Annotated in this window: 41 protein-coding genes, 1 tRNA gene and 1 rRNA gene; 18 read left to right on the plus strand and 25 right to left on the minus strand. The window is 67.6% G+C overall.

Annotated features, from left to right (window positions below; all coding sequences use genetic code 11):
- The first annotated feature begins 148 nt into the window (after positions 1 to 148).
- Together C5B85_RS19300 and C5B85_RS17615 are read left to right on the plus strand one after the other, a co-directional pair.
- Positions 149 to 2,140: an HNH endonuclease signature motif containing protein gene (locus C5B85_RS19300; protein WP_181064493.1), complete on the plus strand. Its 1,992-nt coding sequence runs from the start codon at positions 149 to 151 to the stop codon at positions 2,138 to 2,140.
- 334 nt (positions 2,141 to 2,474) lie between these two features.
- On the plus strand, positions 2,475 to 3,110 hold the full coding sequence (locus C5B85_RS17615; RefSeq protein ID WP_104287316.1) for a dihydrofolate reductase family protein: 636 nt from the start codon (positions 2,475 to 2,477) through the stop codon (positions 3,108 to 3,110).
- A 189-nt stretch (positions 3,111 to 3,299) separates the two neighbouring features.
- Here the strand turns inward: C5B85_RS17615 and C5B85_RS17620 are convergent, their stop codons facing one another.
- On the minus strand, positions 3,300 to 5,852 hold the full coding sequence (locus tag C5B85_RS17620; protein WP_104287317.1) for an MMPL family transporter: 2,553 nt from the start codon (positions 5,850 to 5,852) through the stop codon (positions 3,300 to 3,302).
- Between the two features lie 255 nt (positions 5,853 to 6,107).
- Here C5B85_RS17620 and C5B85_RS17625 point away from each other — a divergent pair, with 255 nt between their 5' ends.
- Positions 6,108 to 6,767 (plus strand): TetR/AcrR family transcriptional regulator, encoded by a 660-nt coding sequence (locus tag C5B85_RS17625; RefSeq protein WP_104287352.1) that lies wholly within the window; start codon positions 6,108 to 6,110, stop codon positions 6,765 to 6,767.
- A 26-nt stretch (positions 6,768 to 6,793) separates the two neighbouring features.
- Here C5B85_RS17625 and C5B85_RS17630 read toward each other — a convergent pair whose 3' ends face one another.
- The 8 genes from C5B85_RS17630 to C5B85_RS17670 form a co-directional block, all read right to left on the minus strand.
- The gene (locus C5B85_RS17630; protein WP_104287318.1) at positions 6,794 to 7,327 is read right to left on the minus strand and encodes a histidine phosphatase family protein; all 534 of its coding nucleotides are present in this window, start codon (positions 7,325 to 7,327) and stop codon (positions 6,794 to 6,796) included.
- Positions 7,327 to 8,805 (minus strand): ABC transporter ATP-binding protein, encoded by a 1,479-nt coding sequence (locus tag C5B85_RS17635; protein ID WP_104287319.1) that lies wholly within the window; start codon positions 8,803 to 8,805, stop codon positions 7,327 to 7,329. Before C5B85_RS17635 ends, C5B85_RS17630 begins: the two co-directional genes overlap by 1 nt.
- A gap of 258 nt (positions 8,806 to 9,063) precedes the next feature.
- Positions 9,064 to 10,755, minus strand: a complete 1,692-nt coding sequence (locus C5B85_RS17645) for an iron ABC transporter permease (RefSeq protein WP_104287321.1) — start codon at positions 10,753 to 10,755, stop codon at positions 9,064 to 9,066.
- A gap of 39 nt (positions 10,756 to 10,794) precedes the next feature.
- Complete coding sequence (locus tag C5B85_RS17650) at positions 10,795 to 11,838, minus strand: ABC transporter substrate-binding protein (RefSeq protein ID WP_104287322.1); 1,044 nt, start codon at positions 11,836 to 11,838, stop codon at positions 10,795 to 10,797.
- Positions 11,839 to 11,844: 6 nt separating this feature from the next.
- Entirely contained in the window at positions 11,845 to 12,042 is a 198-nt protein-coding gene (locus C5B85_RS19305) for a hypothetical protein (RefSeq protein ID WP_181064494.1), read from the minus strand.
- Between the two features lie 33 nt (positions 12,043 to 12,075).
- Positions 12,076 to 12,918, minus strand: a complete 843-nt coding sequence (locus tag C5B85_RS17660; protein WP_258070895.1) for a metallophosphoesterase — start codon at positions 12,916 to 12,918, stop codon at positions 12,076 to 12,078.
- Positions 12,915 to 13,691 (minus strand): tyrosine-protein phosphatase, encoded by a 777-nt coding sequence (locus tag C5B85_RS17665; RefSeq protein WP_181064495.1) that lies wholly within the window; start codon positions 13,689 to 13,691, stop codon positions 12,915 to 12,917. The genes C5B85_RS17660 and C5B85_RS17665 overlap by 4 nt, the downstream gene beginning before the upstream one ends.
- A gap of 428 nt (positions 13,692 to 14,119) precedes the next feature.
- Positions 14,120 to 15,001, minus strand: coding sequence for a MurR/RpiR family transcriptional regulator (locus tag C5B85_RS17670; protein ID WP_104287324.1), 882 nt, complete (start codon positions 14,999 to 15,001; stop codon positions 14,120 to 14,122).
- A 39-nt stretch (positions 15,002 to 15,040) separates the two neighbouring features.
- Between C5B85_RS17670 and C5B85_RS17675 the strand changes: the two genes are divergently transcribed.
- From C5B85_RS17675 to C5B85_RS17690, 4 genes are all read left to right on the plus strand, one after another.
- The gene (locus C5B85_RS17675; RefSeq protein WP_104287325.1) at positions 15,041 to 16,021 is read left to right on the plus strand and encodes an NAD(P)H-quinone oxidoreductase; all 981 of its coding nucleotides are present in this window, start codon (positions 15,041 to 15,043) and stop codon (positions 16,019 to 16,021) included.
- A gap of 333 nt (positions 16,022 to 16,354) precedes the next feature.
- Complete coding sequence (locus C5B85_RS17680) at positions 16,355 to 16,828, plus strand: hypothetical protein (RefSeq protein ID WP_104287326.1); 474 nt, start codon at positions 16,355 to 16,357, stop codon at positions 16,826 to 16,828.
- A gap of 36 nt (positions 16,829 to 16,864) precedes the next feature.
- Positions 16,865 to 17,485: a DJ-1/PfpI family protein gene (locus tag C5B85_RS17685; RefSeq protein WP_104287327.1), complete on the plus strand. Its 621-nt coding sequence runs from the start codon at positions 16,865 to 16,867 to the stop codon at positions 17,483 to 17,485.
- On the plus strand, positions 17,485 to 17,715 hold the full coding sequence (locus C5B85_RS17690) for a DUF1272 domain-containing protein (RefSeq protein WP_104287328.1): 231 nt from the start codon (positions 17,485 to 17,487) through the stop codon (positions 17,713 to 17,715). The genes C5B85_RS17685 and C5B85_RS17690 overlap by 1 nt, the downstream gene beginning before the upstream one ends.
- Before the next feature lie 81 nt (positions 17,716 to 17,796).
- On the opposite strand, the gene C5B85_RS17695 is transcribed toward C5B85_RS17690, so the two are convergent.
- Entirely contained in the window at positions 17,797 to 18,846 is a 1,050-nt protein-coding gene (locus C5B85_RS17695; protein WP_104287329.1) for a 2,3-butanediol dehydrogenase, read from the minus strand.
- A complete protein-coding gene (locus tag C5B85_RS17700) occupies positions 18,843 to 19,721 on the minus strand; it encodes an SDR family NAD(P)-dependent oxidoreductase (protein WP_104287330.1) in 879 nt (292 codons plus the stop codon). The genes C5B85_RS17695 and C5B85_RS17700 overlap by 4 nt, the downstream gene beginning before the upstream one ends.
- Before the next feature lie 114 nt (positions 19,722 to 19,835).
- Between C5B85_RS17700 and C5B85_RS17705 the strand changes: the two genes are divergently transcribed.
- Both C5B85_RS17705 and C5B85_RS17710 read left to right on the plus strand, forming a co-directional pair.
- Entirely contained in the window at positions 19,836 to 20,426 is a 591-nt protein-coding gene (locus C5B85_RS17705) for a TetR/AcrR family transcriptional regulator (RefSeq protein WP_104287331.1), read from the plus strand.
- A 250-nt stretch (positions 20,427 to 20,676) separates the two neighbouring features.
- Complete coding sequence (locus C5B85_RS17710) at positions 20,677 to 22,077, plus strand: NAD(P)/FAD-dependent oxidoreductase (protein WP_104287332.1); 1,401 nt, start codon at positions 20,677 to 20,679, stop codon at positions 22,075 to 22,077.
- Positions 22,078 to 22,198: 121 nt separating this feature from the next.
- Here C5B85_RS17710 and C5B85_RS17715 read toward each other — a convergent pair whose 3' ends face one another.
- Both C5B85_RS17715 and C5B85_RS17720 read right to left on the minus strand, forming a co-directional pair.
- A complete protein-coding gene (locus C5B85_RS17715; RefSeq protein WP_219819447.1) occupies positions 22,199 to 22,783 on the minus strand; it encodes a hypothetical protein in 585 nt (194 codons plus the stop codon).
- Between the two features lie 231 nt (positions 22,784 to 23,014).
- Positions 23,015 to 23,087 (minus strand) — tRNA-Arg (locus C5B85_RS17720).
- Positions 23,088 to 23,252: 165 nt separating this feature from the next.
- Here C5B85_RS17720 and C5B85_RS17725 point away from each other — a divergent pair.
- Together C5B85_RS17725 and C5B85_RS17730 are read left to right on the plus strand one after the other, a co-directional pair.
- Entirely contained in the window at positions 23,253 to 24,542 is a 1,290-nt protein-coding gene (locus C5B85_RS17725; RefSeq protein ID WP_258070896.1) for an MFS transporter, read from the plus strand.
- 318 nt (positions 24,543 to 24,860) lie between these two features.
- Positions 24,861 to 25,529 carry an SRPBCC domain-containing protein gene (locus C5B85_RS17730; protein WP_104287335.1) on the plus strand — a complete coding sequence of 223 codons (669 nt, stop codon included), beginning with the start codon at positions 24,861 to 24,863 and terminating at the stop codon, positions 25,527 to 25,529.
- Between the two features lie 60 nt (positions 25,530 to 25,589).
- Here C5B85_RS17730 and C5B85_RS19310 read toward each other — a convergent pair whose 3' ends face one another.
- Together C5B85_RS19310 and soxR are read right to left on the minus strand one after the other, a co-directional pair.
- Positions 25,590 to 25,760 carry a hypothetical protein gene (locus tag C5B85_RS19310; protein WP_181064496.1) on the minus strand — a complete coding sequence of 57 codons (171 nt, stop codon included), beginning with the start codon at positions 25,758 to 25,760 and terminating at the stop codon, positions 25,590 to 25,592.
- A 162-nt stretch (positions 25,761 to 25,922) separates the two neighbouring features.
- Positions 25,923 to 26,345: a redox-sensitive transcriptional activator SoxR gene (gene soxR, locus C5B85_RS17735; protein WP_258070897.1), complete on the minus strand. Its 423-nt coding sequence runs from the start codon at positions 26,343 to 26,345 to the stop codon at positions 25,923 to 25,925.
- A gap of 196 nt (positions 26,346 to 26,541) precedes the next feature.
- On the opposite strand from soxR, the gene C5B85_RS17740 reads away from it, so the two are divergent.
- The 7 genes from C5B85_RS17740 (at position 26,542) to C5B85_RS17770 (ending at position 34,136) form a co-directional block, all read left to right on the plus strand.
- On the plus strand, positions 26,542 to 27,081 hold the full coding sequence (locus tag C5B85_RS17740; protein ID WP_104287336.1) for a flavin reductase family protein: 540 nt from the start codon (positions 26,542 to 26,544) through the stop codon (positions 27,079 to 27,081).
- Positions 27,082 to 27,203: 122 nt separating this feature from the next.
- Positions 27,204 to 27,827, plus strand: a complete 624-nt coding sequence (locus C5B85_RS17745; protein ID WP_104287337.1) for a superoxide dismutase — start codon at positions 27,204 to 27,206, stop codon at positions 27,825 to 27,827.
- 229 nt (positions 27,828 to 28,056) lie between these two features.
- The gene (locus C5B85_RS17750; RefSeq protein ID WP_104287338.1) at positions 28,057 to 28,446 is read left to right on the plus strand and encodes an SHOCT domain-containing protein; all 390 of its coding nucleotides are present in this window, start codon (positions 28,057 to 28,059) and stop codon (positions 28,444 to 28,446) included.
- Positions 28,447 to 28,541: 95 nt separating this feature from the next.
- Positions 28,542 to 29,345 (plus strand): EI24 domain-containing protein, encoded by an 804-nt coding sequence (locus tag C5B85_RS17755; RefSeq protein WP_104287339.1) that lies wholly within the window; start codon positions 28,542 to 28,544, stop codon positions 29,343 to 29,345.
- A gap of 266 nt (positions 29,346 to 29,611) precedes the next feature.
- A complete protein-coding gene (locus tag C5B85_RS17760; protein ID WP_104287340.1) occupies positions 29,612 to 31,579 on the plus strand; it encodes a beta-glucoside-specific PTS transporter subunit IIABC in 1,968 nt (655 codons plus the stop codon).
- 81 nt (positions 31,580 to 31,660) lie between these two features.
- Positions 31,661 to 33,094: a 6-phospho-beta-glucosidase gene (locus tag C5B85_RS17765; RefSeq protein WP_104287341.1), complete on the plus strand. Its 1,434-nt coding sequence runs from the start codon at positions 31,661 to 31,663 to the stop codon at positions 33,092 to 33,094.
- Positions 33,095 to 33,239: 145 nt separating this feature from the next.
- A complete protein-coding gene (locus tag C5B85_RS17770; protein WP_104287342.1) occupies positions 33,240 to 34,136 on the plus strand; it encodes a PRD domain-containing protein in 897 nt (298 codons plus the stop codon).
- A 207-nt stretch (positions 34,137 to 34,343) separates the two neighbouring features.
- Here C5B85_RS17770 and C5B85_RS17775 read toward each other — a convergent pair whose 3' ends face one another.
- The 10 genes from C5B85_RS17775 to rrf form a co-directional block, all read right to left on the minus strand.
- Positions 34,344 to 35,582, minus strand: coding sequence for a PLP-dependent aminotransferase family protein (locus C5B85_RS17775; RefSeq protein ID WP_104287343.1), 1,239 nt, complete (start codon positions 35,580 to 35,582; stop codon positions 34,344 to 34,346).
- Between the two features lie 93 nt (positions 35,583 to 35,675).
- Positions 35,676 to 37,376 carry an ABC transporter ATP-binding protein gene (locus C5B85_RS17780; RefSeq protein ID WP_104287344.1) on the minus strand — a complete coding sequence of 567 codons (1,701 nt, stop codon included), beginning with the start codon at positions 37,374 to 37,376 and terminating at the stop codon, positions 35,676 to 35,678.
- A gap of 44 nt (positions 37,377 to 37,420) precedes the next feature.
- Complete coding sequence (locus tag C5B85_RS17785; protein WP_104287345.1) at positions 37,421 to 38,290, minus strand: ABC transporter permease; 870 nt, start codon at positions 38,288 to 38,290, stop codon at positions 37,421 to 37,423.
- Positions 38,287 to 39,429 carry an ABC transporter permease gene (locus C5B85_RS17790; protein WP_104287346.1) on the minus strand — a complete coding sequence of 381 codons (1,143 nt, stop codon included), beginning with the start codon at positions 39,427 to 39,429 and terminating at the stop codon, positions 38,287 to 38,289. Before C5B85_RS17790 ends, C5B85_RS17785 begins: the two co-directional genes overlap by 4 nt.
- Position 39,430: 1 nt before the next feature.
- The gene (locus C5B85_RS17795) at positions 39,431 to 41,083 is read right to left on the minus strand and encodes an ABC transporter substrate-binding protein (protein WP_104287347.1); all 1,653 of its coding nucleotides are present in this window, start codon (positions 41,081 to 41,083) and stop codon (positions 39,431 to 39,433) included.
- Positions 41,084 to 41,240: 157 nt separating this feature from the next.
- The gene (locus C5B85_RS17800) at positions 41,241 to 42,740 is read right to left on the minus strand and encodes an FAD-binding oxidoreductase (protein WP_104287348.1); all 1,500 of its coding nucleotides are present in this window, start codon (positions 42,738 to 42,740) and stop codon (positions 41,241 to 41,243) included.
- 499 nt (positions 42,741 to 43,239) lie between these two features.
- Positions 43,240 to 44,652, minus strand: coding sequence for a glycoside hydrolase family 1 protein (locus C5B85_RS17805; protein WP_104287349.1), 1,413 nt, complete (start codon positions 44,650 to 44,652; stop codon positions 43,240 to 43,242).
- An 88-nt stretch (positions 44,653 to 44,740) separates the two neighbouring features.
- Positions 44,741 to 46,600: a beta-glucoside-specific PTS transporter subunit IIABC gene (locus tag C5B85_RS17810; RefSeq protein ID WP_104287350.1), complete on the minus strand. Its 1,860-nt coding sequence runs from the start codon at positions 46,598 to 46,600 to the stop codon at positions 44,741 to 44,743.
- A gap of 205 nt (positions 46,601 to 46,805) precedes the next feature.
- Positions 46,806 to 47,723 carry a PRD domain-containing protein gene (locus C5B85_RS17815; RefSeq protein WP_104287351.1) on the minus strand — a complete coding sequence of 306 codons (918 nt, stop codon included), beginning with the start codon at positions 47,721 to 47,723 and terminating at the stop codon, positions 46,806 to 46,808.
- A 175-nt stretch (positions 47,724 to 47,898) separates the two neighbouring features.
- Positions 47,899 to 47,988: ribosomal RNA gene (rrf, locus tag C5B85_RS17820) — 5S ribosomal RNA — on the minus strand; the annotation flags it as partial.

A 47,988-nucleotide genomic window follows, 5' to 3' on the forward strand; every position in this document is an offset into this window, starting at 1 on the left:
GGCGGGGTGGCTGGGTACAGCAAGACGAGAGAGGGCCGGGTCGTCGCGAGCCAGCCGGCAAGCGGCGACGTGGCGCGATCAGTCAGATTTTCCACGCGAAGTGACTCGCCATGCACAGAATGTCGGTGGTCCACGAGACGATGAAGGCATGCAAAACGAACCGGTGGACATCGAGGCGCCGCAGCCTGCGGTGCCCGGCCGTTCCGCTCGCATCCGGGAGGTACGCGACCGCCTTGCGGCCTGCCTTGGTGTCGATCCCGCCGTCGTCGACAGTGCTTGCCAGGAGGCCGAAGACCGCACGGTCGGCCACCGCCGCACTCTGCTGATCTACGCGCTCGCCGACAACCAGCGGCAGCTCAACCACTTGCACGGCGAGCAAGCCGAGCTGCACGCTCGGGCACTGGAGATGGGGCTCCGCAGCGACGAAGTTGCCGGCACTTCGAGCCCTGCGGTCGAAGTACGGTCGCTTGCGGCTGAGATCGGAGCCGTGTCTGGCAGGTCGCAGCGGTCGGTGCAGATCGAGTTGGGTCGGTCGGATGCGATGGCCAACCTGTTCGAGCCAGTCCAGGTGTCGATGAAGTCCGGGGCGATCAGTCGTGCGCACGCGCTCGTGATCGTCGACGCCGGCCTGCGCATCGTGCATCCCGACCCTGCCGAGCTCGCGCGTCGTCGGGAGGAGTTCTGCCGGGTGGTGCTCGAGAAGGCGGTCTCCACGACTCCCGGGCGCATCAAGGCGATTGCGGAGCGCGCCGCGGAGGAGCTCACGGAGGAGTCGCTCGACGAGCGGTTCGAGCGGGCACGACGTACGCGCAGGGTGATGCTGTCCCAGCTCGACGATGGGCTCGGCGAGCTCACGATCATCGACTCCTACGCGAAGCTCCGGTTGGTCTTTGACCGAACGACGAGACAGGCACGAGTCATCAGCGACGCCGAGCGAAGGGCAGCGAGGGAAGCCAACGCAGCCCAGTCGGCTCACCAGACCGACGTTCCTCTCCCCGAGCCGCGGTCACTCGATGAGGTGCGAGCCGATGTGCTGGGCGACAGCTTCCTCAGGGCGACGCCCGAGGAGTTGAAGGGCCGAGACCCGATCAAGGCGAGGGTCGCATTCGTGGTGCCCACCGAAGGGTTCCTTGCACCGGCAGCACCTCCGCGCCGCGGAACCCGGCCAGGCCAACCACCGGGTCCGCCTGGGACAGCCGCAACACTGCCACCGCGAGTGATCTCGACGCCGGCGCTCCTCGACGGCTACATCCCCGTGCCTACCGCGGAGGTCCGTCGTCTGATCGACGCGGCTCCAGAGTTCGAGCGCATCTTCACCGACCCGATCAAGGGCACGCTGGTCGAGGTCGACACCTACCGTCCGACGAGTGCGATGCGACGACGTCTCTCCGTTCGCGACGGGCGATGCCGGTTTGTGGGCTGCATGATGCCGGCGAACCGTTGCGAGATCGACCACACGGAAGCTTGGGAGGAAGGCGGCTCCACGAGCCTCCCCAACCTCGGCCACCTCTGCAAGGGCGACCACACGGGCAAGCACCACGGAGATTGGGCCGTCGAGCAGCTGCCCGACGGCGTCTACGAATGGAAATCGCCCACCGGTCTCCTCTTCAGCGATGAACCAGTCAAGTTCGGACGACTCACCTCACTGCCCCAGCCGCACCCCTCGCCCCTGACGCAGCCTGCCGCGGACGCCCAATCCCCAGACCCGCCAGCTCTTCGAGAACCAGGTGAGCCGTACAATCCCGCGAACCCAGGCGACGCTGGCGACGCTGGCGACGCTGGCGACGCTGGCGACGCTGGCGACGCTGGCGACGAGGATCATCGCAAACGCTTCCCGAACCCTGGCGACGAGGATCATCGCAAACGCTTCCCGAAGATTGGGTATCTAGAGGAGTTCCGGCGTGAGCGCGCGGCGAAGAAGGCGGCCATCGAGGCTGAGGCCTTGCGGACGCGTCAACCGGAGTTCCGCCCCACAGCGCAACAGGGCACGGCTGATGCAGCGCAACAAGGCACGGCTGATGCAGCGCAACAAGGCGCGGCTGATGCGCTTGAGCGGAATATGCCGGAGGGCGGGACGAGAACCGGAGGACGAGCGGTCGAGGAGACCTCGGGCTCCGCACAAGATCCACCGCCCTTCTAGCCCTTCGGATTCCCACCCCGCTCACCGTTGGCAGGGCGTCGAGCAGTCGTACATTGAGGCAAGGGGCGCAGGAAATCGGTGCCACTCGCCAACACGACGAGGGCGACACGTAGTAGGGACACATCCCAGGGACACGTAGCAGCTGCCGTCGCAACAGCGCCAGTCGCGGCAACAGCGCCCGCCGCGGGAGCAGCAAGCGCTCGAACAGCAAGCAGCAACGCGCAACAAGTAACAAGTAACAAGTAACAAGCCAAAAGCAACAAGCCACAAGCAACAAGCAACAAGCTCACGAGTGCGAATAGGCAAGCTCACGAGTGCGATCAAAGGAGACGCCATGGCTGGTCAGATCATCATCGATCTTTTCACGACGCTGGACGGGGTGCAGCAGGCTCCGGGCGGTCCGGAGGAGGATCCGGAGGGCGGCTTCCGGTACGGGGGTTGGCAGGCGCCGCTGATGGATGAGGCCGAGGGCGACGCGGTCAACGAGGGTGTGCAGAGCATGGATGCACTGTTGCTGGGAAGGAAAACGTACGACATCTTCGCGGCCTACTGGCCTCAGTACGCGGGTGGCCCCTCCGACAGCATCGCGTCGGTTTTCAACAGGATCCCGAAGTACGTGGCGTCGCGGGGACGCCCCGATCTCTCGTGGGAGACCTCGCACCTGGTGGGGACCGATCTTGCTGCCGAGGTGGCGGAGATTCGGGATCGGCACAACAGCATTCATGTCGTGGGGAGCGTCAACTTCGCTCAGGCGCTTGTGCGCGAGGGGCTCTTCGATGTCCTGAATCTGTGGGTGTATCCGGTGGTGCTGGGGTCAGGGAAGCGCCTCTTCCCCGACGACGGGCCACCCCTCGGGCTCACGCTCCTTGAGCCGCCCGTCGCTTCTCCAGGAGGATGCGTGCTCCTTAAGTACGGCCCAGGAGGACCCGTCGAAACCGCCGACATGGACGAGGCCCTCCGCGAGCGCTGACTGGCGCAGGTCAGTGGCACTCACACAGGCGATGGCCGCCGCGCAGGTCCATAGCTTTCGGCAGGTCGGTAGCACCAGTACAGGTCAGGGAAATCTGCGAATCGAGTCTTGGAAAGCGGGAGAGCAGTTACGGCGAACTGCCGCTCCGAAATCCCGGAGCGGCAGTTCGTCGCAGGCCACACGCGAGCCTTAGTGCACCGGGTGCTTGCGCTCCAGCGCGGCCCCTTCGACGTCGACGTTCGGCATGATCTTGTCGAGCCACTTCGGGAGCCACCAGGCGGACTTCCCGAGGAGGTGCATGAGCGACGGCATGATGAGCATGCGCACGATGAACGCGTCGAGGAGCACACCGAACGCGAGACCGAACCCGATCGAGCGGATCATGGTCGACTCGGCGAACACGAACCCGCCGAACACCGACACCATGATGAGCGCCGCAGCGATGACCACGGCCCGCCCGGCCCGGAAGCCCTGCACGACAGCAACCCTCGCCTCAGCCCCGTGCACGTACGCTTCGCGCATCCCGGACGCGAGGAACAGCTGGTAGTCCATGGCGAGCCCGAACAGAATGCCCACGAGGATGACGGGCAGGAAGCTCAGGATGGGCCCCGTCGCGTGCAGCCCGATGAGGTCGGCGAACCATCCCCACTGGAAGACGGCCACCACGGCCCCGTACGTCGCGAAGAGCGACAGGATGAACCCGCCCGTCGCGATGAGCGGCACGAGGATCGACCGGAACACGAGGATCATGATGAGCAGCGACAGCCCCACAACCAGCGCGATGTAGAGCGGCAGCACCGAGTTGAGGCCCTCGGAGATGTCGATGTTGATTGCCGCCTGACCTGCAACGCCGAGCGTGATGCCATCCTCGATCTCAGGCAGAGCACGGAGCTCGCCGACGAGCTGCTCCGTGGAGATGCTGTTCGGCCCCTCCGCCGGCACGACCTGGAAAGCCGTCAGGCTCTTGTTGTCGGAAACCCCGATCGGGGCGACCGCCGTGACGTCGTCGAGCGAAGCGAGCTTCTCCGCGACAAGCACCTGCTTGTCGAGCACACCCGCATCGTCGAGCCCCTCCGGCAGCGTCGCAGTGACGAGCAGGGGACCCGTCGTGCCCGCCCCGAACTGCTCCTCCGTGATCGTGAACGCCTGGTAGGACGCCGACTCCTCAGGCTCCGACGACCCATCGGGCAGGCCGACCCGCATGGAAAGCGCGGGGATGGCGACCGTGAGCAGCACGGCAACACCAGCGAACACGGTAACAATGGCCCGCCACGTCGGCATTGCCTTCAGCGGTGCCGCATGCGCGGCCCGCACCTGACCCGTCACGACCCCGACACCGCCGGTCGCGGCCCCCTCGGGGCCCGTGCCGTGCAGCTTGCGGATGTGCGCCCGCCTCCGCCTGTTGAGCACACGCATCCCGAGCTTGCCGAGCAGCGCCGGCGTCAGAGTGACCGCGATGAGCACAGCGATGAGCACGCAGACCGCGCCAGCCGTGCCCATAAGCCCAAGGAACGGGATGCCCGTCACGTTGAGAGCCAGCAGGGCGACGATGACCGTCGCACCGGCGAATACGACCGCGTTGCCGGCGGTGCCGTTCGCGAGGCCGATCGACTCTCGCACGTCCATGCCCTGCATGAGCTGCTTACGGTGCCGGTTCACGATGAACAGCGAATAGTCGATGCCAACCGCCAGGCCCAGCATGATGCCGAGGACAGGGGTGACCGACGCCATCTGCACAACACCGGAGAAGGCGAGCACGCTGACAACACCGATCGCAACACCCACGAGGGCCGTAAGAATAGGGAGGGATGCGGCCAGCGCCGACCCCAGCAGCACCAGCAGCACGATGGCCGCGAACACCAGACCGATGGCCTCGCCGATGCCGAAGATCTGCGGGACGCTCTGCGCGATGTCCGTCGAGAACGCCACGTTGACGCCCTCCACGGGGTGCGCCTCGAAGTACTCGATGACCCCCTGCTTGGCCTCTTCGCTCAGCTCAAGGCGAGGCTCCGTGAACGACACGTTGACGATGGCCGTCGACCCGTCCTCAGAGACGAGGCTGATGCCATCCGAAAGTTCGACGAGGGTCGCGCCGTTCTCCAGCTGCTGCAGCTGCGTGTCGATCTCGTCCTGCGAGGCGTCCAGCGCGGCCTGCTGCTCGGCGAGCGCCTGCACCTGAGCGTCGAGCTGCGCCTGCTGCCCCGCGATCGCCTCAACCTGGGCGGCCGGATTGCCTGCAGCTACGAGCTGCTGCTTCGCCGCGTCGAGCTGCGCCTGCGCTGCATCGAGCTGCGCCTTGCCACCGTCGAGCTGGGCCTGGCCCGCATCAAGCTGCGCCTGCCCCGCCTCAATCTGAGTGCGCCCGCTCTCGACCTGCGCCGCCTGACCCTCGAGCTCGGCAGTCGCCGAGAACGGGTCGATGACGTCCGCAACGTCGGCGAGGTCGCCGCGATCCGCGATGACAGCGCTGATCTCGGCGCGCTGCGCATCCGTGAGCGCCGAACCGTCCGCAGTCGAGTACACGACGGTGCCGGATGCGCCAGCGAAGTCCGGCAGCTGCTCCTCGAGGTCCGAGATGACCTCACCGGATGCGGTGCCGGGCACATCGAAGCTCGACGAGAGGCCCTTGAAGCCAATCAGGAACCCGCCGACGGCGAGCCCGAGGATGACCAGCCAGGCCCCCACGACAACCCACACTCGGCGGGTCGCGAAGTTCCCCAGACGGTACAGCAGTTCGGCCATCAGCATCCTCTCGGCGCACGCATCGTGCGCGCTCGTTCGTAGTGGCGCGCCGCCCGAAACCGATCACAGAGACCGAAACCGATCACAGGGACCGCAAACGACCACAGGGACCGCAAACGACCTCAGGGACCGCAATCGAACACAGGGACCGAAACGATCGCAGGATCGAGGCCGATCGCAGGGACCGACGTGGGAGCGCCGCCCTAGATCATACGCAACGTCTCGTCTACGCAGTTTGTGAATATGATGGCGGGCATGCCAGAGCAAGCCGCAGACGTCTCAAAGCAAGCGCCAGATGTCTCAGAGCAAGCCGCAGGCGTCGACGAGCGCACCGCTTCCGGCCACCGCCAGGGCCCCGTCCGCAGCGAAGCGGCGCGAGTCGCGGTGCTCCAGGCGACCTCGAAGCTGTTCGCCGAGCGCGGCTACGAGCGCCTCACCATGGAGGGCGTCGCCTCCGAAGCGGGCGTCTCCAAGCAGACCATCTACCGCTGGTGGCCCTCGAAGGGCGCACTCGTCTCCGACTGCCTCCTCCAGGGACAGCTCTTCCCGGACCGCTTCACGGTGCCGAACTCGGGCGAGCTGCGCCGAGACCTCACGGCTTGGCTCGACACCATCCTCGCGCTGCTCGGCCAGCCACAGGGCGAGCTGCTTGTCCGCTCCCTCATCGCCGCCTCGGTCGAGAACGCCGACATCGGCAGGCGACTCCACGAGAGCCTCGGAGCCAGCCAGTCCCTCACCGAGAGGTTCCAGATCGCCATCGCCGACGGCCAGCTCGCGCCGGATGCACGCCTCGAGGAGATCGGCGAGGCGATCATCGGCGCGCTCCTCCTCCGCGCTCTCAGCCGAAGCGAGTCGAACGCGGGGAGCATCCAACGCCTCCTCGACGCGTTGCTCGGGCCGGCGCTCCCCGCTTAACGTCCGCGCAACTCAGCCCCAGGACCTCATTCCCCCAGGAAGCGGGCTGTCGGCCATCCCGAGGTGGGCTCGAGAAGCACGACCTGCCCGTTCAGGATGCGCGGGCACGCAACCCCGGTGACAGCTTCGATTCCCGCGCGAAGGAAGACGCCGTGACTCACGACGACCGCCGTGCCCGGCGCAGCCAGGAGAGCAGTGAGCGTGGACCCTGCCCGCTCGCCGAGCTCGGCCGCAGTCTCCGAGCCCGGGTAGGCGCCGGCCGGCCAGCGCTCGGCGGCCTCGGCCACCTGCATCCCCTCGGCCTCCCCGAAATCGCGCTCGATCAGCCCAGGTTCAACAACCGGGGCGGCCATCTCGAAGTGGGAGCCGATGATCGCCGCCGTCTGCGCCGCTCGGGTCAACGGAGATGTGACCACGCGCCCCCACTGTGCACGGGCGAGCAGCCTGCCCGCGGCGTGCGCCTGCAGTTCGCCGTGCGCATCGAGGGCGATGTCGCTGCGCCCCTGCAGCCGCCGCTCCAGGTTCCAGGCGGTCCGGCCGTGCCGCACGAGAGCCAGCATCACGCGGCAAACACAGACGCCGCACCTGTGACCCCGAGCGCACTGGAAGCGTCGGCTGCGCTGGGCGCGTCGGATGCACTGGAAGCATCGGATGCGCTGGACGCGATGGCTGCGCTGGACGTGGTGGGCGCGATGGCTACGGCGGAAGCGTCGGATGCGCTGGGCGCGATGGCTGCGCTGGGCGTGGTGGGCGCGGTGGCTACGGCGGAAGCGTCGGATGCGCTGGGCGCGATGGCTGCGCTGGGCGTGGCGGATGCGGCTCCGGCTCCGGCTCCGGCTCCGGCTCCGGCTCCACCGTAGATACGCGCCTTCGTGATATTCACCGCGACCTGGTCGCCGACCTTCGGGCGGACTCCGTGGGTCCGCGCTCGCAGCCGCAGGCCGGCCCAGTCGAGGACCAGGTCGCTCCCTTCCGGAGCGAAGAGTGCCGACCTGACCGTGGCGACACTGGCGACACTGGCGACACTGGCGACACTGGCGACAGCAGTAGCACACCGGTCGTCGGTGACAGCGGTGACAGCAGTGGCAGCAGTCGCAGCAGTCGCAGCAGTCGCAGCGGTCGCAGCGGTCGCAGCGGTGGCGGCAGTCGCATCAGACCCCAGGATTTGCACCACGACGTCGCCCGGGAGGATGGCAGCCTGCACCGCCTCGTACCCATCCGACGGATGTATCTCGAGCCTGTCCGTGTCTACGTAAAGCGGGTGTGCATCCGCTGCGAAACCCGCTTCCCCGACAGTCCCGTCGACGATCGTGGCGTCGGACAGGAACTTCGCGATGAACGGCGATGCGGGACGCGTCACGAGCTCCTCCGGGGTGCCGAGCTGCTGGATGCGCCCACCGTCGAGCACCGCCACGCGGTCGGCGAGGGCAAGCGCCTCCGAGCGGTCGTGGGTGACGTGCACCACCGTCAGCCCGAGTTCCCGCGTGAGTGTGTGCAGCTCGAGCCGCAGGCTGTCGCGCAGCGGCTCGTCCAGCGCGGAGAGCGCCTCGTCGAGCAGCAGCACGCGAGGCCTCGCGATGAGTGCGCGGGCGATCGCGACCCGTTGCCGTTGCCCGCCGGAGAGTGTCGCCGGGTTGCGTTTCGCGTACCCGGCCAGCCCGACCATCTCGAGCGCGTCCTCGACACGGCGGACGCGCTCCGCCTTCGCGACCTTGGCCCGACGCAGCGGGTAGTCGACGTTTCGGCCGACGTTCCAGTGCGGCCACACGGCGTGCTGCTGGAACACCATCCCGAGCTCCCGCGCCTCGGGCGGCACGGTGGTTCCTGCACCGGCGACAACCCGCTCGCCGATGCTCAGCTGCCCGGAACTCGGCGCTTGGAAGCCCGCGATCGTGCGCAGGAGCGTCGTCTTGCCCGAGCCCGACGGGCCGACAAGCGCGAGGAACTCACCGTCGCGCAACGCGAGGTCGATGTTGTCGAGGCCGACCGTGCCGGTCGGGAAGCGGACGGAAACAGAGTCGAGAGTGACGGATGCCACGGTGTGCCCTTCGAGAAGGTCGAACGGATGGGGGACGCGGGAATGGAGGGACACGGGAATGGGGGACGCAGGAATGGAGGGACGCGGGAATGGAGGGACGCGGGAATACGGGAATACGGGAATGCGGGAATGCGGGAATACGGGAATGGAGGGAGGACCGAGCAGGCGCTGGGCCCCCGCTTCAGCGCCCTCGTCACTTGGGCTCTCGTCACTTGGGCCCCGCGTCACTTGGACGCCCGCGTCACGTAGGCGCCCGCGTCACTTGGGCGCCCTCGTCGCGATGCCGATGACGGCGACGCCGAGGAGCGCGACGATGAGCGAGAGCGCGGCCGCCGTGTTGAACGCGCCGGCCTGCTGGAGGTTGAAGATCGCGACGCCGAGGGTCTGCGATCCGGGCGAGAGGAGCAGCACCGACAGTGTCAGCTCACGCACCGCGGTGACGGCAACAAGCACGGCCCCGGAGATGGCGGCGGGCGCGGCCATGCGGCTGGAGATATCGACAAGCGCGCGCATCCGCCCCGCTCCCCCGATCCTGGCGGCTTCCTCGGCGCTCGAAGGGATGCTCGCGAGTGGTGCCGCCACGGCCTGCACAACGAGCGCAGTGAACGAGGTGACGTAGGCGCAGAGGATCAGCCATGGCGTGTTGAAGAGCCCGATGTGGGGCGCGAGCACGAGCCACGCGACGGCGATGACGATGCCGGGAACCGCCTGCGGCAGCATGGCGAGCGCGCGCAGGGGGCCGCTGCCGCGCATCCGCGTTCGGGTGACGAGCACGGCGATGCCGAGCCCGAGGAGCCCGCAGATGACGGCCGCGAGCACGGCGAGCATCACCGAGTTCGTGGCACCCTGGATGGAGTTCGCCGAGGTCACGGCCTTCACGACGTTGTCGAGCGTCAGGTTCTTCGGCGCCAGCGCAAGCCCGGGCGCGCGGAGCAGCGACTGCTGCAGCAACGCGAGCAGCGGCAGCACCGTGACGGTGACCACCAGCGCCCAGGTCACGACGGAGGCCGGGATGCGCCCCTTTCCAAGCGGCAGGAGCTGCGGGGCAGACGACGACGAGTCGAGCTCCCAGCGGCTCTTGCCGATCAGGAAGTCAACGATCAGCGCCGCCAGCGCGAGCACCAGGAGGACAACTCCGATGGTCGCGACGACCGCGAGCGGCTCATCCACGGTCCCCGACTGCAGGTAGCGGTAGACGAGCGTCGCGAGGGTTGTGTACTGCTCGGGCAGGCCGATGATCGACGGAATGCCGAAGTCAGCGAGATTACCCACCGCGATGAGCACAAACGACGACAGCAGCGCTGGACGAAGCAAGGGGACGGTGATCGTGAAGATGCTGCGCGCCGGGCTGGCCCCCGCGATGCGCGCCGCCTGCTCGAGGTCGGACGGCACCCGACGCAGGGCGGCCGAGACGATGAGCATCGCGATCGGGTAGCTGTGCACGGTGAGGAGCAGGATGACGCCGTCCACGCCGTAGATCGACCACAGCGGACCGCCGAAGGCCTGCGCCCACCAGAGGTTCACGGGGCTCGTGGGCCCTGCGATGCCGAGCCAGGCGATCGCGCCGACGAACGGCGGCACCAGTAGCGGCGTGAGCGCGAGCAGGCGCAGCCCGCGACGCCCAGCGAGGTCGGTGCGGTCGAGCAGCACCGCGAGCGCCGTGCCGACTACAACAGCGCCGAGCGCGGATGCGCCGGCCGAGACGAGGCTGTTCGTCGCGGCCTCAACGACGTCGCTCTGCCAGAGGACGTGCAGCTGGGATCCGCTGGCCGCGAGCACGAGGATCGCGCCGATCGGAACGAGCACCAGTGCGGCGACGGCGACCCAGAGAGTGAGCGAGAGGCCGTGCACCCCGTCGAGATTGGGACGCGAAGCCGCCGGAACCGCCGCGGAGGCGGTGCCGCTGCGAACAGCGGCACCGCTCCCGGGTGTTGTGGCCGATGTGATCATGAAAGGAACTGTGCGCTCATGAGGGGAACAGGGTGCTTCTTAGAGGAACAGCGTGCGGAACTTCTCGACGGCCGCATCCTGGCTGGCGCGGATGGTCTCGAGCTCCGGCGAGAGGATCGTGATCTCGTCCATGGACGGGGCACCCTCCGGCGTTCCCACGTCCTCCCGCACCGGCAGGTACGACTGGCTGACGGCGAGCTCCTGACCTTCGGAGCTCACGAGGAAATCGACGAACGCTTTCGAGGCCTCTGCTTCCTCGGTGCTCGCGAAGATACCGACTGGCTGCGACACGTACGGCACGCCCTCCGTCGGGTAGGAGACCGCGATGGGCGAACCCTGGGCTGCGAGTTCCCGCGCCAGGTAGTCGACGACGATGCCGACGGGCTGCGCGCCCGTCGCGATGGCCTGCGAGACGGGGCCGTTGCTGTCGGCGATCACAGGCTTGTTGGCGGCGAGCTTCGTCAGCCACTCTTCCCCGAGCGCGGGCTCGTCGAGCCACACGGCGGCGTTGTACGCGGCAGCACCCGACACGTCGGGGTTCGGCATGACGAGCTTGTTCGCGTACTCGGCGCCGGTGAGCTCAGTCCACGACGTCGGCGGCTCGCTGACAAGCCCTGTGTTGTAGGCGATGACGGTCGGGATGATGCGCGTGCCCGTGTAGTACCCCTCAGGGTCGACGATGTCCTGATTGAGCGACTCGACGTCGGTCGGCGAGTACTGCAGCAGCAGCTCGTCGGCCGCGTAGTCCTCGAACGTGCCGGCGTCCGCCGCGAGGAAGACGTCGGCCTGCACGCCGCCAGAGGCCTGCTCGGTCGCGACCCGCGTCGTGAGGTCGCCGGTGCCCGCACGGAACACCTCGACCGTCACCTCCGGGTGGACCTCGTTGAAGGCCGTGACAAGCGCATCCGCCTTCTCTTGCGGCTCTGACGTGTAGAGCGTGATCGTGGCGGCTTCAAGCTCGGAGGTTGCGGAGGGGCTGGCGTCGCCGCTGGCGGCGGTGCTCGGGGTGCTGGCGCAGCCCGCGAGGAGGACGCCGGCGAGGCCGAAGGCCGCGAGCGCGGCCGGAGTGCGGAGGGAGTTCATGATGACCTAACTGTTCGAGGGGAGAGCGGGTCTGGGGTGCTGCGAGGGGAAAGCGTTCGGGCGACAGGAGGAGGGGGAAGAGAAGAAGAAGAAGAAGAAGAAGAAGAAGAAGAAGAAGAAGAAGAAGAAGAAGAAGAAGAAGAAGAAGAAGAAGAAGAAGAAGGAGAAGAAGGGAGAAGAAGGGAGAAAGAGGGAGACCAGCAACGCACGCAGCATGCGCTCGCGGAACAGGGCCGCTCAGGGCGCCGGGGTGAGGGTGAACAGCGGGGCGGGATGCTCGACGCCGACGCTGGATGCGCTGACGCCGTCCGCGGCGAGGTGCACCAGTGAGTACATCGAGCGGTCGAAGCCGCTCACAGTGCCCGGTGCCGCATCCATGACCTGGTGGTAGGCGAGCGCCGGACCGACGGAGACGTGCACGCCGCGGATGGTGGCGGAGAGCGGATGGTGGAAGTGCCCGGACAGGATGGTCCGGACGTCGGTTCCCTCGACGATGTCGAGAAAGTCAGCGGTGTCCCGGAGCCCGGCACGCGCCAGCATCGGCAACGGGGATCCGAGCGGCGGGTGGTGCATGACCACGACGGTGCCGGCGGGCGCCGCGCTTGCAAGCTCAGCTTCAAGCCACGCGAGCTGTTGTGGGCCAAGCGACCCCGCTGACGAGTCGAGCAGCAGGAAGCGCCACTCACCGACTCGCACAGCGCGAGGAGCCGCCGCGACGTCGGGCTGGCCGACGTCGGGCTGGCCCTCTGGCGCCTCGTGACCCGGCAGGATGCGCGCTGCGGTGCGGTCGTCGTGATTGCCGAGCACCGTCAACACGGGAACATCCCACGACGCCGCCAGCTCGAGCAGCGCCTCGCGAAGCGCAGGGTAAGCGGCCTCGTTCCCCCGCTCGATAAGGTCACCGCTGATCACGATCGCCTCCGGGGTGACGCCCGCGGCCCGCGCATAGCGACTTGCCGCGCGCATCCGCTCGATGCCGTCGATCGACCCATAAAGGGGTGCACCCGCAGTCGCGTGCACGTCGCTCAGGTGCAGCACCGTGGTGCGCGGCGGCGCGACGCATTCCGAGACGGTGCTCACGAGGCGACCGCCGGAGCCGCTGACCCTGCCGGCACCTGCGCCGGCACCTGCTCCTGCTCCTGCTCCTGCTCGTGTGCGTACGCCTGCGCTTGCACTTGCGCTTGCACTTGCACCTTCGCCTTCCCGCGAAGGGCGCCCACCTGTTCGTCGGTGAGGCCGTGCCCACGCAAGTAGGCTTCGGCACCGCCGAGTTCGCGCAGCACGTCAAGCGCGTACTCGATTGCCGCCGGCGGGCTGTCGAGGTGGAGGCGCAGGATCTCGTCCCGCTGCTCCGACGGGTACGCGGCCGCGACCGCGAGCGCGAACGGCTCACGCACGGCTCGGACCTCAGCGCCGGAGCGGGCGTAATCGGCAACCACTTCACTTTCACTCGCGCCGCCGACAAGCTGGGCGAGGGCCACGACAAGCCCCGTGCGGTCCTTGCCAGCCGTGCAGTGCACGAGCACCCCGTGCTCCGCGTTGGCGAGCACCGCGACGGCCTCGGCGAGCGCGCCGCCTCGGACGCGGAGGAGCGTCTCGTAGATGTCCTCGAGGCGCCCGGCGACAGGCGGCTCGCTCCCGTACAGCGGCACCTGGCGCACCGGGATGCCGTGGTCGCGGATTCCGGATTCGGCACGCTCGCGGAGGTCGAGGATGAGCGAGACGCCGAGGTCACGCAGGGCGGTCTCACCGCCGACTGTGAGCGCGTCCGGCGAGCCGGCGCGGACGATCCAGGGGGTCGTGGCGTCCGCGGCTCGGGCGTTGAACAGCCCGTCGATCTCAATTGCCCTCACGAGCACCTCCTGTTGCATGGGTTAGACAGACCCACTCGCTGAGTTCCGAGCCGTTACAGGGTTTCCGACTGTTACATCGATTCCGCACGGCTTGGAACGTCGTTACATCGGGAGTGTGACGAGCCAGGGTGAACGCCCGGTGACGAGCGTCGAGCGCGCGGATGAACTCAGGGCGACGAGTCCGCACGGGAGCCGACCGAGGGCGATAAGTGGTGCGCTCAGGTGCTGCGCGCCCCGCCCATCGACATCGACCCTGATGACTTTTCGCGACCGGTGATGGGTAAAAACCCATCACCAGTCGGCGAAACCCAGCACGAGCATCCGCAAAAACCCATCACCGCTGCGGAAACCCGGCAAGAGCCGGCGCCGCTCATTGCGGTCGCCCCGGGAGGGAGCAGCACGTCGCGAGCGGGCGAGGGCCTCTGAGCTCAGTCCTCGGAGAGCGCGTCGGCCACGACGTGGCGCATGCCGACCACCTCGTCGTCGCCGAGCTGCTGAGAGAGCGCGGAGTGGAACGCATGGAGCACGATCGTGTGCCCGAGGCGTGCGAGGAACGGGTCGATGTCGTGCGCCGTGCCCGCCGGCCCGGTCGTCACGGCGACGTCGGCGACGCGTCCGAGCGGCGAGCGGGCGTAGCTGGTGACCAGGATCACGGTCGCGTCCTGCGCGCCCGCGGCTTCCGCCGCCCGCAGCGATTGCACGTTCGCGCCCGAGTAGCTGAGCACGAGGCATACGTCGCCGGCCGAGAGCGAGCGCACGGCGAACTGCTGGGCGAGCGCATCCACCGGAGCCTCCACGGAGTGGCCGAGTGTGCTCAGTCGCATCGCGAAGTCCTGCAGGGGTGGCCCCGAGAAGCCGCTGCCGACGAGCACGATGCGGCGGGCTCGTCGCAGGGCCGCCACGGCAGCGACGATGCGCTCAGGGTCGACGTTCTCCTGAGCGAGGCGCACAGCGTCGATCGCGTCGTCGAAGGTGCTCGCCTCCCGCGCCGGTGCCTGCTCACGAGGGGCGAGCGGGGCCGACCGGGCGAGGTCGAGGCGCAGGTGCTGGAAGCCGCGGAAGCCGAGGCTCTGGCAGGCGCGGATGACGGTGGCCGTCGAAGTCCCCGCGGCGTCCGCGAGCTCGGCCGTCGACCACTCTACGACCTCATCCGGTCGCGCAAGCACCATCTGCGCGACCTTGCGCTCGCTCGGGCCGAGGGCGGCGGATGCGGCACGAACGCGCGCGAGCACGCTCAGCTCTGGCCGGGTCACACCGGCCTCTCGCCCCGCAACGCCCACCTGCCCTGACGTGTGCGGGAGGCCTGACATGTGAGGGAGTATAGGCGGCCGCGTGAAACACTGGCCCCCATGCGCGCAATCACGGTTCCAACGCCAGGCGGGCCAGACGCCCTCACGCTCTCCGAGGTCGACGACCCCACCCCCGGTCCGGTCGAGGTGGTCATCGACGTGGCGGCCGCGGGCGTGAACCGAGCCGACGTCGCGCAGCGCGAGGGCAACTACCCGTCACCCGACGGCGCACCCGAGTGGCCCGGCCTGGAAGTGAGCGGCACGGTGGTCGCGCTCGGCGCATCCGTCACCGCGTGGAAAGTCGGCGACTACGTCGTCGCCCTCCTGCCCGGAGGTGGCTACGCGGACAGGGTCGCCGTCGACGAAGGCCTCGTGCTCCCCATGCCGAGGCGCGTCGACCTCGTCGAGGCGGCCGGCCTCCCCGAAGCCGTCGCGACCGTCTGGTCGAACCTCTTCATGAACGCCGGCCTCAAGGCTGGGGAAACGCTGCTCGTGCACGGTGGCACCAGCGGAGTCGGCACCATCGCCATCCAACTCGCCACCGCCCTCGGCGTCACCGTCTACGCGACCGCCGGCTCACCCCAGAAGGTGGCCGTGACCGAGCATCTCGGCGCCACCCGCGGCATCAACTACCGCGAAGAGGACTTCGTGGACGTCATCGCCGAGGCCACGGACGGCCGCGGCGTCGACGTCATCCTGGACATGGTGGGTGGCGACTACCTCGCCCGCGATGTCACGGCGCTCGCCCCCGGCGGGCGCATCATGGTCATCGCCGCCCAGGGCGGCAATGACGCCACCATCAACGTGGGTCGCCTCATGCAGAAGCGCGGCCGAATCTGGGGCACCACGCTGCGGGCGCGGCCACTGGATGAGCGGCGCGAGATCATCGCGCAGGTCCGCGAGCACGTGTGGCCGCTCGTCGAAGCCGGCAAGGTGCGGCCCCTGCTCGACACGGTTGAGACCCTCGACTTCGCGCACCGCGCCCACCGCCGCATGGAGTCGGGCGACCACGTCGGGAAGATCCTCCTCGCCGTGCGCTGAGCACCCACCTCGTCGCCCGCTGAGCAACATCGGTTGGCGCGCGGATTCAGGGCCGGTTCCACGACTGGACTCACAACCCGACTCAGGACTGGGCCCATGACGGGGCCCACGACTGGAATCAGCATCGCGCGCTGCGCGCTGCGCGCTGCGCGCCGCGCGCCGCGCGCCGCGCGCCGAAAACCGCATTCCTGCAGACGGATCCTGGGTGATTTCGCTGACTTGCATCACCGATCAGGAACGGCAGTTCCGCGTCACCACCTGGCGCCGCGTGAGGGGTTAGAGTCCCGGCATCAGCAAGCGTTCCGGGGGGAGCGCGCCGTTCCGGGGGGAATCATGTGTCGAGTTGATGGCGACCAGTTCGGGTCGAAGAGCGGGGCGAAGACGCCCCCAGGGGCCCAGTCGAGCACAGGTGCCGCGTCGGGCAGAGCGTGTAAGTCGAACGCCGACTACGACCACATCGTCGAGCGAGACACCCTCCCGCGCCCGCGGGCAGGCGACTCGTGGACCCGCGAGCGCGGCTACGCCGTCAAGTTGAGCGGCGACGACTGGCTCTTCTTCACAGCCCTCGAACCCGCCTACGCGTACGGACGCGCGGGCCGCATGTCCACCCGGGCCACCAGCTGGTCGGTGCGAGAAGCGGTCATCGAGGTGAAGCTCGACCAGAGCACAGGCCATGAGGAACGCACACTCCACCTCCTCTTCGGGGCGGACCACGCGTACCGCAGCAAGGCGAGCGATCGGAAGCTGCTCAGCGACTTCGTCGCGGGCGTCACCGGCCGCATCGCGCACTGGCCGATCTCCGCCTGAGCCGGCCTCCGGGTTCGCGCCTGCGAGAATGACGGCATGTCCGAAGCGAAGCGTCGCGTCACCGTTGTCCTGTTCGAGGGGTTCGAACTTCTCGACGTGTTCGGCCCGGTCGAGCTCTTCCGACTCGACCCGTCGCTCTTCGACGTCGAGCTGATCGCCCCGGAAGCGGGACCCGTCCGCAGCTCTCAGGGTGCGGAGGTCGTCGCGACGAGCGGATTCGCCGAGGCCGCGAGCCCCGACATCGTGCTGGTCCCTGGCGGCCAGGGCACGAGACCGCTCGCCGTCGACGCCGACTTCCTGGACTGGCTTGCGACCTGGGCGGCGGATGCGCGGCTCGTGACATCCGTCTGCACCGGTTCCGCGCTCCTCGCGGCCGCCGGCCTCCTCGATGGGTTCCGCGCGACCTCGAACAAACGCGCCTTCGCGTGGGCGTCATCGCACGGCACCACCGTCGACTGGGTGGCGCAGGCGCGCTGGGTGGAGGACGGGAACCGGTGGACCTCATCCGGAATCGCCGCAGGCATGGACATGACGGCGGCGATCATCGCCGCGATCCACGGGCCGGAGGTCGCCGCGCAACTGAGCGACGCCGCAGAACTGGAAGTGCACACCGACGCGAGCTGGGACCCGTACGCCGCGAAGAACGGACTCATCTGATGGCCCTCGAACTCCGCCCGAACTGCGAACGCTGCGACCTAGACCTGCCGCCTCACGCCGAGGCATACATCTGCACCTTCGAGTGCACGTGGTGCCGAGACTGCGTCGCCACGTTCCCGGGACGGGCCTGCCCGAACTGCGGTGGCAACCTCGAACGGAGACCCGTTCGTCCCGCGTCGAAGCTCGCCGCGAACCCCCCGAGCACGGTGCGTGTGCACGCAGGCTCCTAGCGGAAAGTTTCCCCTCGAAGCGGAGCGCGCTGGGCCGGCGCATCTGCCCAGCGCACTCGCTTCCTGCACCATGTCACTCGGCTATGCGCGTACGAGGACCTTCATGCCCTTGCCCGCGCGCAGGCTCTCGATCGCCCCGACCACGTCGTCGACCGCGACGTCGTCAACCCAGCCGTCCGCCGTGTATCCGCCAGCCGCCATCGCCGCGATGACCGCGTCGAAGTCGCTCTGCAGGTAGGCGAGCGTGCCCACGATCGCGGTCTCCCCCATGACAAGCTGCGTCGGCAGGAAGTCCATGGGCCGCTCGTGGATGGCGACGACAACAACTCGGCCGCCTGGCGTGAGGTTCGCGAGCGAGGCCGCCACGGCGGGCCCGACTCCGGCAGCGTCGAACGCCACGTCCACGCCGTCACCGCCCGTGAGCTCAGCGACGCGAGCCGACAGGTCATCCTTCGTGGGGTCGACGAGATTCGAGGCGCCGACGCCGGCGATCGCCGCCCGGCGCCCTTCGCTCGGCTCTGAGACGATGACCGTCTCGATGCCCTTGGCGCGCAGCGCGAACCACACGCCGATGCCGATGGGGCCGGCGCCAGAGATGAGCGCCGTCTGCCCCGCCTGCACACCGCTCTGCTCGACCGCATGCCAGGCCACGGCCATCGGCTCGACAAGCGCCCCCAGGCGCAGGTCGACGTTCTCGGGCAGCACGTGCAGCTTGGTTGCATCCACCGTCGTGAACTCGGCCATGCCGCCGCCGTGCGACGAGAGGCCGTGGAAGCCGATCTTCGTGCACACGTTCGGCTTGCCACGACGGCAGGCGGCGCACTCGCCGCACGCGTAGATCGGCCAGACCGCGACCCTGTCGCCGAGCTGCACCGAGTCGACACCCTCCCCGAGCTCGACCACGGTGCCCGAGAACTCGTGGCCGAGGATCTGCGGCGGCAGCGAACCCGTCACGGGGTGCGGATGCTCGAAGTCGAGGCCGGAGCTCTCCGGCGCGTAGTACACGTGCAGGTCGGAGCCGCAGATGCCCGCATACGCGTTGCGCAGCTTCACCTGGCCGGGACCAGGCGTCGGCTCGGCGACTTCCTCGACGCGCACATCCTCCTTGCCGTGGAACACCGCCGCCTTCATGCGAGGAACTTCCGCAGGTCGGGGTAGCCGGTCGTCGACCAGGCGCCGTCGACGACGAGGTTGTCGCCCGAGATGTAGGAGGCGTCGTCGCTCGCGAGGAACAGCGCGGCGGACGCGATCTCCTCCGGCTGGGCTGCGCGGCGGAACGGGATGCGCTCGTCGTAGGCCTCCTGCACGCCAGGAATGTCGGTGAGCCCCTTTGTGAGCGGGGTCGCGACGAGGCCGGGCGAGACGGCGTTGACGCGGATTCCGTGCTCACCGAGCTCAAGCGCCGCCTGCTTCGTGAGCATGACCGTGGCCGCCTTCGACGCCGTGTAGCCGACACCGAAGTGCATGGGCACAAGCGAGTTGAGGGATGCGACGTTGACGATCACGCCTGGCTTCCCCTCGGCGAGGAACTGGCGGGCGGCGAGGCGCGTGCCGTTGAAGGCGCTGTAGAGGTTGAGGCGGACTGTGAAGTCCCAATCGGCGAACGAGATTTCGGTGAGTGTCCCCGCGCGGGACCCGCCCGCGACGTTGAAGAGCGCATCCAGCGTGCCGAACTTCTCGACGGTCTCGGCGACGAGGCCCGCGAAGTCGTCCTCGTCGGTCACGTCGGTGCGACGACCGGTGACGTTCTCGCCGAACGTTGCGCTCGCGGCCGCGACGAGCTCCGCGTTGATGTCGGCGACGACCACCGAGGCGCCTTCCGCGACGAGGCGCTCCGTGATCTTCGCTCCGATGCCCGAGACACCTCCCGTAACGATCGCGACCTTGCCGGCGAACCGGCCTGGGCTTGGGCTTGGGCTTGGGCCAGCGCTCGGGACAGCGCTTGTGCCAGCGCTCGTGCCCGGTCCGACTGTGGCAGCTCCGCTCGAGCCTGCTTCTTGCGACATTGCTCACTCCGTTCTGCCCGCCGTCGTTGGCGGACGAACCCAGACTACGCCGCCTATCAGTCACCTGTCAGATAGTTTGCCGAGTGGATGCGCAGCACCCCATAGGGTGGGCGGATGGATCCGCGTCAGGCACGAACCCGCACGGCCCTGCGCGCGGCGATCTACGAGCTCGCGGCCGCGCAGCCCATCACCGAGGTGACCGTCGCACAGGTCGCCAGGGCGGCCGGCATCACACGCGACACCTTCTACCGGCATGCCACAGCCCCGGAGGGCCTCCTCGCGGCGTTCCTGGGAGAAGAGATCGACGCGCTCATGGCACCGATGGAGTCGCTGCCCGCCAGCAGCGGCACCGAACTGAGCGTCTTCGACGAGCCAGAACGTCAACTCCTGCGGCACGTCGCACGCCACGCAGAGATCTACCGCAACGCCATGACCCCTCGGTTGACCGGGCCAGTTCGCGACACCCTCGTCGACCGCATCGAGGCCGGCCTCCTCGCCCACCTCGAGCGGCACGCGGAGATCGCGCCGGCCGCCCAGCCTGGCATCGCCCGCGAGCGCCACTTCCGCCTCCTCGTCGCCTACGCGGGCGGCGGAACCGTGAGCGCCATCGAAGCGTGGCTCCGCGAGGGAGACCTCAGCGATGTGGATGCGGCAGCCCGCACGATCATCGCCGCATCGCCGGACTGGTGGCTCGGCCGCGCCTGACACGGCCGTGAGCCCCTCCCTGCGCCTTGTGCCACGTGCCGTGTGCCATGTGCCATGTGCCTTTTGCCCCGAGTCCCGTGCTCTGTGCTCTGTGCCCTTGTGCTCTGTGCCCTGTGCTCTGTGCTCTTGTGCCCTGTGCTCTTGTGCCCTGTGCCCTCTGCGTTTCTCGTTCGTGGCAGAGGGCTGGGAGTTGCATGACCATGCCCCTGGGACTCCTCGCCCACGAATCCCGGCGGCTAGCGTCGCTCTGATGACCCCCACCTCGAATGGCGACGCTTCGTCAACAGGCCAGGCTGCGCAGCCCACCCGCCCGAAGCAGAAGAAGGAGCAGGAGCCGCGGCACGAGCCCAAGCAAGCGCCGACGCTCACCACGTACCGCGTGCTCGTGATCGGCGGCGGCAACGCGGGCCTGTCCGTCGCGGGGCGCCTCCAGCGAGCCGGCATCGAGGGCGTGACCGTCGTCGAGCCGCGTGAGCACCATGTCTACCAGCCGCTCCTCTCTCACGTGGCGGGCGGCACTGCGAAGGCAAGCCAGGCCACGCGGCCGCAGGCGGACGTCATGCCGGGCGGTGTGGCGCTCCTCCGCGACGCTGTCGCGTCCGTCGAACCTGAGACGTCGTCCGTTGTGCTCTCCTCCGGGAGGCGCGTCGGCTACGAGCACCTCATCGTCTGCCCCGGCATCCAGCAGGACTGGGACTCGACTCCCGGTCTCCGTGCCGCCCTCGCCGCCCCGAGCACCGCATCCAGTTACGAGATCGGGCTCGCCGACAAGACCTCCCGCATCCTCCGGGACCTGCGCGGTGGCACGGCCGTGTTCGTGCAAGCGCCGGAGCCCGCGTCGTTCGCCGGGGCCATTCAGAAACCGATGTACCTCGCCTGCGACTACTGGCGGTCGCGTGGCCTGCTCGACCGCATCCGGGTTGTGCTCGTGCTGCCCGACGCGTCCCCACTTGGCGTCCCGGAGATCGACGAAGAACTTGAGCGACGGATCGCTGACTACGGCATCGAAGTACGCCGCGAGACTCGACTGCGTGAGGTGCTCGGCGACGCGAAAATCGCGGTGCTCGCAACGCCTGCTGACTCAGGGACAGGGACAGGGACAGGGACAGGGACAGGGACAAACGCACCCACAGGGACAGCCACAAAAACAGGCGCAGGCGCAGAACCCGAGCGCATCCCCTACGACGCGCTCATCGTCGAGCCACCGCAGCGCGCCCCCGAGTGGGTCACCGACTCGGGCCTCGCCGGTGCGGTCACCGGGGAGGAAAGCGAGCGCGGGTTCGTGGACGTGGACCCGCGCACGCTCCAACACCGCCGGTTCGCGAACGTCTGGGCGCTCGGCGACGCGGCCGTCTCGCGCAGCCAACGCTCCGGCGGCGCGCTCCGGAAGCAGACAAAAGCGCTCGCCGAGAACCTCGTGAGCGTGCTCCGCGAGGAGGCGCCGCAGAGCCAGTACGACGGTTACACCGTCGCCCCGTTCACCGTGTCGCGGTCGAGTGTCGTGTTCGCTGAGTTCGACGACAGCGGCAAGCAGCGTCCGAGCATCCCCTTCTGGAAGGGCCTCGCCCGCGAACGCCACCTCACGTGGGTCTTCGACCGCCACGTGCTGCCCTGGGTCTACTGGAACCTCATCCTGAAGGGGCGCGCGTAGCCGCTCGAAGGTTGACCCCGCGGGTCACTCCAGTCGAAGGACGCGGCTCGCGCCCGTCGGGTAGTTGGGGCACCCCGCTGAGCGCACAGCGTTATGAACGCACAGCACTACAAGCACAGCGCTAGGTGCGCGGCTCCCAGTCGACCCAGTCGTAGCCGACGTCGTCGCAGGCGTCATCCACCTCGTCGAGCGCCGCTTCGATGGTTCCCGAATCTGGGGCGGCCGCGTGAGCCTTCGCCGCATCCCAGATGAGCCAGTCGTCTCGGTCGGAGGCACGCCCCGTGAACGTGAACACGAGACGGCCGACGGCATCGGCGACAGCCGGGTCGGAAGCGGCGGCGTCCCGCGACGCGAGCAGCTGGTCGACGGCGGCAGTGAACTGGGCCCCGGCCTCCTCGTCGCCGTCGAAGCGCGCGCCATCCGCAGACAGTGAGAACATCGCATCCGTCGCGGCGTTGGCGTCCTGACACACAAGCGCGTCACCCTCGAGCCCCTCAGCGAGCGGGAAGACCGTCGGCGCGGGGGTTGCGGGCGCCGCCGTCGCGAGCGCCTCAGCACTTTCGGATGCGGCAGGTGACTCGGACGGCCCCGACCCGATGCGCTCCGCGAGCGTGCATCCGCTCAACAGGACCCCAGCCGCGAGTGCACCCGCGGCACTCAGAACAATCGATCGTGGACGCAACGTCTCCCCCAGGGCTCTCGGCAACCGTTCCACCCTACGAGCTGCCCCTGAACTCGAGCCAGACAACCTCGCGACAAGCAGACTCGAGCCAGACAACCTCGAAACAAGCAGACCCGAGCCAGACAACGTCGAAACAGTCCAGCCAGAAACCGACGAGCCTGAAACCGACCAACCTGAAACCGCAAACAAAAAAGGCCCGCTTTCGCGAGCCTTTCCTGCATCTGTCTCAACACAGAGCTTCGTACCGAAGTACTGTGCGCCCGAAGGGATTCGAACCCCTAACCTTCTGATCCGTAGTCAGATGCTCTATCCGTTGAGCTACGGGCGCCGGGTCTTTCGCCTGCGCGATTGACCAGGGGATAGCTTACACACGACCTCGATGGTCCGCAAACCCGGCGGGTCGCGCCCCGTTCGGGCGATGCAACGAACGATGCCCGCGCACCCATGCAGTCGCACAGTGCCGAGTCTGAGCCCCCGGAGTACCCTCGAACGAGTGACCCGCGACCGCAACAGCACCCCGAAGCCCCCGTCCACAGGCAATCCCTGGCTCGGTCACCTCGGCGGGTCTCGCGACTATCGGCGGATCCAGCTCGCGATGCTGTGCGCCGGGTTCGCGACGTTCGCGCAGCTCTACGCCCCGCAGGCGCTCCTGCCGGAGATCTCGACGACCTTCGCGATCGACCCGGCGACAGCAGCGCTCATGGTCTCGATGGGCACCCTCGGCGTCGCGGTCTCGGTGCTCCCCTGGTCGATCGCGGCCGACCGAATGGGGCGGGTTCGCGCCATCACGATCTCCATCTCAAGCGCCACCGTGCTTGGCCTGCTCATGATCCTCATGCCGAGCTTCGAGCTCGCCCTCGTGCTGCGCCTCCTCGAAGGGCTTGCCCTCGGCGGCGTACCCGCCTGCGCCATCGCCTACCTGAACGAGGAGCTGCACCCCACGGCCGCCGCGGGGGCAGCTGGCACATTCGTTGCGGGCAACACGCTCGGCGGTCTCGGCGGGCGCATCGTCCCGACCCCGGTCGCCGAGCTCCTCGACTGGCGACTCGGGCTCCTCACGGTGTCGCTCATCTCCGTCGCCATGGCGGTGCTCTTCATCTGGCTCATCCCGAAGCCCCGCGGGTTCGCGCCGCTCGCGAAGCACGCAGGCGGCACCCTCGGCGCGAGCATCGGGCGCGCCTGGAAGGCCATCACCGCGCACCTCTCCAGCACCAGGATGCTGGGCCTCTTCGCGCAGGGCTTCTTCCTCATGGGCGGGTTCGTCGCCGTCTACAACTTCCTCGGCTTCCACCTCACCCAGTCCCCTTACTTCCTGCCCGTCTGGCTCGTGTCGCTCGTCTTCGTGACGTACCTGGCAGGGTCCTTCTCGTCGCCCTTCATCGCGCGCCTCGCGGGCCGCCACGGCCGGAAGATCGTGCTGCTCGCATCCACCGCCGTCTCGCTCGGCGGCCTCGCCCTCACCCTCGCACCGCAGCTGTGGCTCGTCATCGCGGGCCTGGCGATCTTCACGGCCGCCTTCTTCGGAGCGCATTCCGTGGCCGTCGGCTGGGCCGGCGCCTACCCGACCCGGGGCCGAGCCCAGGCGACTGCCCTGTACAACCTCGGCTACTACGGCGGTTCGAGCATCTTCGGGTTCCTCGGCGGCGTCTTCTTCCAGCACTTCGACTGGCCGGGCGTCATCTGGATGGTCGGCGGCCTCACCATCATCGCCGGGCTGCTTGCCCTCTTCCTGCTCCCCTGGAAGGGCGAGACCGCGGCAACCCAGGCCATCCGCGTGCCGTAGCCGGCCGGGGCAAGAGAAGTCAGAAGAAGTGGGCGGAGGCGAGGCTGGGGCGGCCGGGCAGCGAGCAGCCAGGTAGCCGGGCCGCCGGGCAGCGAGCAGGGCGCGTCAAGCCCGCTCATACGCGTCAAGGCGCTGACGGCGTCGCACGACCGCAACCGCAACTTCACGTAATCGTCACAGGCAACCCCGCGCCGAGCCTGCGAAGGTAAGCGCCGGGGTGCGACTCTTGTTGGAGAGGCTCGCGCCTTCGTCTTGCACGTCTCAACGCCCGGCAGCTCGAGCCTCAACCCATCCCGCACCGACACAGAAGGAGGGCACATGACCACGACGCCCGCCTCCACCAGCACTCCGACGTTCGACGGCGCCACTCAGCTCGCCGCAGTGAGCCGATCGGTGCGGATGCAGGAACTCGACGGCCACGACGGGGTTGTCATCACCCTCACACAGACGTTCGCCGCGAAGCGAAGCGCACTGTGGTCAGCGGCGACCGAGATCGCTCGCCTCGCCCAGTGGTTCGCTCCCGTCGACGGAAGCCTCCGCCAGGGCGGCACCTACCAGGTGCAGGACAACGCACACGGGCACATCACCGGTTGCCACGCGCCCGACTCCTTCACGGCGACGTGGGAGTACGACGGTGAGCACTCGCACATCGAGGTGCTCTTCGCGAAGGTCGACGAGACGCACGCCACGCTCACCCTCGAGCACCACTCCCCCACCGACGAGGAGACCTGGCCGAAGTTCGGCGTCGGCGCGACAGGAATCGGCTGGGACCTCAGCTTCGCGAGCCTCGCCCACCACCTCAAGACCGGCGCGAGCGTGCCCCTCGAAACAACACCCTGGGTGCAGAGCGATGACGCCCGCACGTTCCTCGTGCTCAGCGCAGAGGCGTGGGCGGATGCATCCATCGCGGCAGGCTCGGACGAGGCAGACGCCCGCGCCGCGCAGAAGCGCACCACGGACGCCTACCTCGACGGCCTCAACGCCTGAGCCACGCCTGAGCCACGCCTCGGCGCGGTCCCCGACGAACTCCGTCGACTTCGAAGCGCGTTACGCCTTGAAGAGTTTCAGCTCGTCGGCCGTGAAGTAGTTCTGCGTGACGGCGCTAATCAGCACAAGGTACTTCCCGCGCTTTTCGTCGAACGACGTCACCGTGCCGACGTTGCCCGTCATCGTCGCCCCCGTGATCTGCACCGTGTCTCCGACCTTGAATTCAGCCATGATTTCTCCCCCGTGTTACTTCAGAATTACTTCTGTTTTCGCGACTCTCTGCCGCCTTTCCGACGGTAGTTGCTGCTCAAGTCGCGCAGCCAGTGCCGTGGGTCACCTTGTGCCGTGACATTTGTCACGGACGTTGGAGGCATCGGGTTGCGGCGCTGTTCCTCAGTCGAGTCGGCGCGGGCCTGAGCCACCGCCGGCGAGCGCATCGTCTGGGTTGAGGAGCCCGCAGGCCTTCATGGAGAGGCAGCCGCAGCCAATGCATCCCATGAGCTCCCGCTCGAGGCGCTCGATCCCCCGGCGCCGTTCCTCGAGGGTTCGTTTCCAGCGGCGCGACGCACGCTGCCAGTCGTCCTGGCTCGGCGTCGCGTCGCGGGGCAGGTCAGCAAACGCGTCTTGGACATCGGAGAGGGGGATGCCGAGGCGTTTCGCGACCGAGATGAGCGAGACACGGCGGATCATGTGCCGCGCGTACCGGCGCTGGTTGCCCGTCGTCCGCACGGCCGCGATGAGCTCGAGCTCCTCGTAGAAGCGCAGAGCGGATGCGGCGACTCCGGTTCGGCGCACCATCTCGCTGACCGTGAGCAGCTCGTCGGAGGCGCGACCCGAGTCCCCAGTCGCGCTGCGGGCGCGCTCGCGCGCCTCTGTGTCCTTGCGTGTCTCGCTCACAGTGAAATCCCACCGCTCGAATTGACTTCAACCATACTTGAGGTTCTAGCCTCGTAGAAAGAACACAGAAGCAATCCAGATCACCGTCCTCAAGAACAGGCAGAGAGCTCCCTCGATGACAGAACCCGCCTCCGAGGCCCCGACCCAAGCAGCGCTGAGCCAAGCGGCGTTGGCCGAAGAATTCAAGACCGCCTTCCGGGAACACCCCGCAGCCGTCGCGATCATCGCCGCCCAGACAGCGATCGGCCCAGTCGGCCTCACCGCCTCGAGCGTCAGCTCCGTCGCCGTCGACCCCGCCACACTCTCGTTCTCGGTGACTCGAGCTACGGGCAGCGCCGGCGGACTCCTCGAGGCAGGCGACGTCACCGTGAATCTCCTCAGCCTCGAGCAGGAGCAACTCGCCCTCGACTTCGCCCGCAGCGGTGCCCCACGCTTCACCCCCGAGCAGGGCTGGGACCATTTCGCCACCGGCGAGCCCTACCTCCCTCAGGCGCGGGAGACACTGCGCTGCCGCATCGCCAGTACCGTCAAGGTCGGAGGCTCGACGATCGTGCTCGCCGAAGTCCTCGAAGTCCTCCACGGCAGCAGCGTCCCGCCACTCATGTACCAGAACCGGCGATTCGGTCGCCTCGACGCCGCGTCATTCGACCAGTAGAGAGCGTGTCATTTGACCAGCAGAGACCGCGTCGCTTGACCAGCAGAGACCGCGATTAGCAGGCGTTCACCTCAGACCATCCTGAACCAATCCACGAAATACGAAAGAAAGAGGGCCAGACAATGACCGCTTATACCCTTCCCGACCTCGCCTACGACTACTCCGCACTCGCTCCGAGCATCAGCGGCGAGATCATGGAACTGCACCACTCGAAGCACCACGCCACTTACGTGAAGGGCGCCAACACGGCGCTCGAGCAGCTCGCGGAGGCTCGCGAGAGCGGCAACCTCGCGAACGTCAACAAGCTCGAGAAGGACCTGGCCTTCAACCTCGGCGGCCACGTCAACCACTCCATCTTCTGGACGAACCTCTCCCCGAACGGCGGCGGCCAGGCGACCGGTTCGCTCGCCACCGCGATCGACGAGCAGTTCGGCTCCTTCGACAAGTTCGTCGCGCAGTTCACTGCCGTCGCACTCGGCGTGCAGGGCTCCGGCTGGGCAGTGCTCGCCTACGACGTGCTCGGCGAGCAGCTCGCGATCTTCCAGCTCTTCGACCAGCAGGGCAACGTTCCATTCGGGCTCGTCCCGCTGCTCATGCTCGACGTCTGGGAGCACGCGTACTACCTCGACTACCGCAACGTGCGCGCCGACTACATCAAGGCGTTCTGGAACATCGCTGACTGGGACAACGTGCAGCAGCGTTACGACGCAGCGACGACGAAGACAAACGGCCTCATCACGCTCTAGCCTTTCCGCGCTCAGGAGCACGTTCGGGATGCGCAGCCTTTGGGCGCGCATCCCGAACGTCGTTCCTGGCCCTTCGCCACGTTCAGGCGATTTCGCCGTACACAGACACGCTTTCCTGGTAAAAGACCCGGGGCGTTTGCAGTTTCCTACACGCCCCCTACTGTGATCTCCGAGGCACTGCATCACCTCCGATGCGGGCCGGACGTTTCACCCATAAAAGAGGGATCCCATGGACTACTGGTCTAATTTCTGGAACATCATCTGGTACGGCTTCACGTTCTTCGTGTTCATCGCCTACATCATGGTGATCTTCTCGATCTTCAGCGACATCTTCCGCGACCATAAGCTCAAGGGTTGGCACAAGGCGCTCTGGATCGTCTTCATCTTGGTCTTCCAGGTTGTCGGCCCCATCGTGTACCTCATCGTGCGCGGTGCAGGCATGGGCCAGCGCCAGGCGCAGGCGATCAAGGCCGCGCAGGACGCACAGGAGAGCTACATCCGCGACGTTGCACAGGTCTCACCGGCCGACGAAATCGCGAAGGCGAAGGCCCTCCTCGACTCTGGCGCCATCACGCAGAGCGAGTACGAGACGCTCAAGGCGAAGCACATCAACGCCTAGGACCCTCGTCACACAACGCGCTCGAAGCCTGAGGCGCGGCGGGGCGGTGGATGCATGCATCCACTTCCCCGCCGCGCCTCAGTAGTCTCGGTGGCATGATCGGGCAGTTCTTCGCAGGCGTCAGCGCGCTCTTCCAGGGCTTCGGGTACTGGAGGAAGAAACCGCACCTGATGCTGCTCGGACTCATCCCGGCGCTCATCGTGTTCCTGCTGGTGGGCGCCGCGCTCGTGACGCTGCTGTTCTTTGTCGATGACATCGTCGAGTGGGCAACCCCGTGGACCTCCACCTGGGATGAGCTGTGGCGCAACACGCTCCGCATCGCCTTCATGACCCTCATCGTCGCGGGTGGCGTCTTCCTCTCGATCACGACGTTCACGGCCATCACCCTCACCGTCGGCGACCCGTTCTACGAGCGAATCTGGCTGAGCGTCGAGCGCGACCTCGGCGACGAGAACCCCGGAGAGGGGCTCGGCATCTTCGCTGCGGTCAAGGGCAGCCTGTGGCTTGTCGGCATGGGCATCCTCGCCGCCATCGTGGTGGCCATCATCGGCGTCATCCCGCTTGTTGGCTCAGTCACCGCGGCCGTCGTCGGCGTGGCACTCAACGGGACTGTGCTCTCCAGAGAGCTCACCGGCAGGGCACTGGATGCGCGTCGCCTGCTCGGCGAGCAGCGGGCAGCCGTCATCCGCGGCAACCGAGCCCAGCTGCTCGGATTCGGTGTCGCCACACAACTGTGCTTCATGGTCCCCGGCGGCGCGGTCTTCACGATGCCGGCAGCCGTCGCGGGTTCGACGGTGCTCGCGAGGCGACTGCTCGACGAACGCGGCCTCACGAGTGTCGGCAGCCGCGAGGGCGCGCCGGAGCTCGGCAGACCCGCACAGCGCCAAATTCCGCACTAGCCACCGCACTAGGCACCGCGCCAGGCACCGCGCTCAAGACCGCGCTTGCCGAATCCGCGATGTTGCGGTTAGAGTTCGAGGCGACTGCGGGCCTGTTACTCAGCGAGGCAAGAACCCACGTCACAGCTCCCGAGTGGAGCTGACGCAACGCACTGCGAGCATTGCTGCTCCGCAGGGCGTCGACCTCGCTATCTGTTCTTGCACCGTCATGTCGTCAGGCTCTCCGCTCGGGAACGTCCCCATCCCAAGCATCAATGGAGAATGCCATGGCTGAAGCAGTCCGCAACTATCCCAGGCTCGCAGGCGAGATCGTCGATCTTGTCGGCGGCGAGAAGAACATCCAGTCGGCGTCGCACTGCGCGACGAGGCTCCGACTCGTCCTGAACGACACCCCGGCCGGCGCCAAGGACAAGGTCGCCGCGCTCCCCGGCGTCATCACCGTCGTCGAGGCAGGCGGCCAGTTCCAGGTCGTCATCGGCTCGCACGTCGGCGAAGTGCACGAGGCGCTCATGTCGAACGCCAACATCTCCAACAACGTGCCGGAGACGACGGCCCACAAGCCGTCCATCCTGAACCGCGTCATCGCGACCATGTCGGCCGTGTTCGCGCCGTTCGTGTACATCCTCGCCGCTGCTGGCCTCCTGCAGGGTGCGCTCATCATCACGCGCATGATCTGGCCGGCGTTCGAGGACACGGGCACCGACCTCGTGCTCACGTTCATCTCGTGGACGCCTTTCGCGTTCCTCCCGATCTTCATCGCCATCACCGCGTCGAAGCACTTCAAGGTCAACACGTACATCGCCGTGCTCTGCGCCGCCGCCATCATGAACCCTGACTGGGCGGCGCTCGCTGGCCGCATCCAGGAGGGCGAGAACATCGACTTCCTCGGCATCGCACTCAACTCGACGACCTACGCGTCGTCGGTGCTGCCCCCGCTGATCCTCGTCTGGGTGCTCTCCTACCTCGAGCGCTTCCTCAACAAGTACCTCCGCGGCGTCGCACAGGCCCTCCTCGTGCCGCTCATCTCGGTCGTCGTCATGGTCCCGCTTGTCCTGCTCGTCATCGGCCCGCTCTCCGCTGCAGGCGCGTCCGGTGTCGCCAACGGCTACAACTGGCTCGTCGAGATCGCGCCCGCCGTCGCAGCCGCAATCATCGGCGGCTTCTGGCAGGTCGCCGTCATCTTCGGCGTGCACTGGGGCGTCACGCCGTTTGTGCCCGACAACTTCGACCGCTTCGGCCAGGACTCGTTCCAGGCGTTCCAGACCGCTGCCGTCATCGCGCAGGTCGGCGCCGCGTTCGGCGTCTTCCTCAAGACTCGCAACAGGGAGCTGCGCGGCGTCTCCGGCTCCGCAGCCGTCACGGGTATCTTCGGCATCACCGAGCCCACGATCTACGGCGTCACGCTGCGCCTGAAGCGCCCGTTCCTCCTCGCCTGCATCGCCGGCGCGGCAGGAGCGATCGTCATCTCCATCTTCGGCTCCCGCTACTACGCGTACGCGGGCCTGCCCGGAATGCTCACGATCGTCAACGCGATCAGCCCCGACGGCAGCAACCCGAACTCGTTCATCGGCATGATCGTCGGATGCGCGGTCGCGTTCCTCGGAGCCGCGGCGCTCGTGTACTTCGTCGGCTTCAAGGACATCGTCGCTGAGAACCTCCCCACCAACGACCTCGACCAGGCTCGCCCCGCCGACCCCGAACAGAACACCCGCTTCGAAGCGGCCCTCGCGTCGGCCTCGAACACGAGCATCGTCGCGAGCCCGCTCGAGGGCCAGGTGCTGACCCTCGCCGAGGTGCCAGACGAGGTCTTCTCGGCTGGCGTCATGGGATCCGGCGCGGCAATTGACCCCGCCGGACACCAGGTATTCGCGCCCTTCGACGGCAAGGTCGTCTCCGTCTTCCCGTCGAAGCACGCGATCGGCCTCATCTCCACCGACGGCGTCGAGGTGCTCATCCATGTCGGCATCGACACCGTCCAGTTGAACGGCCAGCACTTCACCGCTCACGTCTCCGAGGGAGCCGAGGTCAAGCAGGGCGACCTGCTCCTCGAGTTCGACGCCGTCGCGATCAAGGCAGAGGGCTACTCCCTCATCACCCCCGTCCTCATCACCAACTCCGGCAGCTACAGCGATGTCGTCGCGACCGGTGCGGGAGCAGTCGCGGTCGGCGACCAGCTCGCCGTCGCCGTCGCATCCGCATCCAGCACCACCTCCACCACCCCTGCCACCAACTGACCAGAACCCCCGTCAAGAACACCGTCGCGAACACCAACGCGAACACCGACGAGAACACCGACGAGAAAGGCACTCATCACAATGAGCAGACTCCCAAGCGACTTCCTCTGGGGCGGCGCCGTCGCAGCCCACCAGCTCGAGGGCGGGTGGGATGCGGACGGCAAGGGCCCAAGCGTCGTCGACGTCCTCACCGCGGGTGAGCACGGCGTGCCCCGCCGCATCACCGACTCCGTCGAGGCCAGCGAGTTCTACCCGAACCACGAGGCCATCGACCACTACCACCGGTACCGCGAGGACATCGCGCTGCTGGCCGACATGGGCCTCAAGTGCTTCCGCACGTCCATCCAGTGGACCCGCATCTTCCCGAAGGGCGACGAGCTCGAACCGAACGAGGCCGGCCTGAAGTTCTACGACGACCTCTTCGACGAGCTGCTCAAGCACGGCATCGAGCCCGTCGTCACGCTCTCGCACTTCGAGGTGCCCCTGCATCTCGCCCGCGAGTACGGCGGCTTCCGCAACCGTGCACTCGTCGGCTTCTTTGAGCAGTTCGCGAAGGTGTGCTTCGAGCGGTACGCGACGAAGGTCAAATACTGGATGACGTTCAACGAGATCAACAATCAGCTCGACACCCGCAACGAGCTGTTCCTGTGGACCAACTCGGGAGTGCTCCTCACGCCGGAGGACAACCCACGCGAGGTCGTGCTGCAGGTCGCGCACAACGAGCTCCTCGCGTCCGCTCTCGCGGTGAAGGCCGGCCACGACGTCGACCCGACCCTGCAGATCGGCGGCATGATCGCGCACGTGCCGATCTACCCGTACTCGTGCAACCCGGCCGACGTGCTGGAGGCGCAGATCTCAAGCCGAGACCGCTTCCTGTTCCCTGACGTGCACGTGCGCGGCCACTACCCGGCCTACGCGGTGCGGGAGCGCGAACGCGAGGGCTACGACATCGGCTGGCAGGATGGCGACGCCGAGATCCTCGCCGCCGGCACCGTCGACTACCTCGGCTTCAGTTACTACATGTCGACGGTCGCGAAGGCCGACGTGCAGAACGACGAGAAGATCTTCAACGGCGGCCTCGCGAACTCCGTCCCGAACCCGTACGTGACGGCGAGCGACTGGGGCTGGCAGATCGACCCGATCGGCCTCCGCTACGCCCTCAACGTGCTCACGGAGCGCTACGAGCTGCCCCTCTTCATCGTCGAGAACGGCTTCGGCGCGATCGACGTCGTGAACGAAGACGGCGCGATCGACGACGACGCGCGCATCGAGTACCTGAAGGCGCACATCGAGCAGGTGGAGCTCGCCGTCTCCGAAGACGGGGTCGACCTCATGGGCTACACCCCGTGGGGCATCATCGACGTCGTCTCGTTCACGACCGGAGAGATGAAGAAGCGCTACGGCATGATCTACGTCGACCGCGACAACGCCGGCAACGGCACCATGGAGCGCTCGAAGAAGAAGTCGTTCAACTGGTACGCGGGCGTCATCAGCGCCAACGGCACCGGAATCTAGTGTCGCTCCCGGGGACCCCGCAGGTCGGGGTCCCCGGGAAACCCACTCAGACTGCGTCCGAGCGGACGTAGTCTTCATCTGTGCGCGCGGCAGGAACCGTGAACTGCCGAGTGCCGAACCAGAGAACTTGAGGAGGGGAGACCCGATGACGAAGACGCAGACGGGGACCCTGCTGAGGGTGTTGAACAACAACGCCATCATGGTCGACGCCGCAGGCGACCGAGTCATCCTGCTCGGCCGCGGCATCGGCTTCGGCAAGCGCCTCGGCGACGCCGTCGACCTCGAGGCCGCCACCGAGTCGTTCTCTCCCTCCACAGCGCTCGAGCTTCGCCAGCTCGCCGACTTCGCCAGGGAGATTCCGCTCGAAGTGTTCCGCGTCGCGCGGAGGGCCGTCGACCACGCCGAAACCGTAGGCGACGTTCGGCCGAGCCAAGCGCTGCTTCTCTCAGTTGCCGACCACCTGCACTTCGCGGTCGTCCGCGCCCAGACTGGCTTACGCGTCGACTTCCCACTCAAGTGGGAAATAGCCCAGCTGTATCCGCGTGAGACCCAGCTTGGTCAGGCGACGGTCCGGTTCGCCAACGAGGAACTCGACGACGCGTCCGCCATCGACGCCGACGAGGCCACCGCATTCGCGATGCACTTCGTCAACGCGCAGTTCGCGAAGTCGGACACCTCGCAGACCGTGGCCATGACCAAGACCCTGCAGAGCGTTGTCGACGTCGTCACCGAGACCCTGGGGGCGGATGCGACTGCCGACCCCACGAACGTCGCCCGCTTCGTCACGCACCTGCGATACCTGTACGCGCGCATGACCACGCGCACGCAGCTCGACAGCGCTCCGCCGCAGCTCTTCACGGCCATCCGGGACTCGTACCCCGAGATCGTCGCGACGAGCGACCGAGTGCGCGACATCATCGAGGCGCAGGGCGGCAAGCTCAGCGAAGCCGAGGTCTGCTACCTCGAGATCCACCTCGCGCGCCTTTCGACGAGCGGCCGGGAGCCGCAGGCGGCTGCGCCCGCGGACGTGCCGCCCGCGTAGACGGACCGGACCCCGCGCGCACCGCCGAACCGCGGGCTGCTCGGGGCATGTTCCGCTGCTCCGCCCACCCCATCGCCCGTCATTTCGAGATGGGTTCCACGCTTCGGGATGGCTTGCAACCCATCCGCGTGCGTGAAAGCCATCCCCAGTCTCACGATGCGGGCATGCGCGCCGGCGTCGGCGAGCGGCGCGTGACTTGCGCTGCGGTTAGCGCTGTTTCGCGACAGCGCGGCCGAGGCGGGCGGCGCCCTCCTGCAGTCGCTCGATGGGGGTGTCGCCGTAGGAGAGGCGGAGTCGGCGGTCGGCGTCCGTGCCTGGACCAGACGGGAAGAACGAACCCCGCTGGTAGCTGATGCCCTCGGCCGTCGCGTCGTCCGCGAGCTTGTCGGCGTCGATCGAGTCGTCCGCGATCCGCGGCCACAGGAACAGGCCGCCCTCTGGTGCGTCGATCTCGAAGACCCCGGGGGACTCGGCTTCGAGGGCCGCCGCCAGCCCATCCGCCCGCTCCCGGTACAGGGCGCGCGCCGAGGCGAGCGTGTCGTCGAAGAACGTGGGCGTCGTCCCGAGCAGCTCGGCGACCGCGTGCTGCACGAGCTGCGAGGAGTGCGAGTCCTGGCGGGCGCGCAGCGACACGAAGTCGGGTAGGAGCCGCTCGGGCAGCACGATCCAGCCGAGGCGCAGGCCAGGGCCGAGCGTCTTCGTGAACGTGTTGATGTGGATCACGTGCGACGAGTTGTTGAAGACCTCGAAGTCGAGTTCCTCGCCGCGGAAGCCGAGCTCCCGGTACGGGTTGTCGGCGAGCAGAATGAAGTTGTACTGCTCTGCGAGGCGCACGAGCTCGCGGCGACCCTCGAAGGTCAGGCTGTGCTGCGACGGGTTGTGGAAGTCGGGCACCGTGTAGACAGCCGCCGGGCGCACGCCCGCGATGAGGTGCGCCTCCAGCTCGGCAACATCGAAGCCGTCACGGCCGACCGTGATCGGCAGGATCTTGGCATCCGAGAGCTCGAGCCCTCGAAGGAACAGCGGGAAGATCGGGTTGTCGACGGCGACAAGTCCACCGCGCTCGACGACAAGCTGCACGGCGAGCGAGATGCCGTGGAATCCGCCGTTCGTGATGAGGATGCGCGACACCGGCACGCCCTCGCGAGCGGCGATCCACTCGCGGAGCGCTGGGACCCCCTCGGTGCGCCCGTACTGCAGCGCAGGCACGCCGGGCACCGAGAGGACGCGCGCGGTGGCCTCGGCCAGCTCGGCCGAGGGCAGCACCGACGGGTCTGGGATGCCTCCGAGCAGCTCGATGGCGTCGGGGTGGCGGTCGCGCAGCGTCGCGTCGCCGAAGCCCTTTGGGGCTGTGAAGGCGCGGGCGAGTTCGGTCGAGGTCCACGTCGGGGGCGCTGATGCTGCCGACGTCTCGGTGAGGTTCTGGTGAGTGGCGGTCGTCGTCATCGTGTGTCGCTCTCTCTCGCGCGGGCGGTCAGACCCGGTCAGATCAGAAATTCTTGAAAGGGCTCACCCGCGACGCGGGCGTGCCGGTGCGCATCAGACGAGCGCCGGGACCTGCTCGGCCGGTGTTGCGGTCGCCAAGACCGCGTGGCCGTAGCTCGGTGTTGGGATCGCGTCGATGAGCGCCCGCGTGTACGGCTGCTCTGGATGCGCGAGCACCTCGGCGACGCGCCCCGACTCGACGACCTTGCCGCCCTGCAGCACCGACACCGTGTCCGCGACCTGGCGCACAAGCGCGAGGTCGTGCGAGACGAACAAGTAGGTGAGGCCAAGCTGGGCCTGCAGCTGGAACAGCACCTCGAAGATCTCCGCCTGCACGGTCACATCGAGCGCCGAGGTGGGCTCGTCGAGGACCAGGACGTCGGGTCGCAGCACGAGTGCGCGCGCGATCGCGACGCGCTGGCGCTGCCCGCCGGACAGCGCCGAGGGTTTCCTCGACAGGTACTCCGCGCCCAGCCCCACCGACGCGAGCGCGGCCCGCGCCTTCTCGGCACGCTCCCGCTTATCGCCGACCTTGTAGCGATCGAGCGGCTCGCGCACGAGGCGCTCCACACGCCACGTCGGGTCGAGGGACGTGAACGGGTTCTGGTAGACGAGCTGCAGATGGCGGCGGATCTCGCGCAGCTGCTTCGGCGTGCTGCCGTCGACCCGCTCGTCACCGACTCGCACCTCGCCGGAGTCCGCCTCTTCGAGTCCGAGGAGGATGCGAACGGCGGTCGTCTTGCCTGAGCCAGACTCCCCCACGAGCGCGTGAGTGGTGCCCGCCTTGACCGAGAACGAGACGCCGTCCAGGGCCGCGACGCGACGCTCGCCGACCGAGAAGCTCTTCGAGACACCCGTCACCGCAACCTGATCCGAGCTCCCGCCACGGCTGTCCCGTTGCAGCAGGGAACCGTACCGGTCGGGGTTCAGCGCCGGCGCATCCTGACGCAGTCTTACCGTGTACGGCGACGTCGACTCGGTGAACACCCGCTCGGTGGGGCCCGACTCCTGAACCTCGCCGCCCTTGAGCACCACGATCTGCTGCGTGCGCTCCGCCGCGATCGCGAGGTCGTGCGTGATGAGCACAAGCCCGATGCCGAGCTCGCTCTGCAGTTCGCTGAGGACCTCAAGGATGCGCTTCTGGATGGTCACGTCGAGGGCGCTTGTCGGCTCGTCGGCGATGAGCAGGTCGGGGCTCGGCAGCACGGCGAGGCCGATGAGCACACGCTGCAGCATGCCGCCGGACAGCTGGTGCGGGTACGACTCGTAGACGCGCCTGGGATCGGGCAGCCCGACCCGCTCGAAGGTCGCGAAGATGAGCTCGCGCTGCTCGTCGCGCGACAGCCCATCGACGAGGTCGGCGGCCTCGTGGGCCTGCGAGCCGATCGTGCGCACCGGGTTGAGGGCGTTCGCCGGGTCCTGTGGCACGAAGCCGATGCGCGTGCCCCGCAGCGGCCGGAACTGGCGCGGCGAGTAGGCGAGCACATCCCTGCCCTCGAAGCGGATGCTGCCGGCAGCCTTACCGCCGTCCGGAAGGAGGCGGAGGATCGCGCGGGCGATCGTCGATTTACCCGACCCCGACTCCCCGATGAGCGCGAGGCTCTCGCCGCGGTTGAGGGTGAAGCTCACGTCGGTGACGACCTGGCTCTTCCCGTACGCGACCGAGAGGTTCTCGACCTGCAGCAGGGGCTGCCGGTCTGGCTCGGGGGCGGACGCCGTCGCGGGTGCGGATGCGGATGCGGATGCGGTAGTCATAGCGTGCCTCTCATTCGTCTGTTCAGCCAAGGTCCGGCGTCCGATCAGGACGTCTGCCGGAGCCACCGGCTGATGCGGTTGACGGAGAGCACCGTCGCGATGGTGACAAGCGCGGGCCACAGGACAAGCCAGGGCGCGCGCGGGTAGTCCTTGCCATTGGAGATGAGGAGGCCCCAGTCGGACGCGGGCGGCGGGTCACCGTAGCCGAGGAACGCGAGGCCGGCGATGACGAGGATCGAGAGCCCGAACTGCAGCACGGCAAGCGCGAGCACGGAACGGGACGCGTTCGGGAGCACGTGACGGCCGAGCACGTGCCACTTCGAGCCGCCCTGCAGGTACGCGGCCTCCACGAACGTGGCCCGCCGCGTCTTCAGCACCTCGGAGCGCATGACACGGGCGAAGACGGCAACCGCGGACACGCCCGTCGCGATCGCGGCGTTGATGGTCTGGAAGCCGAGCGACGAGACGATCACCACGGCGAGGAGGAAGCTCGGGATCGCGAGCAGCACATCCACGAACCTCGCGAGCACCGTGTCAGTCCAGGAGCCGATGAAGCCGCCGATGAGGCCGATCGCGCCGCCCACCACGACGCCGATGACGACGGCGACGAGCGCCGACGAGATCGACGACTGGGTGCCGAAGACGACCCGAGCGAACTGGTCGCGGCCCAGGTGGTCGGTGCCGACCCAGTGCTGCAGGCTCGGGCCGAGGAACTTGTCGGCGGGCACGCCGTCGACGGGGCTGTAGGACGTGAAGACGCCAGGAAACAGCGACCAGGAGAGCACAAGCGCAATGACGAGGAACGACAGCACAACCGTCGGCGGGAGGACCCCGATGGCGCGCACCTTGAATGCGGCTTTCGGGCTGCGGCCGCCCGTGGCGCCAGGGGCGGCGTTCAGAACTGCGGAAGTCATACGATGCTCGCCTCTTCCTTGAGTGGTGAGTCGGGCTTGAGTGGTGAGTCGTGCTTGAGTGGTGACTCGGGCTTGAGTGGTGATTCGGGCTCGACTGGTGAGTCGGGCTGCGAGGACTGCGACGCGGCAGACGCCTTCGCGCGTTCGGGCGTGGATGCATCCCCGTCGCCGATCACGGGGCCACCCTTCTTGCGGTTGCCCTCGATGTCGACGCGCGGGTCGAGGATCGGGTAGGCCAGGTCGGCGAGCAGGTTCACGAGCACGAAGACGACCGCGGCGAGACCGACAACCGCCTGCAGGACTGGGAGGTCTTGGCTTGCGACGGCACGCTGCACGACGCTGCCGATGCCGCTCCGCCCGAACACGGCCTCCGTGATGAGCGACCCTCCAAGCAGCTCACCGACCGTGAGCGCAAGCACCGTCACCGCCGGGAGTGCCGACGGCTTCAACAGGTGTCGCGTGAAGAGCCGACGCTGCGTGAGGCCGCGCGAACGCGCCACCGACGCGTACTCCTGCGAGGAGGCGTGGTCGAGGTTCGTGATGAGCACCTCCGCGATCTGCGCGGAGACGGGAATGCCGAGGGCGACGGCGGCAAAGAACGTCGCCCAGGCGCTCTCAGGGTCGACGATGCGGAACAGGCCAAGCCCGAACGCGAACACGTTGATGAGGAGCAGGCCGATGACGAAGTTCGGCACCGACAGGAACAGCGACGGGAACGCGCGGAGCAGGCCCTGGCCATAGCGGACGGGGAGCACCTGCGTGCCGAACGCGATGAGCACGGCGAGCACAACCGCGACGAGGAGGGCGCTGCCCGCGAGCGCGAGCGTCGAAGGCAGCGCATCCCCGATGAGGTCGGCGACGGGGAGGTTCGACCGCAACGAGACGCCGAAGTCGCCGACCACGAACCGCGTGAGCGAGCCCCACAGCTGCACGAGCAGCGGCTGGTCGAGGCCGTAGTAGGCCACGATGCGGGCGATCTCCTCCTCCGTGAACCCGTTCTCCGGGTTCCGGAGCGTGCTCGTGACCGGGTCGCCGGGCAGCACGCTGATCACGAAGAACGTGAAGACGTAGGCGAGCAGCACCACGATGACTGCCTGCCCGGTTCGCCTCAGCGCGAAGCGCGTGTACCGCCCTCGCATGTCAGCTCAACCAGGCCGTGGCGTAGTTCGCGAACGCCACGCCGTCGTAGGTCACGCCCTGCAGCCCAGGCTGCTGCACGTAGATGCGCTGCACGATCTGCGTGACCGGGACGTAGTACCCCTGCTCGAGCACGTAGGCCTGGAGCTCGTCGGCCAGCTGCGAGCGGGCCTCGGGGTCGCTGGCCGTCGAGATGCCGGTCGCGAAGTCGTTGAGGGTCGTGTCGCTCTCGCCGACGCCGAACCAGTCTTCGCCGCCGTTCACGCTCGTGAGCACACCCGCGACGGTGCCGATGTCGATGAAGCTGCGCGTCGGTTCCTCGACGGCGATGCCCTCCTTGTTCGTGACGCGCTCGCCGTAGGTGATCACGTCGAAGGCCTCGAGGGTGACGTCGAAGCCGATCCGCGTCAGCTGCTGGGCGATGAGCTCATCCACGGGCTGCGAGGTCGCCAGGTAGGGCGTCGGGTGCAGCGTCACCTCGAGCCGCTTGCCGTCTTTGGTGCGAACGCCGTCGGCGCCGGCAACCCAGCCGGCCTCGTCGAGGAGTCGCTCGGACTCTGCAGGGTCATACGCGAAGGCGGCAGAGTGATCCGTGGCCTCGGGCACGTTGCTCTGGATGAACGACTCGGCGGCCTGCCAGTCGTCGGTGTAGACGGTGTCGAGGATCTCCTGGCGGTCGATGCCGTGCTGGAACGCCTGCCGGACCGCGGTCTCACCGAATGGCTCAACTCGTGTGTCGACGGCGAAGCCGTACGCGAAGCCGAGGTAGCGGGGAGTCGCGACCTGGAAGCCCTCCGAGCTCAGCGCCTCCAGCTCCTGCGGCGAGGCGTTGTAGCCGACGTCAGCCTGCGACGACTGCACGGACGCGGTCCGCAGCGACTGCTCGGCGACGATCTTGTACGTGATCGAGTCGAGGTAGGCGGGACCCGTGTGGTCGAGCGCCTCCGGACCCCAGGTGTAGTCGTCGCGCTTCGTGAGGACGACGTTGTCGCCCTCCTGCCACGACTCGACGGTGAAGGCACCGCTGCCGATGGCGTTGCTGAGGTCGGCCTGCCCCTCGGCCGGCAGTGCGATCGTCTCCGGCGAGAGCAGGATCGAACCGTGGTAGCCGAGCGTCGGGATGAAGCCGAGGGTCGGCTGAGTGAACGTCACCTTGACCGTCGCCGGGTCGACAGCGGTCGCGCTTTCGTAGTTCGCGGACGGGAAGAGACCGATGCGGTTGATGCCGCGCGCCGGGTCGCCCTTCGCCCAGATGTCGAGGTTCGCGACGACCGCATCCGCGTCGACGGGTGTGCCGTCCGAGAAGGTCACGCCGTCCCTGAGGTTGAGCGTGTACTCGGTCGCGTCCTCGTTCTGCTCCCAGCTCTCGGCGACCCAGGGGCTGACGGCCCCCTCCTCATCCACGTAGACGAGCTTGTCGGTGACCTGCCGCCAGACCTGGCCCTGGTAGCTGGAGATGGACCCGTTGTTGGGGATCCACGTGTCGCCGAGCGAGTCGATGAGGAACGTGATGTCCCCGCCCGCCTGGGGCTCGCCACCGGCTGCTGCGCCGGGGGTCGCGTCGGACGTCGCGCAGGCTGCAAGCAGCGACATGCTCGCGAGCACGCCGATGGCTGCGGCGAGTTTCCGTCGGAGTCGTGGGTGTCGTGTCGACATGGTGTGTGCTGCTTTCTCGGGGGTTCTGCGGTGTGGAGCGCGGGTGGGGTGGAATCGGGTCTGCTGGAATCGGGTGTGATCGGACCGGGTGTGGTGGGATCGGGTGTGGTCTGGCGCGTGGATGCTCGGTGCTGCCGGGCTGCGCGTGTCGCGCTGGCTAGATGGCCTTGCCCGGGTTGAAGAGCGCGGCGGGGTCGAGCGCCCGCTTGATGGCGTGCTGCGCCTCGCGGTTGCGGTCGGAGAGCTCAAGGGCGGCGAGGTCGAGCTTCGAGGATCCGATGCCGTGCTCACCGCTCACGGTGCCGCCGAGCTCGAGCGCGAACTGTGCGAGCGCGCTGGCCGCGTCGTGCAGCTGCGGGGGTACGAGGGCGGGGTCGGCTCCCTCGGGGATGCGGAGCGTGATGATGGGGTGCAGGTTGCCGTCGCCGGCGTGCGCGACGGCGCCGATCGTCACACCGAACCGCTCCTCGACAACCGGGAAGTGGGCGAAGATCTCGGGGATGCGCGACTTGGGCACGGCGATGTCTCCGCCCGCGAACCACTCGGCCGGGTCGAAGCCGCGGCCGGAGCGGCGCAGCTCCCACAGCGCTTCGCCGTCTTCGACGCTCTCCTCGGTGACGAGCCCGCCGACGGCTTCGAGCGCCGCCCGCAGGTCTGCCGACTGCTCGTCGATGCCGTAGCCGTCGAGCTCGATCAGGAGGAGGGCGCCGCCGCGGGCGGTCAGCGTGCTCCCCGTGTGGTTGTCGATGTTCTCGAGCGTGCGCGAGTCGAAGAACTCGACGACGCTGGGCCGCACCGTGCTGCGCGTGATGGCGGAGAGCGCATCCGCACCGGCCGCCGTGCTCTCGAAGAACGCCGAGACCGTGCGGCGGGCGACGGGGATGGGGCGCAGGCGCACGGTCGCCGCGACCACGATGCCCAGGATGCCCTCCGAGCCGACGAAGAGGGAGACCAGGTCGAGGCCCGTGACGCCCTTGATGGAGCGGTGCCCGACGTGCACGAGGCTGCCGTCGGCGAGCACCACGTCGAGCGCGAGGATCGACTCACGCGTGACGCCGTACTTCGCGCAGCGCAAGCCGCCGGCGTTGGTGGCGATGTTGCCGCCGATCGACGAGATGTCCCAGCTGGCGGGGTCAGGGGCGTAGAAGAGGCCGTACGGCTCGAGGTGCCGGTTGAGGTCGGCGTTGATGACGCCGGGCTCGACGACGGCGACCTCGTCGAGTGGGCTCACCTCGACGACCCGGTTGAGGCGCTCGGTCGAGACGACAAGCTGCTCCTGGTCGGCAGTTGCGCCGCCGGCGAGACCAGAGCCAGCGCCGCGTGGAACGACGGCCACACCGTGCCTGGCCGCGGCTCGCACAATGGCCTGTACCTCTTCCACGCTCGTGGGGAACGCGACCGCCGGGCCGAGGTCGATACCCGCGAGGCGCGCCAGCGTGCTCGCATCCACCGCGTACTCGCGAGTCTCCGCCGAAGGAACGCGCACGTCGAGCTGCGGCAGCTCAAGCGAGAGCTCGCCGAGAACACGCTGCAGCGGCGCAGCTCCTGGCTCAGTTGCTGGCGCAGCTCCTGGCTCAACTGCGAGCTCAGCTGCTGTGGCGGCACCTGACGCTGAGAGCTGGGCGGTCGGCGTTGGGGTGGCGAGCTTGGTGGGCATGCTGGCCTTTCGACGGGGCGGGGAACGATCCTTCGAAAGGTACGGAAACGCTGATGCCCTGAATAGGCGGCGGCGTCGCATCCCTTCGCGGTGCGTTGCCGGGCTTCAGACAGCGTCATGTTTCGTAACGAGGAGTGCCACAGAGTGGCGCCGATTGGCGCGGAGTAGCGCGGAGTCAGCGCGGAGTCGGCGCGGGTGTTGCCTGTCAGGCAACGCCCGGCAGTCGCAGCCTCGCTCGACACCATCCCCGGCGGTCGGATCGGCGAGTGTGCCGAGCCCGGCTGTCCAACATGAGTGCAATATCGGCCGAAAACCAGCCCTAGGTGCTTCGGGACCCGGTATTTGCACTGATGTTGGACAGCGCTTACGGCAACTCCCTGTCCGGGTGCCCGAACGCGTGCACCGACACAAGAGGCGGGCCGCGCGATGAGCGCGACCCGCCTCTGCAAGCGCCGATCCCCCGAGGAACGGACTACCGGAAGAGTCGGGATGCTGGCCGTTACGCCTGCAGGCTGCCACCGTTCGTGCGGATGACCTCGGCGTACCAGTCGAACGACTTCTTCTTGTAGCGCTCGAGCGTGCCGGAGCCGTCGTCGTTGCGGTCGACGTAGATGAAGCCGTACCGCTTGCTCAGCTGCGCCGTGCTTGCCGAGACGAGGTCGATGCAGCCCCACGTCGTGTAGCCGAGGAGCTCGACACCGTCAGCGATCGCCTCGCCAGCCTGCACGAGGTGGTCGTTGAGGTACGCGATGCGGTAGTCGTCCTCGACGGTCTTGACGCCGCCGACCTCGACGAGCTGGTCCTTCGCCCCGAGCCCGTTCTCGACGATGAACAGCGGCTTCTGCCACCGCTCCCAGAACTGGTTCATGACGATGCGCAGACCAACCGGGTCGATCGCCCAGCCCCATTCGCTCTTCTCGAGCGTCGGGTTCGGGACGCCGCCCATGATGTTGCCCTCGCCCGCACCGGCGGCGGGGTCCGCCGTCTCGGCGATGCTCATGTAGTAGCTGAACGAGATGAAGTCGACCGTGTTCTTCAGGATCTCGCGGTCTTCATCTGTGATGTTGAGGTTGATGCCCTTCTCCTTGAAGAGGCGCAGCGCGAAGCCCGGGTACTCCCCGCGCACGTGCACGTCGCCGAACATGAGGTTCGAGTGGTCCACGTCCATGACGACAAGCGCGTCGGCGGGGCTCGGCGTGAGCGGGTAGACGGGCATTGCGATGAGCATGCAGCCGACCTGCGCGTTCGGAGCGACCTCGTGGGCGATCTTCGTCGCGAGCGCCGACGCGACGAGCTCGTGGTGGATGGCCTGGTAGAGGTCCTGCTCGCTGAGCTGGTCCTTCGGCGTGAGGATGCCGCCGCTCAGGAGCGGGGCGTGGAGCACCGAGTTGATCTCGTTGAACGTGAGCCAGTACTTCACGCGCGAACCGTAGCGCGTGAACAGCACCCGTGCGTAGCGCTCGTAGAAGCCGATCAGCTCACGGCTCACCCAGCCGTCGTACTGTTGCGCGAGGTGCAGCGGCGTCTCGTAGTGGGAGATCGTGACGAGCGGCTCGATGCCGTGCTTCTCGAGCTCGTCGAGCACGCGGTCGTAGAAGGCGAGGCCTTCCTCGTTGGGCTCGAGCTCGTCGCCCTTCGGGAAGATGCGGCTCCACGCGATCGAGAAGCGGAACGTCTTGAAACCCATCTCCGCGAAGAGCGCGATGTCCTCCGCGTAGCGGTTGTAGAAGTCGATGCCGACGTGCTTGAGATTGTCGCCCGTCGGCCCCTCGGTGGGAGGCGACATGATGCCCTTCGGCATGACGTCCTGGATGGAGAGGCCTTTGCCTCCGTCGAGGTAGCCGCCCTCGAGCTGGTTTGCTGCGGTCGCGCCGCCCCAGAGGAATCCGTCTGGGAAGTTCGTTGTCGTCATACGCGTGTCTCCTTCTTTCTGCGATGCGGTCATGTGTGCGTTCGTGTGGACGTGGTGATCTGGCGAAGTGCGGTGCGGTGTGCTGCGCTTACTTGGCGAGCGCGACGGCTTCGACGGACTTCGCGAGGTACAGCGCTTCGCCGTGTGAAATGGGGCCGGTGACCTGGCTTGTGATCTCCGGGTACAGCTCGCCATTCGTGATGATGACCGGGGTCGTGACGTCGTAGCCGGCTGCCTTGATGGCGTCGATGTCGAACTCGATGAGCAGCTCGCCCGCCTTGACGCTCTGGCCCGACTCGACCTTCATCGTGAAGTGCTGTCCGTTGAGCTTCACCGTGTCGACGCCAATGTGGATGAGCACCTCTGCTCCGTCCGCGTGGCGCAGCCCGACGGCGTGCCCCGTCGGGAAGGCCGCGGCGACGACACCGTCGAAGGGCGCGTAGACGGCGCCGGAGCTGGGCAGGACGGCTGCGCCCTTGCCGAGCACTCCGCCGGCGAAGACGGGGTCAGACACTTCGGAGAGCGCGACGGCCGTGCCATCGAGCGGACTGCGGACCTCGAGGTCGTTGCTCGCGACAGGAGCCTGGGCATCCTCATCCACCGGGTCCTTGAAGCCGAGGATGACGGTGAGCAGGAACGACACCACGATCGCCCCGACCAGGCCGAGCCCGAGGAACACCATGTTGCCGTTGCCGAAGAGCGCCGGAAGCGCCAGGCCCGAGGGAACGACGAACGCGGTGGAGAACACGTTGCCCATCGCGATGATCGCACCGCCGACTGCACCACCGATGACACCGAAGATGAACGGACGCTTGAGGGGCAGGTTGATGCCGTAGATCGCGGGCTCAGTGATACCGGCGAGGAAACCGGAAAGCGTGGCGGGCGCCGCGAGCGACTTGAGCTTCTTGTCGCGAGTCCGCACCCACACGCCGGCGACAGCCGCGGACTGGGCGAGGACGGCTGCGAAGACCGGGCCGATGAGCAGGATCTGCCCAGTTGCCTGGAACTCGAGCGTGAACAGCGGCACGAAGCCCCAGTGGAGACCGAAGATGACGAACACCTGCCACAGACCACCCATGATCGCGCCGCCGAGCCACGGGACGTTCGCGAAGATCCAGCCGATGCCCTCGCCGAGCCACCCGCTCAGGAGCGCGGAGATCGGACCGACGACGACGAAGACGAGTGGGACCGCGATCAGGACGACGATCATCGGCGTCAGGAAGCGGCGAACCGACGAGTGCAGCTTCGCGTAGAGGAACTTCTCCGCGTAGCTCTGCAGCCACACGATGAGGATGATCGGGATGACGCTGGAGACGTAGCTGACCATCGTGAACGGGATGCCGAAGAACGTCAGCCCCTCAGCTCCGACCAACGGGGTGATTGTCGGATAGACGAGCGCCCCTGCGATCGCGAAGGAGGTCCATTCGGAGGCCTTGAAGTACCGCGCGGCCGTGATCGCAAGCGCCATTGGCAGGAAGTTGATGAACGCGTCGGAGAGCGCGTTGAGCACGAGGTACGTCGTCGTGTCTGTCGCGATCCAGCCGAAGGTCGCTGCGGCGGAGAGGAAGGCCTTCAGCAGGCCGGTGCCGGCGAGGGCCCACAGCAGGGGCGTGAAGAGGGCCGCGATCATCGAGATGAAGCGGTTGAAGAGGTTCTTCTTCGGCTCGTCTGGGTCAACCGTGGTGGTCTGAGTGCCCGAGACGAGGTTCGAGATCTTGCCCAGCTCGGCGTACACCTCCGGCACTTCGTTGCCGATGACGACCTGATACTGGCCGCCGGCCTCAGCGGTGGTGATGACGCCTGGGATGGCCTTGACCGCCGCCTTGTCGATCTTCGCGTCGTCCCTGATAGCGAAGCGCAGGCGCGTCATGCAGTGGACAACCGACTTGACGTTCTCTTCGCCGCCGACGCCCTTGAGCACATCGGCTGCGACTCTTGAGTGATCCATGGGACCGCTCTCCTTCTCCCGCCTATGGCGGCAACTCAGTCTGGAGCCCCTGGTCTGCTGAGCCGCCAAGCCACTCCAGAGGAGATTTTGGGCAACAAAAAAACCTGAACTCGACCACCGCCTTTTCGGCGATATGAGTTCAGGTTTTGCCCGCTTGACCGGTAACAATCCAAGGATTCCGCAGGACTTCATTGCCCTGCGGCTGTCACTCTAGCATCGGCTCAACGTCCGTGCCATAGGCAATGTGCTGAGCGAGTCGTTCGATGTGCACTGTCACATACAGGAGCTCCTCGTCGGTCAGCTCGACCCCCGTCGCTTCCCGCACGTAGCCCTTCACCTGCTCTGCGATCGCGAACGAGCGCGGGTAGGTGCGCTTGGTGAAGTCGAAGAACGATGAGTCGGTGGAGCGGAGCATGCTGCGCGAAACGAGCCGCTGCAGGAGGAATTGGATGTGCAGCACGAATCGCGCGTAGTCGTGGCTGTCCACGTCGAGGTCGACGCCGAGGCCGGCTTCGACGGTCACGACGACGTGCTGCACGCGGCGGAACAGCAGCGCTGACGTGCCGTCAGGTTCGTCGCGCGTCGAGTTCAGCACGTGCATGGTCAGGAACACCGCTTCTTCCGGCGGGAGGTCACGCCCGAGGGCGGCGGAGATCGCGGCGGACATGCGTTTCGAGGCCGCAAATTCCTGGGGGTGCAGTACCCGGAGTTCCGGCATGGAGGTCGCGGGGATGCGGATCCCCTGATCGAGCCTCTCGAGCACGTACTGGATGTGGTCGATGATCGCGAGGGGCAGGCGCTTGCCGAGGTCACGGCCGAGGGTGCGCTCAGCTTCGTCAACCGCGCCCATGACGGCCTCCACAACCGCGTACGGCACTGCGCTCAGCAGCTGGAGCGCCTGGTCACCCTCGCTGCCAGTTGCGAGCACAAACGTCTTTTCGACCCGTGACGGGTCGACGAGGTCGCCCGGCTTCAACTGGAAACCGATCCCTCGCCCCATCAGCACGCGCTCCTGGCCGGAACCGTCGATCTGGATCACAACGTTGTTGTTGATGACCTTCGAGATACCGGGGCCCGGGGAGCTGCTGGGGTTGCGGGAGTTCCTCCTGCGGGATTCACCCATAGTGGGCATTGTATTGCTCCTGGCTCTGAGGAGCCGCGGTGATTTCTCCCGAGGGTTCCGTGCCCCTGTGAGGTGTTTGGGTACAAAAAGCTGAGGTTTTGGGTACAAAAAAGCCGGGGTTGGTCACCGAGGAGCATCTCTGCTCACTCAACAACCAACCCCGGCTTATGAAGAAGTCCGGCGGTGACCTACTCTCCCACAGGGTCCCCCCTGCAGTACCATCGGCGCTGAGAGTCTTAGCTTCCGGGTTCGGAATGTAACCGGG

Origin of the sequence: Pseudoclavibacter sp. AY1F1, from assembly GCF_002931075.1 — a bacterium.
Lineage (GTDB): Bacteria > Actinomycetota > Actinomycetes > Actinomycetales > Microbacteriaceae > Pseudoclavibacter.

Excerpts from the sequence above, each read along its gene's own strand:
- C5B85_RS17625 (WP_104287352.1), top strand. The coding sequence starts at position 6,108 with ATGCCAGAGCAAGCCGCAGACGTCTCAAAGCAAGCGCCAGATGTCTCA.
- C5B85_RS17670 (WP_104287324.1), bottom strand. The coding sequence starts at position 15,001 with ATGTCAGGCCTCCCGCACACGTCAGGGCAGGTGGGCGTTGCGGGGCGA.
- C5B85_RS17800 (WP_104287348.1), bottom strand. The coding sequence starts at position 42,740 with ATGCCCACCAAGCTCGCCACCCCAACGCCGACCGCCCAGCTCTCAGCG.
- C5B85_RS17630 (WP_104287318.1), bottom strand. The coding sequence starts at position 7,327 with ATGCTGGCTCTCGTGCGGCACGGCCGGACCGCCTGGAACCTGGAGCGG.
- C5B85_RS19300 (WP_181064493.1), top strand. The coding sequence starts at position 149 with ATGCAAAACGAACCGGTGGACATCGAGGCGCCGCAGCCTGCGGTGCCC.
- C5B85_RS17795 (WP_104287347.1), bottom strand. The coding sequence starts at position 41,083 with ATGTCGACACGACACCCACGACTCCGACGGAAACTCGCCGCAGCCATC.
- C5B85_RS17760 (WP_104287340.1), top strand. The coding sequence starts at position 29,612 with ATGGCTGAAGCAGTCCGCAACTATCCCAGGCTCGCAGGCGAGATCGTC.
- C5B85_RS17705 (WP_104287331.1), top strand. The coding sequence starts at position 19,836 with ATGGATCCGCGTCAGGCACGAACCCGCACGGCCCTGCGCGCGGCGATC.
- C5B85_RS17750 (WP_104287338.1), top strand. The coding sequence starts at position 28,057 with ATGGACTACTGGTCTAATTTCTGGAACATCATCTGGTACGGCTTCACG.
- C5B85_RS17615 (WP_104287316.1), top strand. The coding sequence starts at position 2,475 with ATGGCTGGTCAGATCATCATCGATCTTTTCACGACGCTGGACGGGGTG.
- C5B85_RS17810 (WP_104287350.1), bottom strand. The coding sequence starts at position 46,600 with ATGGATCACTCAAGAGTCGCAGCCGATGTGCTCAAGGGCGTCGGCGGC.
- C5B85_RS17695 (WP_104287329.1), bottom strand. The coding sequence starts at position 18,846 with ATGAAGGCGGCGGTGTTCCACGGCAAGGAGGATGTGCGCGTCGAGGAA.
- C5B85_RS17765 (WP_104287341.1), top strand. The coding sequence starts at position 31,661 with ATGAGCAGACTCCCAAGCGACTTCCTCTGGGGCGGCGCCGTCGCAGCC.
- C5B85_RS17675 (WP_104287325.1), top strand. The coding sequence starts at position 15,041 with ATGCGCGCAATCACGGTTCCAACGCCAGGCGGGCCAGACGCCCTCACG.
- C5B85_RS17685 (WP_104287327.1), top strand. The coding sequence starts at position 16,865 with ATGTCCGAAGCGAAGCGTCGCGTCACCGTTGTCCTGTTCGAGGGGTTC.
- C5B85_RS17785 (WP_104287345.1), bottom strand. The coding sequence starts at position 38,290 with ATGACTTCCGCAGTTCTGAACGCCGCCCCTGGCGCCACGGGCGGCCGC.
- C5B85_RS17790 (WP_104287346.1), bottom strand. The coding sequence starts at position 39,429 with ATGCGAGGGCGGTACACGCGCTTCGCGCTGAGGCGAACCGGGCAGGCA.
- C5B85_RS17710 (WP_104287332.1), top strand. The coding sequence starts at position 20,677 with ATGACCCCCACCTCGAATGGCGACGCTTCGTCAACAGGCCAGGCTGCG.
- C5B85_RS17815 (WP_104287351.1), bottom strand. The coding sequence starts at position 47,723 with ATGGGTGAATCCCGCAGGAGGAACTCCCGCAACCCCAGCAGCTCCCCG.
- C5B85_RS17805 (WP_104287349.1), bottom strand. The coding sequence starts at position 44,652 with ATGACGACAACGAACTTCCCAGACGGATTCCTCTGGGGCGGCGCGACC.
- C5B85_RS17780 (WP_104287344.1), bottom strand. The coding sequence starts at position 37,376 with ATGACTACCGCATCCGCATCCGCATCCGCACCCGCGACGGCGTCCGCC.
- C5B85_RS17740 (WP_104287336.1), top strand. The coding sequence starts at position 26,542 with ATGACAGAACCCGCCTCCGAGGCCCCGACCCAAGCAGCGCTGAGCCAA.
- C5B85_RS17620 (WP_104287317.1), bottom strand. The coding sequence starts at position 5,852 with ATGGCCGAACTGCTGTACCGTCTGGGGAACTTCGCGACCCGCCGAGTG.
- C5B85_RS19310 (WP_181064496.1), bottom strand. The coding sequence starts at position 25,760 with ATGGCTGAATTCAAGGTCGGAGACACGGTGCAGATCACGGGGGCGACG.
- C5B85_RS17680 (WP_104287326.1), top strand. The coding sequence starts at position 16,355 with ATGTGTCGAGTTGATGGCGACCAGTTCGGGTCGAAGAGCGGGGCGAAG.
- C5B85_RS17755 (WP_104287339.1), top strand. The coding sequence starts at position 28,542 with ATGATCGGGCAGTTCTTCGCAGGCGTCAGCGCGCTCTTCCAGGGCTTC.
- C5B85_RS17690 (WP_104287328.1), top strand. The coding sequence starts at position 17,485 with ATGGCCCTCGAACTCCGCCCGAACTGCGAACGCTGCGACCTAGACCTG.
- C5B85_RS17650 (WP_104287322.1), bottom strand. The coding sequence starts at position 11,838 with ATGAACTCCCTCCGCACTCCGGCCGCGCTCGCGGCCTTCGGCCTCGCC.
- C5B85_RS17730 (WP_104287335.1), top strand. The coding sequence starts at position 24,861 with ATGACCACGACGCCCGCCTCCACCAGCACTCCGACGTTCGACGGCGCC.
- C5B85_RS17770 (WP_104287342.1), top strand. The coding sequence starts at position 33,240 with ATGACGAAGACGCAGACGGGGACCCTGCTGAGGGTGTTGAACAACAAC.
- C5B85_RS17700 (WP_104287330.1), bottom strand. The coding sequence starts at position 19,721 with ATGTCGCAAGAAGCAGGCTCGAGCGGAGCTGCCACAGTCGGACCGGGC.
- C5B85_RS17775 (WP_104287343.1), bottom strand. The coding sequence starts at position 35,582 with ATGACGACGACCGCCACTCACCAGAACCTCACCGAGACGTCGGCAGCA.
- C5B85_RS17745 (WP_104287337.1), top strand. The coding sequence starts at position 27,204 with ATGACCGCTTATACCCTTCCCGACCTCGCCTACGACTACTCCGCACTC.
- C5B85_RS17645 (WP_104287321.1), bottom strand. The coding sequence starts at position 10,755 with ATGATCACATCGGCCACAACACCCGGGAGCGGTGCCGCTGTTCGCAGC.